The organism is Roseateles aquae, assembly GCF_032337115.1.
GTDB lineage: Bacteria > Pseudomonadota > Gammaproteobacteria > Burkholderiales > Burkholderiaceae_C > Roseateles_C > Roseateles_C aquae.
In genome coordinates, this window is record NZ_JAVXZY010000005.1 from 283211 (window position 1) to 340458 (window position 57248).

Genomic DNA, 57248 nt, shown 5'->3' on the forward strand with positions numbered 1-57248 from the left:
CGACCTGAGCCGCTGGCAGGCCCTGGCCGCCACGCCCGATGCCCTGGTGCGCGAGATCAACCGCGTGCTGTTTGCCGGGCGCATGAGCAGCACCTTGGGCCAGGCCCTGCTGAAGGCGGCCCAAATCGCGCCGGCAAGCAAGCCTTTGGATCGCGCCCGTGCCGCCTTGTTCCTGGCCGTGATGTCGCCCGAATACCTGGTGGAGAACTGAGATGAATCCTTGCATCAAGAACCGTCGCCAGTTCCTCGGCCAGGCCGGCTCGCTGGCGGCCACCGCCGCACTGGCGCCCTGGGGTTCGGCCCTGTCCGCGCCGCTGGCCGGCGGCGATTACCGTGCCCTGGTCTGCGTGTTCCTTTACGGTGGCAACGATGGCAACAATATGGTCGTGCCGCTCGACGCCAGCGGCTATGCCGCCTATGCCAAGGCGCGCGGCAATGCGGGCAGTGGCGGCCTGGCTCTGCAGCAGTCGACGCTGGCACCTTTGAACGGTTCCACCCTGGGCCTGCATGCCGCCTTGGCCCCCTTGGCGGACATCTGGAACCAGGGTCATCTGGCCGTGCAGGCCAATGTGGGCACGCTGATCCGCCCCTTGAGCATGGCCGAGTACCAGGGGGGCAAGCTGCCGCTGCCGGGCAATCTGTTTTCGCACAGTGATCAGCAGTCGCAATGGCAGCAGGGCGCCTCGGGCCTGGCCAAGCCCAGTGGCTGGGCGGGGCGCATTGCCGATCTGCAGCCGGTGGGCGGCGCGGTGCCGACGGTGATCTCGGTCAGCGGCAATGCGGTGTTCATCAATGGGGTGAGCAGCGACGGGCTGGCGGTGTCGTCCTCGGGCAGCTTTGCCATCAAGGGCTTTGGCAGCAACCCGGCCAAGAATCCGCTCTACAGCCTCTACACCAGCTTGCTGCAGCAGAACTATGCCAATGCCGAGGAGCGCGCCGCCGCGGCCGTCATGAACCAGGCGCTCGCTGCCAGCAATGCCCTGAACAGTGCGCTGAGCGGCACCGGCAGCGTGGCCGGCCTGTTCAATGGGCAGAACAACAGCCTGGCCCAGCAGCTGCTGGCCGTGGCCAAGATGATCGAGGCGCGGCAGAGCCTGGGCGTGAGCCGGCAGATCTTCTTTGTGTCACTGGGTGGCTTTGATACGCATAACGACCAGCTTGCTCAGCAGAACAATCTGTTTGGCCAACTCGGCCCGGCGCTGAAGGCGTTTTACGACGCCACGCTGCAGCTGGGCGTGGCCAGCCAGGTCAGCACCTTCACCGCGTCTGACTTCGCTCGCACCCTGCAGCCGGCGTCTGGCGGCGGTAGCGACCATGCCTGGGGCAATCATCAGTTCGTCATCGGCGGCGCGGTGCGCAGCGGCATTTATGGCCGCATGCCGCAGCTGGTGTTGGCCGGGCCCGACGATGTGAGCGAAGAGGGGCGCTGGTTGCCCAGCACCTCGGTCGATCAGATGAGCGCCACCTTGGCCAGCTGGTTCGGCGTGGGCGCCGCTGATCTGGGTGCGATGTTCCCGCAGCTGGCCAATTTCAGCCAGCGCAATATGGGCTATTTCGGCTGAGGCCGCCGGGGTGCCAGCTTGGCATAGCGGCGGCGGCTGCCGAGCAGCGCCGTGGCCAGCGCCAGCAGCGTCAAGGCCCAGGCGCGCGGCTCGGGCAGGCTGCCCGTGACGGCGGCCTGCGCAAACAGCTTGTCGCGCCCGAACGGCGCCTGCTGATCAACCAGCCCGGAGATGAAGCTGCTGTCATTGGCCGTGGTCACCACATCGCCAATTTTCCAGCCGCCAAGGAAGGCGCTTTGGCCGCTGTAGCTGAAGCTGCTGGCCGTGCCGCCGAGGAAGTCGTGAAAACCGTCCAGCGATAGGTGCGGCGCGTGAGCCAGCGCCGGATTGCCCAGCGCGGTGTTGAAGATGTTGAGGTTGAAACGCACCGAGCCGTTGAAAGGATGCGCGGGGTCGGCGTACCAGAAGGCCGTCCAGTGGCCGCTGCTGTCGAACTGCAGCCTGACCGTCACCAGATCGCCGCGCGCGGCTCCGTCGCCCGGGCTGTCCTGCCATTGCAGGGTCATGGGTCCGGCGCCTGCGCTGCCGGCCAGCAGCGGTAGAACGAGTATCAATGCTGGCGCCGTCGCTCGAATCCAGGCGAAGCCTTGAGCAGCGGTTTCTCGCATGGCGGTCTCCTCGTGCGTGGCGCGGTCTGATGCCGGCATGATCGGCCAAAGCCTAGCCGCGCTGAAGACGAGAGTAGGGGGTGGGTGGAGTCCACTGTGCCGAGGGGCCGGTCGACTTCTATACTCGGCTCACGATGGATGCGCCCGCAATGCCCTGCAGCTCGGACGAAGTCACCCATTTCGCCCGCGGTCGATTTGCGCCGCATGGCGCCATGCAGGTGGAGCAGCATGGCAGCGTGCTGGTCGGGCATTGCTATGGCCCGTTCAATCTTGAATTCGTGCAAGCCTATGGGCGCATGTGGGCCGCACATTTCGCCGGCTGGACCGGTGCGCCGGCGCTGATTCTGCTGACGGTGTGGCACGACAGCGCGATGGCCACGCCCGAGGCCATCGGCTGCTTCCGTGAGTTGATGGCCCTGGCGGCCCGCACCCTGCCGGCCGATACCTTGCACCTCTGGCTGATGCCGGAAGACCTCGAAGGCGCATCGCTGACGCTGCCCAGCTGGACTGCGGCAATGACCGACAACGGCCTGGCCGTCGAGGTCTTGCGCAACGAGGCGGCGGTGCAGCAGCGCATCGATCAGCATCTGGGCCGCTGAGTCTGCGGCTCAGCCCGGCAGGCGCAAAGAAAAAACCTCCAACACCTTGCGATGTTGGAGGTTTCAATTTGGCTCCTCGACCTGGGCTCGAACCAGGGACCTACGGATTAACAGTCCTACGCCACGGGAACCGGACGCGAAGCCAAACCTGTTGAAAATCAGTAACTTAGGTCAAATTGTAGCAGGCTGGCGGTCGGGAAATGTGGACCAGATCAGGACCAGATGCGCCGCCTTCCACGTCTACAGGACCGGGAATCGACCGCACAGCATCGTGATGCTGTCCCCCCACGACTCGGTGATCGCAAAACTTGCATCGTCTTCGCTATCATGCCCGCACGTTCAGGCTATGCCCCATGGGCATTGATCGTGGTTTGGTATGGCCAGGGTGCGTCGCACCGAGGGCTTGAGTCTGGAGACCCTGAACGCATCCGGGCTCACCTTCATTTTCGAAATCCGACAATGAAGGAAACACCATGGAAATCTCTGAAGATTTGCGCATCGCGCGGGCTGGGAAGGCGCTCGACCAACGGGCGCGCCGAGCGGCGAGGCGTGTTGGTCTGGTGGCGATCAAGTCAAACCGCTACGGGGTGGCTCTGCCGCCGTTCGTTAGTGGCTTCGCACTAGTCAACGAAGCCGAAGCACGAATCGAGATCGGCCAGCACTTCGATTTGACCGCTGACGAGGTCATCGACTTCTGCGCCGGTTTCGGCAAGTAAGTACGCCGCCGTCCCCAATTGGGGCGGCGGCTTTTCTTTGACGCCCAGTGGATCGACAGCGCATGGAGAAGAAGCTTGTCTTCGAAGTTGACCGAAAGCCAGCATGCGACGCGTGAAGTTGATGACGGGGCTGGTGCAGGACCGGGAGTCGACCGCGCAGCATCGTGATGCTCACACTCGTCTAGGAATGTGCGGTCGCTGGCGGCCGGCCAGTCTTCAACTCTAGGGCGTCGAGCAGGACCGATCTATCCAAAAAGTGAATGATCGAAGATGTCACGGTGCCGCGTATCGCCATGCCGCACAGACATACTCTTGCCGCCCCTTCAGGATTTTCATGCCAGCTGAAGACAGGCCCTCCGCTGAAGCCGCTGAACGTGCTTAGCCCATGTCCGTCCGCGATCTTCAGTTCATGGAGATAAGGCAGCGCGGATTCCTTCTGGTATCGCCCTTGGAGCACGATGCGTCCAGTCGTCATTTCCCCGTTCTCGTAGTCGATCGTTGAATGCTCTTCGGGGTAGCCCATGACGACAAATGCTGCATCGTCCCGAGCCGAGTACCAGTCACCACCGGCTTTCTCAAGGTCGATCAAGGTGGCTTCTGCAAACTCTGGGTGCTGCAAGCGCGCCTGATCAATCTCGATCACGGCCAAGTCAGCAAAGTCATCTTCAACATCTGCCTCTGGAGCGAAGAACACGTCTTTCAAAGGCAGCATGCGGCGCGAGGTGTCGCTGGGGAAGATGCAGAGCGGGCCAATACTCTCTGGTCTCAGCGTGTGCCGCGTCGTCAAGATGAACGCACGCCGCTTGTACCCGACAAGGAATGTCGTTCCCCAGATGGTGTAGGGGAATTCAGGCAGGTCGGTTTCAAACACCAAGGGCTGCACTGAACGCGCCAGACTGGATATTGTCTGAGGATGCATGGAGGCGTCTTAAGTGACTGGGCTTGCGCGTTTGGTGCACCGCAATGCGGCTGGGGAAGTTGCTAGGATCAGAAAAAAGGGCGGCCAGAGCCGCCCACATTTGCCTGAAGCAAACGTCGCCGTTACTTGCCTTTCGGCTTGCTCGGCGCGGTCGGCGCCTTGCGCGCGGGAATTGTCTCAACGACGGTAGTACTTGGCCGACGCAAGGCCTCGCGTACTGGGATGAACTCGCCGGACTTCGCGTCCCGGCCAATCTTGCGACCAGCTGCCATGATGTGATCCTTTCACTAAAGCAGCGTTGGATCCAACCTAAGAAGTCCATTGCTCAGTGCTGTTGGGCCTAGCTACGGCTTCAGCCGTGGCGTATGCTTAGTGGCTCTGCGTGCACGCAGGACGGCAGCCCTTGTCGGAAGGTTAAGGGTTTGCCAAAAGCCGCTCTCGGGTACCAGCCTTGAGCGGCTTTTTTCTACCTCAAGTTAGCACTCTATGTTGGAGAGTGCTAATGGCAACTATATCTGTGGATTCATACAGGCACAAGCGCTCGTAAGCCTGCCTACATCTGATCCGCACGCCGTCAACACGCGCGGGGGACGGGGGTGTGCACGGGCTAACTGCTTGATTGCAGCCGAGACGCTGACCAGATCAGGACCAGAAGGACCGGAGCGGTCCGCCATCGACATCGCCAGATTCAGTCCGCGAGGACGAATCGGGCATCCGTTCGGCTGAGCAGTTCGAAGGTGTCGATCCACGTCACGCCGAAGTGCTGGCACACATTGGGGATGCTGTACTTGCGCCGCATCTGCAGGTTGAACTGCTCGTGGGTCACGATGACGGCATCCCGAGTGGTCATCGCTTTGGCGATGAGCCAGGGGTCGGCGCCGTCCAGGAACTCTTCAAGCGCTCCAGCCTTCATCACCACCACCTGTGAGGCCACATGCGCAGCGACCTGGGCAAACGCCTGTTGCGTGGCCTCATCAGAGACGGGCAGGAACAGTCCGTCCTGATTCTTGGCCCATTCAGCAAGCTCGTCGTTGCCTCGCCTGAGTTCAGCGCCAACGGGTTCGATGCTGGCCACCACGCCGGCACCATGGCTGCGTTGCACCCAGCTCCAGTAGGCTGGGCACACCGTCATGCGGTAGTAGCGGTTCTTCGCCTCGATCAGCGTGTTGGCGTCAAGCAGATAGGTCATGCGCCAAGCTGCCCCGCGAAATCACGGATCTTCGATGGCTGCACCCCCAGCAGCCGGCCAGCGTCGCGCAGCAGCAAGCGGCCGCTGAATGCCTCAGCGATGACAGCACGGGCGAAGCGGGCGCTGTTCCTAGCGCCGGCATTCCGATAGAAGCTGCCACCGCCGCCCTCTGCTGCGCGGAAGGCATCGAGCTCTGCACGGTAGAAGGCCGAGTAGGTCGCTTGATCAATGAGGCCCATGTCCAGGGCTCTGCGGATGACGACGAACCGGCTCACATGGAATCGGTGTGCAAGCTCTGCCACACGCATAGTGAGGTCTTGCGCAGCCGCTGCCCACAGCTCGGCAAAGACACCCGACGGCGCAAGGAACTCACCGGCAACCCCGTTGCATACGATCTCTTCACGGCGGGTGTTGCCAGGCGCCGCGTTGGAAATCCCGCTGCTGCCGATCCAGATATGGGCAAGCTCATGGAGCAGCGTGAACAGTCGTGCCGATGGTGCATCGGAAGAGTTGATGAAGACGACAGGCGCCAGCGTGTGGCTGATCGCGAAGCCCCGGAACTCGCCCACGTCGAGCTTGCGATGGGTGTTGTTGCCAACGATGCCGCTGCGCATCACCAGCACCCCGGCACGCTCGGACGCTTCGATCAACTCGCGGTAGTACGTTTCCCAGTTGCGCTGCCCCTGCTCGACATCGACGCCAAGCACATCGCGAATGTCCTGGGCCACCCGCGCCACGCTGGAGTTCGTGTTGAAACGGCCGACGAATGGCAAGGGTCCGGCGCCTTGCTCCTGAAGGTACTCCGCGAACCAGGCCTGCCGCTGCATGGCGTGCTGGACCGTTTCCATGAGGTTGACACTAGGCCGGCCAGCAGGGGCGCCGCCCACGGTGCGCAGGTCAGGCAGGATGGGCTCATCGGCAGGCGCCTCGGGCAAGAACAGGTAGCCGAACGGCGCATGCAGCGCGCTCGCGACATGCTGAGCCTGCCTGAAGGTGGGCTGCGCGTCGCCTTCTTCCCAACGCTGGAACTGCTCTGGCTTCACACCTACGGCGATCGCCGCCTCGTGTACATCGAGACCGACGCGCCCACGCGCCCAGCGAAGCATCGCAGGGTTGATCAGTGCGTGAGAGTGCGCCATCCGCCTATTTTATGGAAACCGGCCGCTCCCTTGCTCAGGGCAATCGAGCAGCATTTTGGCCTATGTCCTGGACGCCGGGTGCTGGCCTCAACCCGAGGCTGCGACATTAGATACCAGGGTCTTGTCAACTTCGACAGCGCCTGTGTCAAGCTGGAGTGGTTCGCCCATCTGAAATCTACGAAAAAGGTCGACTGCGGCCTCGGTGTACTTGTGAGTAAGTTGGTCCGATTTGTGGCCGAGCTTGTATGCAATATGGTATCGGTTGTCAGTTGAGGTAATGTCAAAGCCGGTATCTTCGGCAATCTTTCCGATCATCACGCGGACTGGATGCCAGTGATCAAACCCAAGTTCCTGAGCGACACCACTAATGGCGTACTTGTAGTCAAGGTTGACTTTTGATGGGTCGGAAAGTGAAGTGACACCGAAAATCTTTGCGAAGTTCTCGCCCGACTCGACAGCATGTTCGAGTTGCTGAAAGTTGATCTCCACATGCTTCTTTGGGATGTCAGATCGAATGAGATCGATGGATCGAGCCATCAATGCCCGCAAGAGCTTAGTGTTTATTTTTTCTAAACTTCCTGCCTGACCGAATGCCCTGAATACCCATTCAAATGAGTTCGCGGAAATGCTCTTTATCCGAAGATTAATGTCTGGTGCGACAGAAATGACATACTCCCGGGCGGGGTAGGATGACTCGGTAATGTTTTCATCCCACTGTAGGATATAGATGTTGGGTACTGTGTCCGCCGTGGAGGCGCGAACCATGCGGTAAACATCATGCAGGATTGCCTTGATGTTGGGGTCGTCAGCGCGATATCCAATGAATATGAGTGGATGCTCGATAAAGTAGGTCAGCAGCTTGGCGCTTAGGTATTTGTGGTCTTCGTCGAAGCGCTGATAATCGGCTTCGTTAACAACGATCGAGAGTGGGATTGTTCGGCAGCCGTGGATTTTAAATATTTCACCAATCGCCAAGTAGCCCTTCCTCATTATTTGCTGGCCAACCACAGGTTCGTATTCTTGGAACAGCGGCTCGATTACTTGGTCATAGTTCGTTGTAATGATGGCGTGCGCGCTAATGCTCTTCAGTGCATCGATCTCGGCATCAAGTTCCTCAGAGCCATACGAGCCCTTTGCGTCGGGGCCGAGGCCGGTCAGCAACTGTGAGATCATGTACTTTATAAAGATGTCGGCAGGAACTGCAGAAGTAAAGTATTCGGCAGGAAAGTGCTCTTTGCCACTGCCCCATGCCCACTCTCGATAGATATCTGTAAATACAGAGCCAATCTTTTTCAGATCGCCGTTGTACGCTTGCTTGTAGTAGGCGAAGTCCTTTTCGATAAGAGGACAGTTCTTAGCAAGTGTTGTCAAGAGCTCCTCCCAGTTTGGACCTCTCGCATATCGCTTTGAGAAACCGGATCCGATGAATAGGATTGGTTGGCATTCAGCGTCGCCGAGGACTTTTGCCACGTCCGCTGTTACTTCGTCCTGATATTGCTTGTAGTTCATTGGCATCGAACGTTTCTCCCATTTTTCTCAAAGTCGGCGTGCTTTGGTGATTTTGCAGACGCCTTTTACGAGTTGAAAATCTTCGGTTGCTTGGCGTTCAAGACCAGCTCTCCCCCAACGCCTGCGCCTGCTGCAGCACCAGCTCCACCGCCGCGTCCTGCATGTCCGGCGGGTACTTGTACTTGCGCAGGATGCGCTTGACCATCAACCGCAGGCTGGCGCGCACACTCTCGCGCTCGGACCAGTCCACGCTCAGGTTCTTGCGCAGGTTTTCGGTCAGCTCATGGGCGATCTTCTTCAGCGTCTCGTCGGTCAGCTCCTTCACGGCCGACTCGTTGTTGGCCAGCGCGTCATAGAACCGGACCTCGTCGTCGGTCAGGCCCAGGGCCTCGCCGCGTGACGCCGCCTCGCGAAACTTCTTGGCCATCTCGACCAGCTCTTCCATGACCTGCGCGGTCTCGATCGAGCGGTTCTGGTAGCGGGTGATGACGTTGCCCAGCAGCTCGGAAAACTTCTTCTGCTGCACGACATTGCTGGCGAACTTGGACTTGATCTCGCCTTCCAGCAGCCGCTCCAGCAGCTCCACCGCCAGATTGCGCTCGGGCAGGTTCTTCACCTGAGCCAGGAACTCGTCGTCGAGCAGGCCGATGTTGGGCTTGTCCAGGCCGACCGCATCGAAGATATCCACGACAGCGTCGGACACTACCGCTTGGCTGATGATCTGGCGGATGGCCTGTTCGCGCTGCTCGTCGGTCTTCTTCTGCTGCGAGATGTCGCGCTTGGTCAGGATCACCTTGACCGCCTGCAGGAAGGCAACTTCCTCGCGCACGGCCTTGGCCTCGTCCAGGGTGCAGCACAGCGTGAAGGCCTTGCTCATGGCCAGGGCTGCGTCGGCGAAGCGCTTCTTGCCGTCGCGGTTGCCCTCGGTCTTCAGGCCAAGCACATGGTTGGCTGCACCCGCCAATGTCTTGTGGCCGCCGGTCAGGAAACCGCTCCAGTCGTAGCCGTGCAGCATGGCCCGCAGCACATCCAGCTTCTCGGCCAGCACGGCATAGGCCTCGTGCGCATCGACAGTCGGCCGGCCGCGGCCCTGGCTGGCCGTGTACTCGCGCATGGCCGCCTTCAGCTCGTTGCCGATGCCGATGTAGTCGACCACTAATCCGCCCTGTTTGTCCTTGAAGACGCGGTTCACGCGGGCAATCGCCTGCATGAGGTTGTGGCCCTTCATCGGCTTGTCCACGTACATGGTGTGTACGCAGGGGGCGTCAAAACCAGTGAGCCACATGTCGCGCACGATCACGAGCTTTAGCGGATCGGCCGGGTCTTTGAAACGCTTCTCCAGCCGCTTCTTGACCTGGCTGCTGTAGATGTGAGGGCGCAGCAATGCCTTGTCGCTGGCCGAGCCGGTCATGATGATCTTGACGGCGCCCTTTTCGGGGTCGAGGTCATGCCAGTTGGGCCGGAGCTTGACGATCTCGTCGTAGAGGTGGACGCAGATGTCGCGGCTCATCGCCACGACCATGGCTTTGCCGCGCTGCGCGGCATCGCGAGCCTCGAAGTGCGTCACCAAGTCGGCCGCCACGCTGGCCACGCGAGGCCCGGCGCCGACGACCTTCTCCAGCGCCGCCCATCGGCTCTTGAGCTTGGCCTGGGTGCTTTCCTCTTCATCCTCTGCCAGCTCGTCCACCTCGTCATCGATGGTGGGCAGGTCTTCATCCTTCAGGCGCAGCTTGGCCAGGCGCGACTCGTAGTAGATGGCCACGGTGGCACCATCTTCCTTGGCCTGTTGCATGTCATAGACATGGATGTAGTCGCCGAACACGGCACGCGTGTCGCGGTCGGCCGCTGAAACCGGCGTGCCGGTGAAGGCGACGAAGGTGGCATGGGGCAGGGCGTCACGCAGATGCTGGGCGTAGCCGACCTGGTACTTGGTCTTGTACGCAGGGGACTCAAAATCCCCCGCCGTGTGCGCAGGCTCGGCCCCGTCGGTGGTCAGGGCGCTGGACGCATGCCCGCTGCGGACCTTGACCTCCTTGAGCTTGGCCTCGAAACCGTACTGCGTGCGGTGGGCTTCGTCGGCAATGACGACGATGTTGCGTCGGTCGGAGAGCATGGGGAACAGGTCCTCATCCTCGCCGGGCATGAACTTCTGGATCGTCGCGAAGACGATGCCGCCGGAGGGGCGATTGCTCAGCAGCGTCCGCAGCTCCTGCCGCGTGGTCGCCTGCACCGGCTGCTCGCGCAGCAGGTCCTGAGCGAGGCTGAACACGCCGAACAGCTGGCCGTCCAGGTCATTGCGGTCGGTGATCACGACGATGGTCGGGTTCTCCATCGCCGGCTCTTGCATCACCCGGGCAGCAAAGCAGGTCATGGTGATGCTCTTGCCGCTGCCCTGGGTGTGCCACACCACGCCGCCCTTGCCGCGCAGTGCCGCGCTGCTGTCAGGCCGGGATGCCGCGACCACATGCTCGATGGCCGCTCGCACCGCATGGAACTGGTGATAGCCGGCGATCTTCTTGATCAGCCGCCCGTCGTCCTCGAAGAGCACGAAGTAGCGCAGGTAGTCCAGCAGCATCGCCGGGGCCAGCGCGCCGCGCACCAGCGTCTCCAGCTCGTTGAACTGGCCCAGCGGGTCCAGGTCCGCGCCGCTGATCGTGCGCCATTGCTGGAAGCGCTCTTCATCGGCCGACAGCGAACCCATGCGTGCTTCGCTGCCGTCCGAGATGACCAGCACCTCGTTGTACTGGAAGACGTCGGGGATCTGGGCCTTGTAGGTCTGGATCTGATCGAAGGCCTTCCAGATGTCGGCATGCGTGTCCGCCGGGTTCTTCAGCTCGATCAGCACCAGCGGCAGGCCGTTGACGAAGAGCACGATATCCGGCCGGCGCGTGTGGTGCGCGCCCTTGATCGTGAACTGGTTGACCGCCCACCATTCGTTGGCGGCCACATCGCCCCAGTCGATCAGCCGGACGAAGTCGCCGCGGGTCTCGCCATCCTTCTGGTACTGCACCGGCACGCCGCTGACCAGCAGCTTGTGGAAAGCGCGGTTGGCCGAGAGCAGGGCAGGGATGCCGAGATCCAGCACCTGCGCCAGTGCATCGTCGCGGGCGCTGGCCGGGATGCCGGGGTTCAGCTTATGAATCGCATGGGCCAGCCGGCCGCGCAGGAGTACCTGGCGGTAGTCGCTGCGCTCGGGCGTCGCGCTATCGGGCGCGATGTCGGCACCATGGCGGTGGACGTAGCCCAGCTCTGCCAGCCAAGACAGGGTGTCGGTTTCGAGTTGGTCTTCGGTCATGGGCTTTCTCGTTGCCAGGTCAGCTCGGGCTGGCTTCGGCATCAACTGCGGTCGCTTCTGCGGCGGTAGCGGGCGCGCAGGCGTGCAGCCACACGTTCAGAGCTCTTCCGATATTGACCGTGGCGACGTTGACACGTTCGTACGCTGAACCCAGAACCTGCTTGGCCGCTTTGGCTGGCCGAGAACCGTCCGGTCGTTGGAACTCATCAAAGCGCACCTCGTACGGTTGGCCCTCGGCTGGCTCCAGCGCCAGATTCACAGTGGGACCGCCGTGATGCTTGAGCTGATTAACCAGAGCATTGATTTCAAGAAATTCCGCGCTCTGCCGCAGTAGCTCGAATTCCTCACTCAACGGCACCAGTCTGGCGTCGGCCTGCTTCGTCTTCTTCAGAAAGTCAGCAATCGAGTGCAGATCGACGCGCCGCTTGAACGGCTCGCTGCCAAGGTTTAGCCCCAACGCGTAGAACACCACATGGGCCAGGATGTCGCAGGTAGCGTGGATGGCTTGAGCACAGGCGAACAGGTGTGCTTCACACTGGATGAAGAACAAGTTGCTTTGATCGGACTCCTGTCGACTACCGGGAAGCCCGATCGTCCAAATGTCAGTGCCAGCGGCCAAACGTTCGTCGACATGAGTGCTGACGATGCGTTGGTACTCGGCGTAGTGATAGTTCGCGTGGAGCATGCGAACGGTTGATGCGCGGAGCACGGGGCGGATTTTCCAGAGCTGACCGGGCCCCCAACGCGAGTTCACCAACCGACGCGTCTCGTCGATGTTCCATTGAGTGCTGGTCGATTCCGCGTTCATTGCAGAGCCGCGATTTCAGTTTCAACGGGCGGCAATCGGAGTTGGCCAGAGATCAGACGGGGGAGCAGGGATTCTCGAAGGGCTGCGAGCGTCTTTGCTCGCACCTGGTTCGCCGCGATGCACTTCCGCAGCGGGACGACGATTTCGTCAAAGCGCTTGACAACTGCTACTGGAGGGACGACGAGCGGGATGCCTGCCAGCTTGCCCCTGCTCAGTTCAGTCTGTCCTGTGGTGCCTTCTCCGAACTGCTCGATCTGGGGCTGCATGCGCATGAGTGTCAGCCCCAAGAAGTTCCAGCTGAGTCTTTCGTTCGTGCGAACGACTGTGACATGGGAATCGACGATCGATGGCTCTTCGAGTTCAACAAGCTGAGCGACGCGCCCCAACGTGCCTACGCCTGTTGAGTTCACGAGAACGTCACCCGGTTGCAGCTCGCGCCCTTCCACCTTCCTTTGGGCAGGGTCGTGCCTACGCGCCTTTGTTGAATCGACAGCGAAGTCTCGAACGCATTTCTGGTTTAGGACCAGAACGCCGCCCTTGTCAATGTACTTGGGTGAGATACCTCGGTTCAGATACGCAGTGCAGTCACCGAGGGTCGCAGTCCTCCAGCCCTTCGGCACCTGCCCTAGCTCCGAGTTCTCGAAGCCATCGGGGAAGAAAACGGCGATGGCTTCGTCCATACCTTCGGGGGGGCGGCCTTCGCGCTTGGCTCGCACGGGGTCGAAGTCCACGAACCAGGACTTGTACAGCGCCTGGGCAATGGCTTCCAGAGTGGCGTTGGCTTCGCGTAGCAGTGTGATGCGGTCATCGAGAGATCCAAGCACCTCGCCGATGGCGCGTTGGGTTTCAATGCGCGGGTAGCAAATCTTTAACCGCCGCTGCTGTGTCAGGCTGACATAGGGAAAGGTGTCTGTGTTGCCTGCCTCAGCCCAGACCTGCCGCATAAAGTACGGCGCCTGCATAAAGTAGTACAAGTAGTTGGTGTCAAGAACGTCTGTGCGTTTACTGCGATAAACCGTCACGCCAGGATTCGCGACGAAATCAGGCGCGCCCGCACCAACTCGTGCAATTCGACCCACCGTAGCGCGGTGAGTAAAGACGATATCGCCCGCCTTCCCCTTACCCTTCCTGATTCGCTTGAGCGCCGCCTCGTTGATGTGGTCGCATTCACGAAAGTTGACGGTGCCATTCGATAGATCGTCAGGCCGAACGAACGGAGTGCCCTGGTCAACGAACTCAGGCGCAAGCGGCCGATTCTCCCCATGGTTTCCATCTTCTACCCAGAGCACACCGTCGCTGACGAGTTCGATGACCGACTGGGTCGTGAGCTCAAAACTCATACCCAAGGCCTCCAAGCTTTGCCCGAATCAGCGCATCCAACTCCACCCCCTTAGCCATCTGCTCGCCCAGCCGCTCGGTCAGGCGGGTCATCTTGTCGGCAAAGGCCTCGTCATCGTTTTCGACTTCTTCGACGCCCACATAGCGCCCCGGCGTCAACACATGGCCGTGCTGAGCAATCTCGGCGAGCGGCACGCTGCGGCAGAAGCCCGGCACATCGCCGTACTCGCCAACCACCTCGCCGGTCGGGACTTCGCCACGCCAGGCAGCCACCGTAGCCGCAATGCGCTCGATCTCTTCATCAGCAAACTCGCACTGCACACGCGAGATCATGCGGCCCAGCTTGCGCGCGTCGATGAACAAGACCTGTCCCTTGCGCGCACCGGGCTTACTCTTGGCTAAGAACCAGAGGCAGGCCGGAATCTGGGTGTTGAAGAACAGCTGACCGGGCAGGGCCACCATGACTTCCACAACGTCGGCATCCACCATTGCCGCGCGGATGACGCCCTCGTTGTTCTGGCTGGAACTCATCGAGCCATTGGCCAGCACGATGCCGGCGCGGCCGGTGGGCTTGAGGTGGTGCAGCATGTGCTGCAGCCAGGCGTAGTTGGCATTGCCCTGCGGCGGGTCGCCGTATTGCCAGCGCGGGTCGCCCTCTAGGCTGCCGTGCCACCAGTCGCTGATGTTGAAGGGCGGGTTGGCCAGGATGAAGTCGGCGCGGAGGTCGGGGTGCTGGTTGCGCGTGAAGGTGTCGCCCGGCTCGCGGCCCAGGTTGAAGTCGATGCCGCGAATAGCCAGGTTCATTGCGGCTAGGCGCCAGGTGGTGGGGTTGGCTTCCTGGCCGTAGATGGATACGTCGCCCAGCTTGCCGCCATGGGCCTCGATGAAGCGCTCGCTCTGCACGAACATGCCGCCCGAGCCACAGCAGGGGTCGTAGACCTGCCCGTGGTGCGGTGCCAGTACGGCGACCAGCGTCTTGACGATGCTGGCCGGCGTGTAGAACTGACCGCCTCGCTTGCCCTCGGCGCTAGCGAACATGCCCAGGAAGTATTCGTACACCTGACCCAGCACATCGCGGGCACTACTCGGGTTCTCGCCAAAGCCGATGGTGGACACCAGGTCCACCAACTCGCCCATCTTGCCGTCGGGCAGCTGCGCACGGGCATAACGCTTGTCCAGGATGCCCTTGAGCTTGGGGTTCTCGGCCTCGATCAGGCTCAGCGCCTCGTCGATCAGCTTGCCGATCTCGGGCCGCTTGGCCTGGCCGCGCAGGGATTCCCAGCGGGCCGCCTCGGGCACCCAGAACACGTTTACGGCGGTGTAGTAGTCGCGGTCGTCGGCCTCGGCTGCCAGGTCTTCGAGGCTGACGTCGCCATAGAAGTACTCGTCGTTCGGGTCGGCCAACCGTGCCACCACCTCGGCCCGGCGCGCGGCGAAGGTGTCGGAGATGTACTTCACGAAGATCAGGCCCAGCACCAGGTGCTTGTATTCGGCCGCGTCCATATTGGCGCGCAGCTTGTCGGCCGTGGCCCAGAGGGTTTTCTTGATGTCGTCGAGCATGAATGAATTCAGGAAGCGGTAGCGGAGGCCGACGCCGGGGCGGCGGCCTTGGGTTTGAGGCTGACCCAGTGACCGGAGTTGTTCTCCTGGGCCAGCAGCAGTTCGGGGTAGGCCCGAACCATATCGGACAGTGCGGCGTGGCCGTAGGCCTTTGGCGAGAAGCCGGGGTCGGTGCGTTTGAGGTACTGGCCCAGCGCGCCTAGCCCGACGCGGCCGTCGGGCGTGTCGGCCACAAGCAGGCTCACGGCATTGAGCACGGCCTTGGGGCGCTTCTTGGGCACCGGCTTGGGAGCGGGCGGCGGTGCGGCCTTGGCCGCAGCCGCCGACCCTGCCGGCTCAGCGGGGGGCTCGGGGGGCAGCCATTCGAAGAACTGGTCGCTGGCGTTGCGCAGCGCATCGGGTGTCTTGGCCTCGCCGACGATGTGCACAGTGGCGCCGCGCTCGCGCAGCTTGCGGCAGAGGTAGGCGAAATCGGAGTCGCTGGTGACCAGGCAGAAGGTGTCGGCGCGCTGATCGAAGAGGGCTTCGACCGCGTCCAGCGCCAGCGCAATGTCGGCCGTGTTCTTGCCGGCGGCGTACTGGTACTGCAGGCAGGGCGTGAAGGCCAGGCGCACGAGCGCTTCCTGCCACTTGTTGGCCAGGGTGGCGTGGTTGCCATAGCCCCGCCGCAGCACCACCCGCCCAAACTGGGCGACGACCCGCAGCGCATATTCCAGAATCTCGGGCGTGGTGTTGTCGCAATCCACCAGGACCGCCACCCTGGAATCCATACCCGAATCGATTTGTGCCATCGAATTCTTCTCCCCTATTTGGGTATCGATGATATTCGGGGTGCGTACGGACTAACTCAGTGGAAGTTCGATCTGCGGCGGGCGTTTCTACTTACGACGACAGCGCGGCGTCTATGAAGCAACGAAGCCCCGTTGAGCACAGCTCAACGGGGCTTGGTCATGGGCACCTGGCTGGGGTTTGGCGTTGCACACCCCAGCCAGGTGCTGAACCCATCGGTCCTAGACCTCGGCGACCAGGAACCGCTCGACCTCCAGGGTTGTGAATCGGCCCTTCACCAGCGCCAGGAACCGCTGCACATCGGGCGCGTGCACTGCGACGTTTTCATTGAGCACCGACCGGCCAGCGTTCTTCACATCGTGGAGCTTCACCGGATAGCCCTGCTCAGTGAGCCAGGTCGCCAGCTCGGCTTGGCTGAGTCCAGGTTCGGCGAGCCCCCAGGCGCGCTTGACGAACGCGCATAGGAACGTGCGCACGACGATGCGCAGGTACTTGTCCTCGCCGCCGCGCGCATAGACGCGGCCCGTCACCCCGCGCGTGGTGCTGCCGCCTGCCGTCGCCCGGTCCTTGCCATCGGACTTCGATGACACGATCGACGAGTCCGAGACTGCCTGGTCGACGCGCACGATCCTGCGGTTGCGCAGCCGCAGCATCATCTCGGCGCGCCAGCGATTCCAGTCGTCCATGGACTTGAGGCAGTTCGTCTGCCGCCACCGATCAAAGATCGTCCGCACCAGTTCGCCCTGCTCGGCCGTGGGCCAGGGCACAGTGTCGAAGGCCAGATGCTCTACGCCGAAGCCCTCCACCTGGACCATTCGGGCATCGACCGGCATGCGCTTGAAATCGAACTCCAGCGCCACCTTCACGTCCTTGGGCTCCTTCTGAAAGTCCCAGTCGTTCTCCAACTGCTGGCGGGCCGAAAAGGGCATGTCGCGCACGAGGACCTGCCCGGGGTAGCGATTCAAGGCCAGGCGCACCATGAAGTCGGACTGACCAGCCGGGCTCATCAGCCACTGTCGATGGGCCTCGTCGCCGTCGAGCACGACCTTGTGCCCAGCTTTGGCGATGACCAAGGGATGGTCGCCATCGGGCAGCGTTGTGAACTGCCCGCGGGTGCGGGCTGCGAAGACCTGCCGGACCTGGTGCTTCAGCTCGATCATGGACGTGCCCGGCGCCACCCGGTCAACCAAGGCCTGGTAGCGCCGACACATCTCGCCGCTGAGATCCATCTGCTCTGGCGGCACGTCGATGAGCATGCCGTCCGTCGTCACCGATATGGCCGTGGCGCTGGCTGGCAGCTTCCACAGGATCTCGCCCACCACGGCACGGATGAAGCCGCATACCAGCGCTGCGATCGCCGCTTCAGACATTCGCGACGGACCGACCAGGCGACTCTCCATCTCGCGCGGCCCGAACTGCCGCTTGCCCTTGTGGCCCTGGCCGACCTTGCCATAAACGCCGTTCCCGATCACCTTCATGAACTCGAAGGCGAGTGACTTCCGGCGGAACAGCAGGCGCATCTGCCGCACGTAGATGGCAAAGCTCTCCATAGGCCGATAGCCCGTGTCACCGTGCGACTCCGGCGGAAAGGCAAGGCCCGGCAGTGCCAACATGCCGCGTGCCGCTTCATCGAGCAGGTCTTGATCAAGGCTAGCAGCGGTCGCCTTGGCCGACTTCTTCGCGGACTTGGCCGGGGCACGCAAGCGCTGGGCGCTTTCCAGGAAGACGTCAGCGCGCTTCTTCCAGGGAATCACCACCGCGAACAGGATCTCGATCTCGGCGCCCATCGCAAGGGCCAGCTCGATCTCGGGCGCCGTAGCGATGCTTATCCCCTCCTGCACAAAGTACAGCCCGAAGTCACCGACCCGCTGAGGCAGACAGGGGAATCGGGTGCCCGCCGGAAACTTGCACTTCACCTGGGCGAACGCCGCGACGTGGCCGATTAGGTCCTTCACATCCCGAGTTGTGTAGGCCTTTGAGTAGTCCAGCGACTGCACGTAGGCCAAGCCAGTGACATAGGCCCCAGCCAGATCCGGGTCGTAGAAAGTCCCGACCTTGGATGGGCCGAACTGGAAGCACTCATTCCGCCCACCGAGGAAGGCGTCGGAAACGAACGGCTCCAGCCAGCGCCGGATGGGCGTCGGAACCCGCTCACTGATCGTGATAGGTCTGTCGTCGCGCGTACCCCAGGCCGTGCGCTTGCGCGTCTCGAAATTCAGCGCGACATCCGGGTGGACACCATCCCGCCGCATGCACTGCTCGGCCAGCCGAACCGCAATGCCGCTGACCGTCGATGACAGCCCTCGCAGGCCCAGGAACCGGTCGCAGAACCACATCGTCCAGATCGCGTACAGCGCCGCCAGGCGCGCGTCGTGAACCGCGTATTCACGGAAGCGTGCCGGCTCCTTGCGAGCGAAGCTGAGCATGTCCTCTTTGCTGAAACCCGCCGGCAGCTCGATCTTGGGCTCGCCCAGCCACTGCCCGATCTTCTCCAGCGGCGTCCCCGGCGGGGCGATGCGGCTGGTGTCGACGATGCGGACCTTCAGCTGGGTCAGGTCGATGCCGTTCTCGACCAGGAAGTGGTACTTGCTCTTGAGTCTGGTCTCACGAGCGAAATTCGCGCTCGGCTTCAGAACGGCTGGCTCGGCCACCGTTGCGAAGGTGCCGTTCACGCCGTCCAACTGGCCGCGCAGCTCCTTGAAATCAGAGAACGCCGTCAGGTCCGCCCGCGTGAAGTGCCCGGCCAGCAGCACTTCGTGTGGCCATTCGTCGATGACACCCTCTGCATCCGCTTCGTCCAGCAACTCGGCCAGCGCGTCGGACAGACGAGGACGGTAGCCCTGGCCATCGGGCCCAATCAGCTCGATCACTTTGACGTGCGTCTTGCCGGTGGGGCCGATCAAGTAAAGCTGGACGCAAATAATCAAATTCCGACCGCGCTTGGAGCGGACCCACTCAGCATCGAATCCCACGACGACGCGGGGGCCAAGGGCTCGGATGATGCCGCGCCGCCCCTGCCTGTCCAGACCAGCTCGCTTCAAGGCATGCTGCAAGTCTGTTGGGCCGGCAGGGCGGCCCGCCTGCCGGAGCGTCAGGTAGTCGGCCAGCGCTTGGGCGTCGAGCAGACGCTGATCGGCCATGCCGTCACCGTCGTCCTCCCCTCCACCGCCCAGCAAGGCAGCGTTGCCAGGTTCCACCAACTCCTGCCGGATCAAGGCCATGAAGCGGGCATCGAAATGGGACAGCAAGTCCTCGTCGCCGCGGCTCGGACCGGGCTGGATGGGCTTGCCGATGGCGGCGCGAAGCAAGCCTCCAGTCATCGCACAAGCATCGATGGCGGCGCGGCTTGCTGCGACGCCCCCAGTTACCGAATCCCGCCCGGGATCGAGGCCTGCCGCGTGCAAGACCTCGTCGGTGTCAAATTGCATGTCTTTACTCCCCCATCGGATAAATGACACCGGCAGCGGCCATCCAGGTCGCCACTGCCGAAGGAAGAAAAAAAAGACCGCCATCGAGGCGGTCTGCTTGGAACTTGCGAGCGAGCGTCCTGGCGCAGCGATCAACGCATCACTTCGCCAGGGCCGCGCTTCAATCCTTGGGTGCGCTCGTGCTCGTCATCGGCGATGCCTGTACCGAAGCCAGGGGCGACGCCGATGCTTCGCGCGCGTCAGCCGACAACTGCCGGCGCGGCGGCACGAGCGCATGCATCGGCGTCTCGGCCGGCACGGGGGCTTGGGGGGCTGCTTCGGCATCGTGCAGGAACCGCCAGTCGGGCTGCTTGGCGCGACGCGGCGAATTCATCACGTCGAGCAGGATGGCGGCGATGGCGTTGCGCTTGTCCACGTCGGTGCATTCGATCCAGTTGATCATGCGACCGCGGTCGTCCAGCACGCCGACACCGTTGTCGTAGAGCGAGACGCGGGCCATCTGCTCGATGCGCAGCAGCGAGCCGTCGGGCATCTGGATGGCTTTGGAGAAGTTGTACATGGGGGCTCCTGGTCATGAGTTGGTGGAATGCGCCCCCGCACACCCTGTGCGGAGATCGCGAAGCCCCTGTCGACAGCACCGGCCAATGCCGCGGGCAGGGGGGGGCGACCGCGCAGACATCGTCTTGCGGGTCGGAAGCTCGGACGACGCGAGCGTCGGTGCGAGCGGGGCACTCAGCGAAGCCACCGCGTCCGGTGGCCGCTGAGAACTGGCCGCGAGGGCCAGTAGGACCGCTGGATGCCTTCAGGCGTAAGGCAGCCAGCAATGCAGGCGTTCCTCGGTGTCGAGGATCGCGATACCGAAGTGGAAATGGATCGCATGGAAGCCGTTCATCCAGACCACGCTGCTGTTGTCTTTGCAGCGCGACAGCAGCTGGCCGAGAGACAGCGCATCGACCTCGATCAGCGAATTGCTGAAGGCGCTCACCGGCTTGGGGACCTCGCCGCCTCGCGGCGTCCAGCTGCCGAGCACACCCGTCCTGGACATATGCGCCACGCCCTCGTGAAAGGTGACGTTCTGGCCATGCCGCGTAGCGTTCCAGAACTTGGCCATCTTGCCCGCGAGACGACGGATTTCATTGCCGACCGAGACCGGGTCGACCCAACTGGTGTTCGGCGTCAGCACCTCGTCGGCGGTGGCGATGAACTCGTCGGTGAAGTCGCCCGCATCGCTTGATTCAGAGCGCGGAGGCCTCATGCCGCTGATGTGCAGGCCGCCGTCCTCGTAATCACGTTCATCGCCGAAGGTTTCAGTAATCATGCTTGCTCCATGGAAGAGGTCAGGGACGAAGAGGCCGGCAGGGAGCCGGCGGGATCAGACGGTCGGGCCTGGGCTGCGGCCAGGCTGCTTTGGTACATGCTGGCGGCGCCGACGACCACCTGGCGGCTGCAGCGGGGCGAGGTGGCGACGTAGCGCTCGGTCACCTTGACGCTGCTATGCCCGAGGACGCGGCTGACGTCATGGATGGTGCTGTCGCGCTCGTCAGCCTGCACGGCCCAGGTCGCGAAGGTCCGGCGCAAGTCATGCATGCGCAGCCCTTCGATGCCGGCGCGGGCCAGCAGTTCGGCATAGCGTTTGCCAGGGCGGCTCATGTGGCTGCGTCCATTGCGCGAGGGGAACAGGTACGGGTTGACGCGGATCGCCTGCAGCTCCCGGACCACGCCTAGCGCTAGGTCCGACAACGGCACGATGCGCGGCCGGCCGCTCTTGGAGTTGGGGATCACCCAGGTCGCGGCGCGGATGTCGATGTCCTCGTGCAAGGCGTGGAGCGCTTCGCCCGAACGACCGCCGGTGAAGAGCAGGAACTTGCAGAACAGCTGGACCTTGACAGGAGAGTCTTGCAGGCCCGCGTCGAAGTCGGCCACCTCGTCCGCATTGAGAATGCGGGTGCGGTTCGGGTTCTCCGGCTTCATCGCCAGCACCTTGGCCGGATTGCTATCGATCAGACCGCGCCGATGGCACCAGGAGAAGAAGGCCTTGGCAGCCGCGCGGTAGCGGTTGTCGGTGGAATGCTCGCGCCGCTTGTTGCCCAGCGCATCCTTGTCTCCGCACAGGGTGTCGTACACGCGGATGAGCGTGGCCGGCCGCACCTCGCAGACGGGCATGTCGCCGATCTGATGGGCGAGCAGGCGAAGCCGGGATCGATCGCTGTCGATTGACTTCTTGTCGGCGCGATCGTTCAGGTACTGCTCGATCACGACGTTGACGGGCATGGAGCCCAGGCGCGGGTCCGTGCCGTGTTTGGCCAGGGCGATGGCCCGCTCGTGCTTGATCAGCATCTGCAGATGGGTGCTGGGCGGCACCGTGCCATAAGTGTTCCAGACGTGGCGTCCCTCGAAGGGAATCCGCCCGCCGTAGGTGACGTGGTCCTGACCGGGCGTTTGCAGCGTCCTCAGGTACTTGACGCCGGGAACGGACTTCTCGACGGGGCGGCGAGCCGCCGGCACGGGACTCGACGGCTCGCCCTCGGCGGCGGCGCCCGACGCGGGGACCAACCGGAGACGACCGGCCGGGCTGCCCCGCGGTGCAGTGCCAGGAACAGCGGCGCCGGTAGCTGTAGCCCCGGAAGCTACAGCTCCGATGGCGGTCCCGGATTCGGCGCCGGCTTGCGGCGCGGGGGCGCCCAGCACCGCGACCGCGATGCTGGACGGCGGGGTGGAACGCTCGGTGGCGTCCTGCGGTGTCGCCTCGACATTGAGTGACATGAATCCTCCTGTTCGACGGTTCGATCAGCGACATGCCGATCTCGAACAGGGAGTGTCATTTCCGCAAAACAGGGCTCGGACAGGGAAAGACTGCACGACACCTCGTGCATGTCCGACCCGAAACCATGGCCCTTGGACTCAGGCCCCCTCTCCGCTGCATCGCCCCCTTGCGGTTCCTCCGCGTGGAGAACGACACGCTGACGCCTAGCGAGACCGCGCCAGCGCCTGCAGCATGGGCAGCGTCGGCCAGTGCTCTCGCTGGGCCAGCCTCAGCGCGCGCGTCAGGGACGTGCTCATGCCGCGATCCAGTCGCTTGCGCTCGGCTTCAGCATCGGTGGGCCCTTGCTCGGGCGGCCGCAGCGCCTGCAGGTGGTGCATGCGCTTGAGGTTGAAACACTGCTGCAGGATCTGCGTGGTGACATGCCCGTACACCTTCAGGCACAGCAACGCGCAGGACTCGGCGAACTGGCGACGGATCTCATGGCCGTTGTCGACCAGCAGGGCCTTGATGCCAGCGTCATCGTCCCGGGTCAGCAGGTCCCTGTACAGCGCGGCCATGGCAACGACGTCCTCACGAACGTCCGAGATGCGCTCGCGATGACCGTGCCCGATCATCTGGTCGACAAGCACGTGACGACCGATCTGCTCCATCAGCTTGTCGAGTCGCTCGAGCGCAGCGGCGGATTGGTTGAAGGCGCTGGTCAATCGATCCAGTTCCTTTTTGTAGAGTCCGTGGTGATGAAGCCCGTAGTCGCGCAGGATTTCGGTCATCCATCCTGTGAAAAGGAAGGCCCGCTCGCGATGGCACACAGGAGCGGTCAGCATTGCCGAGTTCGTGCGCGCTCTCAGGCCATCTTCAAGTGCGACTATCAGCGACAGCAAATCGCCCTTTGCAGGGTACTCGTCGACATAGGCACATAGCTCGTGGTCGGCACGCCGCAGACGCTCTTCGCGCATGTCCTCAGGGGCATCCGCAGCCATGCCCTTCTCCACGGCAGCCGCCCAGGGCTTGAAGAGATCGATGAATTCTTCGGTACTGTCGTGCGTCTCAAGTTCGATGACCGAGCCCCTGGCGGCGCCAAGACTCCCGCGTTTGGGTAGGGCGGCTATCAGGTCAGCAAGCAAGTGCTCAGGCGGGACGGAGCTCATGGCTAAGTGCGTCTGAAAATGGAGTTAGGTATGGCAACTGGCGATGATATGCATGGTTACAGGGTGATGAGAAAGGGTGTCCTGCAGCAGGAAAAAAAGAGAGCGAAATTCGCTCTCCGAAATTTCGTCAGGCGCCGGATGCTGCAGCCGCGTTGGTCAGAATATTGGAGATCATTCCAGATGCTTCGCGCAGCTGATGTTCTTGCGCATGCGCGTACTTCGCCGTCACCGCCAGTGTCTGGTGGCCGGCAAGCCAACTTGCAACTTGCAGCGGGTAGTGCTGGGCAACTAACGTGATATGTGAGTGTCGTAACGAGTGAACAACGATGTCACTGATTCCGGCCCTTTCGATGACACGCTTGAATGCCTTTCTGGGGTCGGCCATATGAGCATCTCGGCCGTCGCGCGCAGGGAATACCCAGTCCCACCGCGAGACATTTCGCTGTCGCTTAACGATCTCCAGCGCAGTTTGATTCAGGTACACGGTGCGAGCCTTGTTGTTCTTGACGTTGCGAAGGCGCCAGGTTGCCGTTTCGATGGAGATGTCACTGAACTTGGCGGTCAGCGCTTCCCCACGTCGCACGCCGACGGCCAGCAGGAACTTGAATAGCGAGGCTGCCGTCTGATTCGGCTCGCAATCGAGTGCCTGCATGAATCGCCGGAGTTCATCGCCTGCCAAGTAGCGCTGCCTGTGGTTGTTCTCGGGGTGCATTCGCACACCGCGGCATGGGTTCTTCTCTAACTTGCCCCACACGATGGCCAAGTTCAAGGATCGTTTCAGCAAGGCCAAGACGCGGTTGGCCGTGGCCGGGCTGAGTCGGTCCTTGAGCATGTCATGGTGTCGCTGAATGCCCTGCGTCCGGATTTCACCGATCGGTGTCGCCCCGAATTTTTCCTGGAGGTGCCGCTTCCACCTGCCCAGAGAGTCGCGGTAACTGCGCTGGGTTGCCTTGAAGTGCTTGAGAGCGTCCTCCTCCATGAAGCGCGTCAAGGTGATGCCGCGAAGCATGGCCTCTTGGGTGCGCGAAAGTTGAGGGTCAGTTCCCCGCGCGATCTGAGCACGTGCCTCGCTGGCAAGCAGGCGGGCTTCATTGATGTCGATGGCCGGGTACTCGCCGATCTTCATCGAGCGCTTGCTGCCGTGGAAGGTGTAGCGCAGCAGCCAAGCCTTGCGCCCCAGCCTGTTGACGACGACGCGCAGGCCGGCAATGTCGGTGTCGCTGTACTCGACCTCGCGTGCGACTGCATCGGGCGCGAGCGCATCCAGCGCCTTCTTGGTGAACTTGAATTGACGTTTCATCGGGCAACTCGTGATGTCTTGCCCCCTGGCACCATCTTGCCCCGGGCGGAGCCCCACGAAGTACAAGTCCGTGGGGCTGCCGGCTTGGTCTGGCGTCCAGTGGGCATAGGTTGAAGAAGGGCGTGGCGATGCCAGCGCCAGCGCACGGACCAGCGCGGCACCGGACATGCCCCCGGTCTATTTCTGGTCCCTCTGGCGCGGTGACGCGTCCATCGGCGTGTCGGGGTGCGCTTGAAGGCCAAAGTGACGCACCGTGTCTTGCCACGCTGCACGTTCGGCATCACGGCGTGAAAGTCCGCCCGAGTGCTGTCGTATCGCTGCCCTCTCGGACCAAAATTCCTGCCGATCTTCATCGGCCAGGCTCTCGACCAGCAATGCAAGGTCGTGGTCGAGTGGCGGTAGGTATTTCGGGGTATTCACGATTCAATACTCCGACGGCAGTAGACAGGTCGTCACTGAGCGGTCGGCCTCGGTGATGACCCAGATAACACCGCCATCGGGCAGCGCGTAACTCGACATCACGCGGAAGCCCTGAATGAGCGCCTCGCGGTTCGATCGCGCGTCCTCGGCGGGAATCTGCCCCCAATCGCCGCGGGCATGGCGGGCCAAGAGGCTGATGGGGCTGACGCCGCGCTTCATCAGGAGCTTCAGCGCGCCCGGCGTGCTGACGAGCTGCCCGAGTTCCAGGCGGGGCAGGGTGGGCTGGGATGTTCCGGCCAACTGCGGATCTGCATCCGCCCGCGGGCCATCGGTTGACGTAGACATGAGTTCTCCTTGAATGACAAAGCCCCATGTGCTCGCGCACATGGGGCCGTGGGTTGCTTGGTGAGAAGGAAGGACGGGAGGGGTGGAGCCCTGTGATCCGGCATTGAGCCGGCGCTATCGCAGGCAGTGCGTTGCACAGCGCCAGAACGCCCGGCCGAGCAGGCGCTCGTAGCTGCCGTGTTCAGACGGCAGGAACCTGATCTGCGGCACGTCCACCTGGCGCGCGTAGTCGGTGGCCAAGTCGCTGACATAGCGGTTGGACGCGACGACGCCGCCACCCGCGAACCGGGCGATGAGCCAGTGGTCTTCGGCATCTGGCAACGAGCCGATCTCGCCAGATAGCAGCGTGAGCCACACCCCAGCGCTGGTGACCGACAACGAGCTCAGATCCGCGGCGCAGTCGCCGTCGTAGGCGGCGCGGTAGACACCGCGGCGCGGCGAGTAGGACAGCATGGCCATCGGCGAGCCGCCGCTGAGCATGCAGCGGCCCGAGCGCAGCAAGACAAGGCACCGACCCACGGCTGGTAGATCGACGCCCATTTCGTCGGCCAAGCGCTCGACGGCCTGCGGCGCTGTCTCGCCATCGCCGATGTCGACGCCTTGTAGGCGCAGATCATCGGCGGTGACGGCCTTGAACCATTGATCGGGGTTCAGGTCGCCCATGACTGCTACTCCTGCTCGGCAGCTCGGGCCTTGCGCCGGCCGCGAGCCGGCTTGTCGGGCTCGGACGCGGTCATGGCCTCGTCAGCATCGACGGCCACTGCGCCATCCGCAGCGCCCTCCACGGCTTCGACTTGGCCGACGCTGCCGCCTTCTTCGGCGATCGCCTGCGGCTGCTCTTTGCCGACGCGCACCTCGGAGAGGTCGCCGCCGATTGCCATGTGGTCGGCCCACCACGCTTCCCAGCGCCCGGTATCGACCAGCAGATGCGGCTTGTCACCGTCGCGGCTCAGCAGGCCTTCGGTCAACAGGATGGCCGACAGGAAGCCCCAGTTGTTGCTCGACCTGCCGACGAAGGCCGGTTTGAACACGGTGGCGCGCAGGGGCTGGTCGGCCGGGTGTTCGCTGACGCACCGCATGATAGAGCGCACGGGCACGGCTTCATCGGAGACGTAGCCGCCGCCCTCATTGCCGGCGATGCGCAGGAAGAGCGCCTGGCGCGCGGTGTCGGTGAGCACTTGGTAGAGGATGGCGCCGAGCGAGCGAGGGCCGAGCTTGGTGGAATGCGCTTCACGCAGGAGCAGGTAGGTCTGCGGGCCGGCGGGCAACGCGGTCTCGATGACGGCCGTCGTTTCGGCCGGGATGGATTTGCGGGGCATGTTGAGCTCCAAATGAAAAGCGCCGCCTGGCTCCGGAGAGCCAGGCGGCGCGAATGGGGACGAAGGGAAGGGCGGCTATTGCCGCGATGTGGTCAGCTCAGGTTCACCTGGATGCTGAGTTTGCGGCGCATCAGCACGTACACCGCGAGGGGCAGCAGCACGGCGGAAGCCGGGCCAGCAACAGCAGGAAGCGCGAACCGCGCGCCCTGGGACAGGATCGTAGAAAACACACTGGATCTCCTTGGTAGTGGGATTGGTGGCACGGACCGATGCAAGGGCCCGACCAAGGAAATGAAATTGATTTCACCGGAGTGTTTGATCCGCGCTGGGGCAGCATCGGGGCGCGAATCTGGCGGATCAGGATGCCATGCCAACCACTAACCTAACGACTCGCTGGAGGTGTGCTCAAATCGTCCTGACTCTTCACGGCAGGCGTAGCTGGCATTCCGACCAGCCGCGGTTGTGGAGTAAGGAGGAGTTGTGGCGGAGACCGTAAATATTGGCGAGATCGCAGCGCGTCTGTCGAAGGACATCTTTAAGTATTTCCTTTGGGCGACGCACCCCAAGACTGACGACAACTTTGAGTGTTCGAATGAGAAACACGTCGGGGATGGGGGAAAGCCGAAAGCTACGCATCCGGGTGATGTCGTCTTTCACTACCGCGACCCATATCTAGGCAAGATGGTGTATCTGCATACTGATTTGAAGAGTTATGCGGAGGGTTCGATCACTTCTACGAGTCTGCGTGGGGCCTTCAAATCGTTGTGCATGACGATCGACTGTGCCAGATGCTCGGATTCGTGGAGGGCAAAGTACTCGGTCGATGAAGGTGAGGCGCACGAAGTCCGTGGGCTACTGTTCGTTCACAACCATGACAACGGCTACGACAAGCCGTTTTACGACGCTGTCGACAAAGTCAATTTGCAGGCGCTGCCGGTAGCTCCCGGTACGCAACTGCACTACCTCGGCCCCCATGACATTCAACGGCTATACAGCATTGCGAATGACATCCTTCGCCTGAAGGGCGAAGGCGAGTTGCCGACCACCTATACGTTTTACTACCCTGACCTGGTGATGACACGCCGGCAGGGCGACGTTTGGGATCAGTCGGCGACCGTCGAGACGTTGACGGCGCCATACATCATCATCAAGCACGCTGCGACCGAGGCGCAGTCGGCAGGCTACGTCATCTACTACAACGCACCTGCAGCCTGTCCAGAGGAGTTTGAGTACTTCCTTGACAGCCTGTCCAGATTCCAAATGCTGGAGTCAGGCGAGCGAATCTTGCTGCGCGTCACCCATCCAGACGCGCCGAACGACCTCAAGTCGGTTTTTCGCATGGCCCAAAAGAAGTACGTAAAGGCATGGGGCTTTGACCCGGAGCGCGAAGCGATCTTGAGTCAGATCCAGATTGAGCGGATCACGAGCGTTACCAGCACCTACAACCCGGGAGATTTGGGATGGCGGGAATGAAGAAGCGGGCGCATGGCCCGTCGCTCTACTACGCTAGCGACAAAAATGTTTTCGACGCGCTGAATCAGCATAAGGTCGATACGCCGACTGTCGTGAAGCTGTTCCAGCGTCGGAATGTCGTGGTTAGCAAGAAGACGCCGAGGGATGAGCTGGCGAAGTACTTTTCCACATTGACGCACGACTACTACGACCACAAGGAGATCGCTGCGAGATTGGGCGTGGCGACGAGGCGGGAGCGCACCACGTCGATGGATGTGTCAGGGGTCGGCGGTGCCGACGAGTTGCACGGCGTTGTCGAGCAGCTGAAGAAGGAGATGGAATCGAGCGGTGACACAGTCCAGGTCGCGCGAGATGGCGACAACATCACCATTCGAGTCCAATACTCGGAGGTCGACTACAAGCGCAGTGAGTTCTCTCAAGTCCAGGTCCGCGACGGCACTATCGAGTTCGTCAAGTCCGCTGCCGGCTACGTTGTGCGCAATACGCAGAACGACTACCTCAACGGGGTTCGGGAGACATTGCTTGCCAAGGTTGAGAAGGCAACGTCCGAGCCTTTAACGAAGGTGGTCGTCGCCCTGTTCGACATTCCTTCAGCCAAGCTGCGTTCCAAGTTCTTCCATGAACTGGCAAGTTCTTTGCCAAGCTTTGTGCGGCGCGACGTTACCGACGTGTATGTGTTCAAGGCCAAGCCTGAGGCGGAGGACGATGAAGATGAGGCCGGTGGCGGCGACTTTGGCTCAGAGACCCATGTGGAGAGGGTCTTTCTGCGCGGTAGTGGCGTCAGCCGCTCAGAGATATTGAATGAACTTCTGGACGAAGAGGACTACTACATCATCAAGATGGGGTGGACCGCGACGGAACTGCTCGGCGAGGGAAACGTCTACGACATCGAGGCTGGGTTTGCGGATCCGAAGGACTGCACTGGTTTTTCCTTCATTCTGAGCGGCGTATTCCCGTTGGAAGAAGGAAAGGTGTCAACGCGACGGCGGCCACCCCATAAGCATGAGATTGATGCCCTCTCTCGCGTAATTGAGTCGAAGGCCAGGGATCTCGTTGCTGCGCTTCGATCGGAATTTCTGGGTGCTGAAGCTGGGAGGGAGTAATGCAGACCAGATACAGGTGGTTTCGGATACAACTTCCGGCCCGGGCTCGGGATCTGGCGGCGCTTGTCGCCACGCGGACGTTTGACACTTCGGCGACTTATGGCTTCGCGCGGGTGGCCGGCGCTGTCAGCAGCGCCTCATATCGATTTTTGTGGCGATCACGAGTTGTCGTGACGAAGTTGGATCCCGATGGGATCCCGACGTACGAGCAGGTGGACAGCGTGAGCTTCACGGACTTCGCGCTTGTCGAGATGGGCGAGCTGACTTTTCTGCGGGTAGAGAACCCGGGGCGAAACGTGCGCGACTTACTAAACGCACTTGAGTCTTTGGCAGGCATGGGTTTCACGGCGAAACCTGTTTCTTTCGACAAGGGGCAGCCGACGACCGTGTTTAGCTCAGTCGATGCATCCAAGTTGGTCGGCCTGAAAATCGTCGGTGCAGTGCTTGCCGACGACCTGGTTGCGCGCATGGAGTTCGCATCGAAAGACGGCATGGTCATTGAGAACATGACCGTACTTTCCGGTCTCAAGTACAAGGTTGAGCATGCAGTGTTCGAGGTTGTACTGGGCGGGCTGAGGGGGCAAATTGCGTTCGCAGCGAACGGCACGGTGAAGATCAGCGGACAGGTGGCGCCAAAGCTCGTCAGCCTGGTGGAGCAGGACTTGCACCAGTTCGTTTGAGAAGTGCTCCGACGTCGAGATGAAATGTCCGGCATGTTCAGCCACGCCCCCCGGAGCTCTTGCTGAGTTGAAGGGCACGCGCGAGGCCTGGGGTAGATCCAGGTTCTAGCAGCAGGATCTGCGGCGATCGGCCTGGTAGCCGTCGAACTGAGACCAGCCGCGCTTCTTCCAGCCGGCGCAGGCCGTCATAGCAGGCGTCGCGGCTGACGTGTCCGAGCGCCAGCATTCGGCGTGTGAGGTTGATGAGCGGGCTGGTGCGCGTCGAGCACAGCCTCTGCAGGAGAAGGGCCAAGTGCAGTGTCTTGCCGCCGGGCAGCGCCGCGGCGGCGTCCAGCCAATCCAGTCGGACATGGTCGGTGTGGGGTCTCGGCAAAACAGTAGAGGCTGGCAGCATCTGGTGGCTCCGGTCGTGGGTGACACATCGGGCTGTTGCTCGCCCGGTGTCAAACCGCCAGTGGATACACCCCCATGGGACAAATGACACCGATGGGCAATGCGACCTGGAAGTGCAGGCGCCCCGGGTTGGTCGGGGCCGGAGATGGACCGTGGCGCGCGCCGGCCGGGTCGTATAGCCGTCTGGCTTCAGCGCCTCTTGCTGTGGTGTTTCGTGACGCCGATGCCGCAGGCTGCGAATTGCCCAACGCGCTATCGCTGTTGTCATCCCGACGCCACGAGCTTGAGGGGCCCGGACCGCGCAGGACCGGGACCAGAGATGGACCAGACAAAGGAAAACGCCCCAGCGGCAAGAGCTGCTGGGGCGTTGTCTTTGTTGGCTCCTCGACCTGGGCTCGAACCAGGGACCTACGGATTAACAGTCCGGCGCTCTACCGACTGAGCTATCGAGGAATTGATCGGTACTGATCTGTTTTTACTTCTGTTTGCTGCCGTGGATCCGTACCACGGCGGCTGAATTCTGGCTCCTCGACCTGGGCTCGAACCAGGGACCTACGGATTAACAGTCCGGCGCTCTACCGACTGAGCTATCGAGGAACAGAGCCTTGCATTATAGACAGGTTTTTTAGGTCTTTACAAGACCCAGTCCACACTTGCCCTGAAAGTTCTTGGTGCCAATGGATAGAGATAGGCGTGGCCGTACTGGAACGGGGCCTCGCGCCAGGCGCGATGGTCGGCCAGGTTGTCGATGCCTGCACGCCAGATCAGGCTTTGGCGTTGGCCCAGCGCCTGCTCGTAGCGGGCGCCGAGGTCGATGCGGGTCCAGCCAGCGATGCTGACGCTGTTGTCCGGCAACACGGCGCGCGGGCCTTCGTAGGCCAGGCCGGCGCTGAGCTGCAGGCCGGGCAGGGCCGAGATGTTCTGGCGTGCGGTGAGCTTTAGGCTGCGCTCGGCCACATTGGCGGGCTTCAGGCCATTGAGGCTGGCATCGGCGCTGCCGCTGCGGCGGGCCTGCAGCTGCATGGCGCTGGCCAGCAGGCCGCCGCCGGCCCATTTGATATCGGCCTGGGCTTCGATGCCGCGATGGCGGGCGACGCCGTCGATCTGACGGACGCAGGAGCCGGGCACATCGTCGTTGTCGCAGGCGCCGATATCGCGCCAGGCCGGGCGCTCGACGCTGAACCAGTTCAGCGACCAATCGACGGTGCTGGAGCCCGCCTTCAACCCGAGCTCGATCTGCTTGCTCTTCAGAGCCGGCAGCGCCTGTCCGGCATTTGAATAACGCTTGCGGTTAGGGGCCACCTCGGACTCCATGCCTTCGCCCCAGCTGCCATAGGCCATCAGCTGCTTGTCGATCGCATAGGACAGGCCCAGCCAGGGCGTGTTCAGCGTCTGCGTGTAGCTCGTAGGGCGTGAGCCGTTGGTGCGCACACTGTCGCGGGCGATGCGGGTGTGGCGCAGGCCGGCAAAGGCCTGCCAGTCGGCGCTCAGCTGGACGGCATCGCGCAGATAGAGCTCGGTGCTGTGCTCGTCACGGTTGGTGTTCTCGTCGCCGAGCGTCGGGACGGCCGGCGTGATGACCGTCGAGTAGACGCTGCCGACGCCGCTCAGGTTGTAGGCCTGCTTGTTGAAGCGACCCTGGTAATGGGTGAACAGCACGCCGGTGCTGATCGTGTGATTCAGGCCGGCGGCCATCAGCTTGCCGGCCAGCGACAGGTCCAGGGCCTCGCTGTTGCGGCGTTCGCCTTCGCTGCGGAAGTCGGAACGATCGAAAGTACCGTCGCTGCAGTAGCGGTCGTAGTTGTTCTCAGCCGAGCAACCGTAGGCATAGGCGAGACGGTCGTCGGTGCGCAAGCGCTGCACGCCCAGATGGGCCTGCGCCTGCCAGTCGGCGCTGAGCTTGTGCTGCAGTCGGACCGAGCCCTGCGTGTTGTCGAACACCACCGGCAGTGTCCAGGGCATGTTGTTGAGGTTCAGACGCGGGTTGAAATCGCTTGCGTCAGGCAGCTTGCTGCCCAGCAGACTGAGGCCCGGTTGGCTGGGCTGGCTCTGGCGGTTCAGCTCAACTTCGGCCTCGAGCAGCGTGGCAGGGCTCAGGCGCCAGTCGCCGGCCAGCGCCAGCAGGTGGCGGCTGCCATGGGCGTCGTGCAATTCCGGGTGCAGTTGCGCGGCGCTGGCATTGACACGCAAACCAAAGGCCTTGCCCTCGCCGAAGCGTTGGCTCCAGTCCAGTGCGGCTTCGGTCGTACCACGCTCGCTCACGCCGAGCGACACGCTGAGCAGTTCCACCGTCGGGCGCTTGACGATCAGATTGACCTGGCCCCCTGGGCTGCTGGTGCCGGCCTGGATGCCGCTCGTGCCCTTGAGCACTTCGATGGCGCTCTTGTTGCCCAAGGCCAGCGCGGTCTCCGCGTTGATAGGCAGGCCGTCGCGGCGGTAGTTGAAACGGTTGTCCAGATCGAAGCCGCGGATCTTCAGGTAGGACACGTAGCCGACCGAGTTGTAGGCATCGCTGATGCTGGCGTCGAGCTGGCTGAAGCCGGCCAGGTTGGCGATGCCGGTATCGGCGAGGCGCTCGGCGCCAATCACGCTGGCCTGCAGCGGCAGCTTGGCCACCGGTGTGTCGCCAAAACCGCCCACCAGCACCGGTGCATCGGCATTGCGGCCGCTGACGGTGACGGCCGGCAGGCTGGCCTGGGCAAAGGCTTGGGCCGTGCACAGCAGGGCTGCGGCGGCGGCGATATGGGTGAGGGGTTTCAGTGAAGCGCTCATCTCGATACTGCTTGGGCTTGTGGCAGAGAGGCGTCACAAGACCCAGGTGGCCGCCCGGTGGACGGGCGACAGCATCGAGACTGGCTTGGCTTCCCTGCGCGAGGATTACCTCGGTCCTGCCAGCTCGATGAGCCAACAGGCGCGATCAGGTTCAAAGGGACTTTCTCAGCCGGCTCATTGCATGAGCCAGCACCCCTAGCGAAGCCGCCATTGTACGGCGCCATGAAAATGGCTCATTCTCGTCAAGTGTTGATGCCTGCGAAAGCGGCCCCTAACCAACCACAGAGCCACAGAGACACGGAGGAGAAATCATCAACGCATCACTTGCTCTGTGAATTCCTCGGTGACTCAGAGGCTCTGTGGTTTGTTCTGGCTCATCAGCCTCTGACGAGCGCCACGAAAAAGCCCGCCAACGGCGGGCATGTATTCACCCAGCGAGGCCCGACGATCCGGCTCCGCCGGGCGTACGGGCCTGCCCCCTTGAGGGCTGAGACCGGACACAAACGCACAGCGTTTGTGCCTGTCGAAGGATCAGGCCTCAGGCCTGATGCGGCCTGCAAGGTGGCGCGCAGCGCGTAGGGGGTGGTCCGTCAATCGTCAATCAAACACCGGCGTCTCCACCCCCAGCACCTTGTGCAGCTTGGGGCTGGTGGTGGTGTACTGCAGATGGATGCGCTTTTCCGGGAAGATGTAGGGCGCGGCAGCAAAGGCGGCCAGCGCGGCCTCGTGGAAGCCCGACAGGATCAGCTTCTTCTTGCCCGGGTAGGTGTTCACATCGCCGACGGCGAAGATGCCCGGCACCGAGGTTTCGAACTTCTCGGTGTCGACCACGATCTGCTTGCGCTCCAGCGCCAGGCCCCATTCGGCGATCGGGCCGAGCTTGGGCGACAGGCCGAAGAACACCAGCACCTGGTCGCAGGGCACGACGCGGGTGACGCCGTCACCACCGGTGACCTTGACGCCCTTGAGCTGGTCGTCGCTCTCATCGATATCGGTGACCTGGCCGACGATGAACTGCATCTCGTAGTTCTCGCACAGCTCGTGCATCTTGGCCACGCTGGCCGGCGCGGCGCGGAAGCCGTCGCGGCGGTGCACCAGGATCACGCTCTCGGCCTTGTTGGCACTGCCGTCTTCATTGCCGGCGCAGAAGTTCAGTGCCCAGTCCAGCGCCGAATCGCCGCCGCCGACGACGATGATGTTCTTGCCGGCGAACTGCGCCGGGTTGCGCACGCGGTAGTGCACCTGCGAGCCTTCGTACTTGTCCAGACCTTCGACCTTCAGCGTGCGCGGCTGGAAGGAGCCGACGCCGCCGGCGATGAAGATGGTCTTGGTCAGGAACTGCGTGCCCTTGGAGGTGGCCACGAAGAAGCGGCCATCGGCCTGCTTCTCGACGGTGGTGACTTCCTGGCCCAGATGGAAGGTCGCGCCAAAGGGCTCGATCTGCTTGAGCAGGTTGTCGGTCAGTTCCTTGCCGGTGCACACGGGCACGGCCGGGATGTCGTAGATGGGCTTGTCGGGGTAGAGCTCGATGCACTGACCGCCGGGGTAGGCCAGCGAGTCAATGATATGGGCCTTGATCTCCAGCAGGCCGAGTTCGAAGACCTGGAACAGGCCCACCGGGCCAGCGCCGACGATGACGGCATCGGTTTCGATCACGCCGGCGGTGGCGGCGGGTGCGGAGGTCGCTTGAGTCACTTGGTTTTCCATGGTCGAGCGGGCCCGACAGGCCCGGTTGGCAGCCGGCTCGTGGCCGGCCGAGGTCAGCGGATCAGTTCGGACAGCTTGTCGGTCCGGTCTTTCCATTCGTCAGCATCGGGCAGCGCGGCCTTGCGCTTGGTGATGCTGGGCCACTTCTTGGCCAGATCGGCGTTGAGCTTGATCATGTGCTGCTGCGCGCCCGGCACATCTTCTTCGGGCACGATGGCATTGACCGGGCACTCGGGGATGCAGACGGCGCAGTCGATGCACTCGTCGGGGTCGATGGTCAGGAAATTCGGGCCTTCACGGAAGCAGTCGACGGGGCAGACGTCAACGCAGTCGGTGTACTTGCAGCGGATGCAGGCTTCGGTTACGACGTGTGTCATGGAGCAGCTCTAGAGTTGTGGGGCCCTGGGACCGTCACCGTCCCATGAGATGGGCGCTTTGACGGCAAAGGGCGGATTTTAATCGGTCAGCGTCTTCACACGGGGTTGATGGCTGTCAATCAAGGGCTTTTGCTCGGCGGCAAGCGCCGACTTGCGCACAGCGCGCAGTGGCGCGGCCCCGGCGCCCACCGTCACCACGGTGGGGCGGCCGCGGTGCAGCATGGCCGCGGCGGCAAGACCTGACACCTGGTGCTCGCTGGACAGCGCGTCGGCGCAGCCGGCTCGTGAGACCACCAGCACCGGCGTGTCCGCCGCCCAGCCGGCCTCGGCCAGCTTGCGGGCCAGTGCGCCGAGTTGGCGGCCGGCCATGTAGAAGACCTCGGTGTCGGCACTCTTGTGCGCCTGCAACTCGCCGTCGCGGGTCATGGCCGTGGTCAGGCTGACGCTGCGGCCATGGCCGCGTCGGGTCAGCGGGCGCTGTGTCTGGGCGGCGGCGGCAATCGCGGCGGTCACGCCGGGCACCACCTCGCTGTCGATGCCGGCTTCGGCCAGCGCCAACAGCTCTTCCTCCAGCCGGCCAAACACGCTGGCATCGCCGCCCTTCAGGCGCACCACCAGGCGGTGTTCGCGTGCCTGGCGCACCAGCGCGGCATTGATGGCGGTCTGTGCCGTCGAATCGCAGAAACCGCGCTTGCCCACGTCCAGCCAGATGGCTTGGGGCGCGAATTCGCGCAGCGCGGGATCGGTGAGCGCGTCGTACAGCACGACATCGGCCTGCTGCAGCGCACGCGCGCCGCGCAACGTGATCAGATCGGCGGCTCCGGGGCCGGCGCTGACGAAGATGACCTTGCCTAGTTTCATGATGCTGCTCGCTGGGTTTCGGTGCCAAGTCCGTTTGCTGCCACCACATCAGGCCGCGCGGCGCCCGAGGATCCGGCTTTGCCGGGCCTGCGGGCGCGCCCCCTTGAGGGGGCCGGCGAAGCCGGTAGGGGGTGGTTCATGATTCAGCGCACCAGCAGCGCGCCGCTGGTGCGGTTGCTCGTTGGGTCGACGACGATCAGCGCGCCGCCGACGCGGTTGGCCGCATAGGGCTCGACCGGCAGGGCGGCCTGCACCTCGATGCGCACATGGCCGATCTCGTTGACCGCCAGTTCGTGCGCCTCGGTCTCGGCCAGCGTGTGGATGTCGAGCCGGTGCTCGATCGCGCTGATGCGGGCCTGTACCCAGCGGTTGCCGTGGCGCACCCAGTACTTGCGGCCGGGCACGGCCGGCTCGGTGTCCAGCCAGGCCAGCGTCGCCTCGAAGCTTTGCGTCGGCGTGGCACTGCCGGGCGTGACGATCCAGTCGCCGCGGCTGACGTCCAGCTGCCGATCGAGGATGACGCCGGCCGATTCACCGGCCACGCCGTGCGCCACGGTCTCGCCAGCGCGGCGCACCTCGGCCACCACCGCGGTCTCGCCGCTGGGCAGGATCTGCACGGTGTCGCCGGCCTTGACCTGGCCGTGAGCGATGCGGCCCCACAGCGTGCGCGGCTGGTTGCCGGTGCCTTCGCCTTCGCGGGCGACGTACTGCACGGGGATCAAGAGCTGACCCTCAACGCGTTCCTGCACCGTCGGCAGGCCTTCCAGCACCTGCAGCAGCGAGGGTCCGTCGTACCAGGCCGCATCGAGTGGCTGGGTGACGTTGTCGCCGCGCAGCGCCGAGACCGGCACGATGGCGGTGACGGCGATGCCGGCCGCCTCGGCAAACTTGCGCAGCGCGGTGCTGACCTTGGCATAGCCCTGGGCCGGGTCGGCCAGCGCGTCAATCTTGTTGATTGCGAACACGATGCTGGGCAGGCGCAGCAGATGAGCCAGGAGGCTGTGGCGGCGCGTCTGCGGCAGCAGCGTCACCTCGGCTTCGTCCAGATCGAGCTTGGTGATGTCGACCAGCACGACGGCGGCATCGCTGCCGGCGGCGGCGGTGACCATATTGCGGGTGTACTGCTCGTGGCCGGGGGCGTCGGCAATGATGAACTTGCGCGTCTTGGTGGCGAAGTAGCGGTAGGCCACATCGATGGTGATGCCTTGCTCGCGCTCGGCCTCCAGGCCGTCGGTCAGCAGCGACAGATCGATGGGCTGGCCGGCGGCGCGCTTCTCCAGCGTGTCCAGCTGGTCGGCGAGGATGGCGCGGCTGTCAAACAGCAAGCGCCCGATCAGCGTGCTCTTGCCATCGTCCACGCTGCCCGCGGTCAGAAAGCGCAGCGCGCGGTGCTGGGTGTCCACATCCTGCTGATGAACGGTATCGGTGTTAGGTTGGGCGCTCATAGCTGCTCAGTCCTTGTCTTAGTCCAGTGGAGCGCATGGATCCGGCTTCGCCGGTCCATCGCGCTCGCCCCCTTGAGGGGGCGCGCGAAGCGCGTAGGGGGTGGGCTTAAAAGTAGCCTTCTTTCTTGCGCCGCTCCATCGAGGCGTCCGACGTGCGGTCATCCATCCGGGTCGCGCCGCGTTCGCTGACGGTCACCGTCAGCGTTTCGGCAACGATGTCGCTGGCGCTGGCGGCATCGCTTTCCACCGGGCAGGTGCAGGTCATGTCGCCGACGGTGCGGAAACGCACGGTGGCGGTCTCGACCTGCTCATCGCCCTCGGGCGGCGTGACCTCGGTCAGCGGCACCAGCAGGCCCTTGCGACGGATGATGGGGCGCTGGTGAGCGTAGTAGAGGCTGGGCAGCGGGATGTTCTCGCGCGCCAGATACAGCCAGACATCCAGCTCGGTCCAGTTGCTGATCGGGAAGGCACGGAAATGTTCGCCCGGGCGGATCCGTGTATTGAACAGATTCCACAGCTCGGGGCGCTGCTCCTTGGGTTGCCATTGGCCGAAGCTGTCGCGGTGACTGAAGATGCGCTCCTTGGCGCGCGCCTTCTCCTCGTCGCGGCGGGCGCCGCCGATCAGCACGTCGAAGCGATTCGCCTCGATGGCTTCGAGCAGCGTCACCGTCTGGTGGCCGTTGCGCGATTCCAGCGGGTGGGCCAGGCGCACGGTGCCGGCCTTGATCGAGTCGTCCATATGGGCCACGATCAGGCGCTCACCCATCTCGGCCACGCGCTGGTCGCGGAACTGGATCACCTCGGGGAAGTTGTGCCCGGTGTCCACATGCAGCAGCGGGAAGGGCAGGCGGCCCTTGAATTCGTTGCCGGCCACGCGTTGCTTGAAAGCCTTCTCGGCCAGGCGCAGCACCACGCAGGAATCCTTGCCGCTGGAGAACAGCAGGGCAGGGCGTTCGAAGGCGGCGGCCACTTCACGCAGGATGAAGATGGCTTCTTCTTCGAGGTGATCAAGATGGCGGTGGTCCACCGTCGGGACCAGTTTGTCAAGGTTCACAGGCGCATTCATGCCGTGGCTCCAGTAGGCTTCAATTCTTCATTGGAACGGGCCTTGTGCAGCCCGCATTCCTTCGCATTCTCGTCTTGGCTGTGGCCGGTCGCTTCCTCGACCTTAACTTCGGCGCTGCCGAAGTTAGCCTGCGCCGAAACGTCGCCGCCGGCGGGCTCGCCGGGCGAGCCGTCGGCCACGGCCGACGAATGCGACTTGTGCAAGCCGCATTCCTTGGCGGCATCGTTTTCCCACCACCAGCGCCCCGCGCGGAAGTCTTCACCAACGGCAATGGCCCGCGTGCAAGGGGCGCAGCCGATGCTGGGCATGAACTGGTCGTGCAGCGCGTTGAAAGGCAGCTGATGCTCGGCGATGTAGTGCCAGACATCGGCCCAGCTCCACTCGGCCAGCACATTGAGCTTGCTGCGGCCCTGGGCATCCAGCTCGCTGAAGGGCACTTCGGCGCGATTGCTGGACTGCTCGCGGCGCAGGCCGGTGATCCAGCCGGTGCGGCCAGCCAGCATGCGGGCCAGCGGCTCCAACTTGCGGATGCCACAGCATTCCTTGCGCAGCGCCAGGCTCTCGTACATCGCGTTCTCGCCGCGCGCCTTGACGAAATGAACCACGGCATCGTGCACCGGGCTGAATACATCGACCTTCAGCCCATAGCGCTGTTCGATGGCCGGGATCAGTGCCAGCGTTTCGGCGTGCAGGCGGCCGGTGTCCAGCGTGGCGATGCTGATGGGCAGCTGCAGGCGCGCGATCAGATCGGTGATGACCATGTCCTCGGCGCCCAGGCTGGTCGATTGCACCAGAGAGGCGCCATGCTCGCCCACCGCTTGCTGCAGCTGCTCGACCGTTTTGGCCAGGCGCTGCTCAAAGCCATCTGTCTTGCGGGCGTACAGCGTGATGGCCGAACCCGCTGCGCTGGCGCCAGGCAGGGGGCTCAGACTGCTGATGCTGCTGACTTTGCCGCTCATGCGCTCTCCTTGGCGAACACCGGCTTGGGGTCGATCACATCGCCCTGGTAGTGGGCGGGGAAGAAGGCCAAGGCACGTTCGGCCGCATCGAGCTGCTGGTCGGGGCGCAGCTGGGCCGCGTCGAAGCCGGTGCGCGAGAGCAGCGGCAGCATGTCGACCAGCACTTCGCCAACGGCGCGGATCTCGCCGGCAAAACGCAGGCGCACACGCAGCAGGCGGGCCTGGCTGTAAGCGCGACCATCGACCCACTTGGGGAAGTTCAACGCAATCAGTGACAGCCGCGGCAGATCGTCTGCCAGGTCTTCGACATCGAAGTCATTGGGCAGTTGCACGCCGACGGCCAGGCCGGCCGGCCAGGTGTCGCGCACCGCATGCCATTGCTCCAGCGTCAGCAGGGTGTGGTCGGCGGCCACCGGATGTGAAACCGGGCCGTCTTCGCCGGCCACGCGATGCCATTGGTCGTGATGGGTGTCGATGAATTTCATGGGGCAATCCTTCAGGCCTGGGCGGTGGACGAACGCACGGCGTTGGCGGCGGCCTTGAATGGGTCTAGGCCCAGGCGGCGCACGGCGTCGACGAAGCGCTCGGTGGGCAGGCGGTTGTCGCGGTAGGTCTGCACCACGGCCTCGATGACGTCGGCCACCTCATCGGCGGCAAACGACGGGCCGATGACCTTGCCCGGCACGGCCCTGCCGGACAGCGTCGAACCGTCCGAGCCACCCAGCGTGATCTGGTACCACTCGGTGCCGTCCTTGTCGACGCCAAGGATGCCGATATGGCCGCTGTGGTGGTGGCCGCAGCTGTTGATGCAGCCGCTGATGTGCAGGTCGATGTCGCCGATGTCCCAGAGTTCGTCCAGGTCCTGGAAGCGTTGGGTGATGTCCTCGGCGACCGGGATCGAGCGGGCATTGGCCAGCGCGCAGAAGTCACCGCCGGGGCAGGCAATCATGTCGGTCAGCAGACCGATATTGGGCGTGGCAAAGCCGTTGGCGCGGGCCGCTTCGAAGACGGCCGGCAGTTCGCTTTCGCGCACCCAAGGCAGCACCAGGTTCTGGTCGTGGCTGACGCGCAGCTCGCCGTGGCTGAACTGATCGGCGATGGCGGCGGCGGCATCCATCTGCTTGTCGGTGGCGTCGCCGGGGGCGATGCCGACATGCTTCAGCGACAGCGTGACGGCGCGGTAGCCGGCCAGGCGGTGGCCGTGCACATTGCGTTCCAGCCAGCGCTTGTAGGGGCCGGCCTCGACTTCCGCAAAGATGTCGCGGCCTTCGGTGGCACTGACGCCTGCGGGCACGACGAAGCTGGCCGCCACGCGGTCCAGCTCGGCCTGCGGAATCAGGTGCTCGTGGCCGGCCGGGTCGTCCTTCAGGATCTTGGCGAATTCTTCGTTGACGGCATCGATGAACTGCTGGCCCTCGGCCTTGACCAGGATCTTGATGCGCGCCTTGTAGGCGTTATCGCGGCGGCCATAGCGGTTGTAGACGCGCACGATGGCCTCGATGTAGACGAGGATCTGCTGCCAGGGCAGGAAGTCGGTGATCACCGTGCCGATGATGGGCGTGCGGCCCATGCCACCGCCCACCAGCACCTCGAAGCCGATCTCGCCGGCGGCGTTCTTCTTCAGCTGCAGGCCGATGTCATGCCAGGCGATGGCGGCGCGATCCTCGGCGGCGCCGGAGATGGCGATCTTGAACTTGCGCGGCAGGAAGGCGAATTCCGGGTGCAGCGTGCTCCATTGGCGCAGCACCTCGGCGTAGGGGCGCGGATCGATGATTTCGTCCGGCGCCACGCCGGCCAGTGCGTCGCTGGTGATATTGCGGATGCAGTTGCCGCTGGTCTGGATGCCGTGCATGTCGACATCGGCCAGCAGGTCCATCACGTCGGCGGCCTTGGGCAGCGGGATCCAGTTGTATTGCAGGTTCTGGCGGGTGGTGAAGTGGCCATAGCCGCGGTCGAACTCGCGGGCGATGCGGGCCAGCTGACGCAGCTGGCGCGAGGACAGCACGCCATAGGGCACGGCCACGCGCAGCATCGGGGCATGGCGCTGCACATACCAACCGTTCTGCAGGCGCAGCGGGCGGAATTCGTCGTCGCCCAGCGTGCCGGCGAGATTGCGCTCCAGCTGGTCGCGGAACTGTGCGGCACGGGCACGCACGAACTGGCGGTCGAAGTCGGTGTAGGCGTACATGGTTTTCTACTTTTTAGTGGATCACTTTCCAGCCGGCCATCAACAAGGAGGCACACAGCAGGGCACGGATGGCGCCGTCGGGCAGGCGGCGAGTCAGTTGGGCGCCCAGCCAGATGCCGGGAATGGAGCCGATCAGCAGCGAGACCAGCAGGCTCCAGTCGACGTGGCCCAGCGTGGCGTGGCCGATGCCGGCCACCAGCGTCAGCGGCACCGCATGGGCGATGTCGCTGCCGACGATGTAGCGGGCTTCCAGCCGTGGGTAGATCAGCAGGATCAGCGTCGCGCCGATGGCGCCGGCGCCGATGGAAGACAGGGAGACCAGCACACCCAGAATCAGCCCGGCGATCACCGTCAGCGCCGGCTTGCGCGATTCGGGCATGAAGCGTTCCAGACGCAGGCCGACGCGCTGCCAGAAGGGCCGGAAGGCCACAACCAGGGCCGTCAGCAACAGCGCAATGCCCAGCGAGAAGCTCAGTGCGCTGGCCCAGCCCTTGGTGATGCCGGTCAGATGCATCAGCGCGACGGTGGCGATCGAGGCCGGAATGCTGCCGGCCAGCAGACGCCGGACGACGTCCCAGCGGACATGGCCGTGCCGCGCATGGGCAACAGAACCAGACATTTTGGAGAGCCCAGCAAACCACAGATCGGTACCGATGGCGACCGCTGGGTTCAGTTTGAAGACGGAAAGCAGCAGCGGCGTCATCAACGAGCCGCCGCCCACGCCGGTGATCCCGACGATGGCACCGACCCCGAATCCGCTGGCAATGGCTAGTCCGTCCAATGTGGCTCCTGTTGACCGCCCCAATGACAGCCTAGGCGCTGGACTATAGAAGCGGTCCGTATATATATAAACGACTGATTCGTAGATTGCTTATATCGAATCTGGAATTTAGCGCCGGCGGCAGGCGATCCGGCTGTGTGGGGCAACAGTAAAAACGGCGCCATCCGCTTTTGCAGATGGCGCCGTGCTGGGTCAGGCGTAGGCGGCGAATGGGCCGCGGCCCTTGACCTCAATAGCGAGTGCTCAGGCTCAGCCCGTTGAAGGCCGTCTTGCCCGAAACCGTCAGGTAGACGTAGCCCGGGGTGTAGACCGGCACGACGACAGATTCAGCATTGCCGCTGTTGGTGGAGCGGTAGTTGTGCGCCGTTGGCGTGGCCCAGCCCTGGGTGTTGACGTACAGATCGGCATTGCCGGAACCGCCGCTGGTGCTGATGGTCAGCTGCACATTGGGCTTGTCTACATAGATGAAGTAGTACAGCAGATCGCCCGCTGCGCCGGCCAGACCGCTGCGCACGCAGCCGTTGGCCATGCTGTCGGACCGGCTCGGGCAGGTGGAGGGCGGCACGCTGGCGACGCTCACCGTTTGCGCGGCGCTCGTCGTGCTCAGCCCGCCGTTGTCGGTCACCTTCAGCGTCACGCTGTAATTGCCGGCGCTCGAGTAGGTCTTGACCGGATTCGTGGCGGTCGACGTCGTGCCGTCGCCGAAGGTCCACAGCCGGCTGGCGATGGTGCCGTCGGCGTCGGTGGACCGGTCGGTGAAGTTGACCGTCAGGCCGGACGGGCTGTAGCTGAAGTTGGACGTTGGCGCCTGATTGACCGGCGGCGTGCCAGAAACGGTTACGGTTTGTGGAGCGCTGGTGTTGCTTAGATTGGTGTTGTCCGTCACCTTCAGCGTGACGCTGTAGCTACCAGCCTTGGCGTAGGTCTTGGACGGGTTGGTCGCCGTCGACGTGGTGCCGTCGCCGAAGCTCCACAGGCGGCTGGTAATGGTGGAGTTGCCGTTCGGATCGGTCGAGGCGTCGCTGAAATTGACCGTCAGACCCGCAATGCTGGTCTTGAATGCCGCGCTGGGCGCCTGCGCCGAGCTGCCACCGGACGGGGGGACCTTTGCGTTGCAGTTGACGTTGGACGTCGGCACCGTAGTCAACCAAGAGTTGAACTCGCTGTCGTAGCGGCTGCCGATGGTGGACTTCTCCAAGTTGCGCGCGCCGGTCCAGTCACCCTTGCGGTAGTAGCCCAGCAAGGTCTGCAGGTCGGTGGGGTGCTTATCCATCATGAAGCTCACCGCCAGGAAGCCCCAGTTGTAGATGCGTGTCTGGTCGGCGTTGTCGTAGGTGGTGTCGAATAGCGTGCTGAGTGCGTAGCGCTTCGTTTTGGCCTCGTTCAGCGCGTCGGTATACGTGACATTGCGGTAGCAGTAGGAAACATGCTCCGCCAGGCCCTCGATCCACCAGATCTGCGGCGTCGAGATGCCTGCGCTGAAGTCGCCATACATGTCAAAGCGGCCATCGAGGTAGTGGGTGTACTCATGGTTCAGGTTCCAGACCTCGAACGTCGGCTTCACCCACTCGGCCTCATAGGCGTAGAAGCGCGGCACATTGCCAGCTTGGGTCGGGTCGCCCTCGATGTACATGCCACCGTTGTTGGTGTCGATGCCGAACAGCGGGCCCGCGTAGTCCTGGTAGTCGTAGCTGCTGTCGAAGATGACCAGCTCCAGGCTGCTGTTGTTGTCGCCGGCGACCGGCGTGCGATTGGTGCCCAGCTTGTTGTGGAAGTAGGACTCCTCGTTGATCACCGAGCTACAGGTGGCGTTGAGCTCTGCCGCGCTCATGGCCTGGGCGCGCAGCGTCAGCGATGGGCTGCACACCTGCTTCAGCGGTAGCACGGCCGCTTCCGCGCGCGGTTTCCAGTTGCAGCTGCTGTAGGTGCTGCACTGGCCTGGGTCGTAGTAGTCGGTCATGTCCGCCAAACCGATCCAGATGGCCTGGCTGGGCGTGTTCAGGCCGCCGCGGCTCATCAGCGCCTGGATCTGTGGCCGGGTCGTGCTCAGCAGGGTCGGATACTGCAGGAAGCGCGAGAGCTCACGGGCCGCATTGCTGACCAGATAGCTCTCCGGCGTGCCGATCAGACCCCAGTTGCGGTTGGTGAAGTCGTTGACCGCGTACTGCAGCGTCACATCCGATTTCACCAGCGCCTGGAAGTCGGCGTTCTGGTGGCCGCGCCAGAGCACGGTGAAGGTGCTGTTGACGGCCGCCTTCATGTTGTAGGAGCTGTTCCAACTGCTGCTGTAGGAATCCAGCAAGCGCTTGACGACCCAGGCGTAGCGCGCGTTCTCGGTCGAGGAGTCGATCAGCGTAACCGCCTCGCTCAGCACATCGCCGTTGGCGTCAGAGACCTGGAAGATGTTGGCGTTGGCGTAGAGCGCATCCAGCGCGGCGCGGATCGAGGTCTTCAGCGCCGTTCCATAGCTGCCGACGGAGCCGGCGTCATTGAACTGCACATAGTAGCCAGCGCGTAGGAACAGGATCAGCTGCAAGACACCGCTGCTGTTGGTGCCGTTGTAGCTCCCCGCGTAGCTGCGCAGGCCATCGGCGACGCTGCGCATCTGCGTTTCATTGAAGGCACGCTGGGCGTCGGTGCCGCGCAGGCTGAAGAGGGCGTTCACGCATTCGACGGTGCTGGTTCTCACCGCTTCGGCCAGAGCGCTGCCGGAACGTGTGGTGAAGACCGTCGTGTCGCAGGCGGCCGCAGCCAGCTGCTGGCGGGCGCTGAGCTTGGCGCGGACGCTGCTGGCGGATTTGGGTTGCGAACGCTCGGCGGAGACGGGCGGGCGGTCCTTGGCGTCTTGCTTTTGCGCCTTGTCTTTTTGGTGATCGACGTGGAGCAGCGAGGCGTCCTTGCTTTGCGGCATGGGCCCGCTGGCCGTCGGGCTGGCATGGGCGAGGCTCAGGCAAAAAGACATGGCGAGGCCAAGCCCCGCTAGTTTTGGGGTATGCATGATGGGTCCGGTTTCCTGATGGAGGAGAGGGCACCCGGTCAAACGGCCGGGCGACGAGGGCCTGCCTTGTGGGCAGGCACACGCGCCGGCAGCGCTGCGTACCACTTATATCGCATCTGCCAGCAAAATATATTTGACATATGCATGACATATTTCACAAGAGGGGTGGAACCGATTCTTGTAAGAAAATGTGTTGCTATTCCGACAAAGGCGCATCAAAACCTTTCGATTGGGGCGCATGGTGGATGATGAGGCTTGCTAGTCGCACATATGTGCGAATGCCCGTCGTTTTGTGCGCTCTGGCACTCCTAAACGCTGCGTCGCTGCCTCTCCATGCAAGGCTGGGGGCAAGCGCCGGCCGGCCCCAAGGCTGGCGCTCGTGGGGAGCGGGCGTCCGATTCAGACGACTTACGGATCGTCTCGGGGCGGGGGGCGGTAGGCCGCCGAACGGCTCAGTACTGGCTCAGCTGCGTTAGCGCTTCGAGCTGTTCGGCGATGCGCCGGGGCATAGGCAGCCGCCCGTGCAGCAGGCTGTCGATCAGCTGTGCATTGCCGGCGATATCGGACTGCTCGAGCAGTGCCTGGCAGTCATCTTCCAGGTCCTCATGCAGCCGGCAGCTGCCGCCAGCGTCGATCTGCATCAGCCAGGCCTTGCGACGCAGATGCGCATGGGCTTCGCCTTCGCAGCCTTTCATCAGCAGCGCCGTGCCCCCGGTGTTTTGGCACAGCGCGGGCAGCAGTGCGGACATGCTGGTGATGTATTCCGGGTGGGTCACGGCAACGACCCGGGTGCTGTGGCCCGGCGCCGGATCGAGCAGCTTGGCCAGGCTGTGCGCGCTGTTGCGAACACCCAGCCTCACTCGCAGTGCCATCAGCCTGTCCAGGCCGGGCAGCAGCAGAACGCTCGGCAGCACGGCAAGCCGGCGTTGCTGCAACTGCTCTTGTGCTTCTTCAAGCGATGCGGCACAGCGCAGCCCCAGGGCTTCCAGCAGTTCGAATGGGTTCTCCCGCGCGCTGAAATCATGCCGGCCATGAATCAGCACCGGGATGCCCTCGTCGGCCAAGCGCAGGGCAATCAGCGGCATCAGATTGGCAAGTTTTCGAGCGCCATTGAAGCTGGGCAGCAGGACCAGCCGTCGCTCGCCGGGCACGTGCAGGCGCTGACAACGTGCATTCATCGCTTCACTGAAGCCGAGCAACTCGTCCGCTGATTCGCCCTTGATGCGCAAGGCCAGCAGCAGGGCGCCGAGCTCCAGCTCAGGCACCTGACCGTCAAGCATCGCGCCAAACAGAGCGGCAGCGTCGGCGCGATCGAGATTGCGTGCGCCCCGCGCCCCGCGTCCAACTTCCTTGATCAATGCGGCGTAGTCCATCGTCCGCAGTGTAGGCCGCGTCCACCATGAGCCGACCCTTAACAGATTTGCTTCGTTTTTCCGATTGGTATTTGCTTGTGGGCGTATATCGCACTAAAAGGATGAAAATATCGATCTAGGCACAGAAGGTTCGAAGGAATTTGAACTTTTGTGGCCATGCAGTCTGGCAGTTCGGCAGTAACCACCCCGTGCAACGAGGAAGCGTCATGTCCGCCTTCAACCCAGTTCTGCCCCTCAGTCGAGCCGCCCGCCGCGGCTGGGCTCGCCTTCGACAGCCAAGCCAGACGGTTCATCGCCGACCGCGGCAGCCGGCCCTGTCCTTGCACTGCACTGGCCGGCATTGCTGAACATCGCTCAGCACAGGGCCCTTCCCGAATCCACACACCGCTTTCGCCAGCGTGCCTACACCGGCGCAATGGCACCTTCCTGCGGGGCAGTACAGACCGCATTCCCTCCCCAGCCAAGCACCAGGATCCCATCATGATGAAACTGACCTGTATTGCCTTTGCCGCCTTGCTGAGCGTCGGTGCCAGCGCCCAGCGGTCGACCCAGCCCACACCCACGGCGCCAGCCAACAGCATCGAGCTCGGTACGGCCGACAGCCTGGTGCAGAGCCTGGCCGCGCAGCATCGCAATGCCTTGGCGCGCTTCAACAAGGCCTTGGGCGGCGAATCGCTGGCAGTGGAGATCAAGGACTTTTATGACCAGAGCGGCCAGGTCTCCATCTCCGGCCAGGCGCTGGAGAGCAGCGACTCGGTCTTCTTCCTGAAGGGCACACGGCGCAATCTGCGCGGCTATCTGGTGCTGCACGCCAAGAAGAAGGCCTTCGAGTACCGTACCAATGAGGCCGGTATCGTCAGCGTGACCGAGGTGCCGATCACCAAGGTCTATCCGGACTTCGACGAGGACTTTCAGCGCAGCAATCGCAGCAACGCAACGGTCGAGCAACTCGCCGTGGCACACCCGGTCTACAGCAGCATGGCTTTGCGCCAGGCACCGCATATCGGGCCCTATGCCAACCAGGACGTCACCAAGCTGGAGAGCAAGCCAGGCAGTGCCTGGGTGTTCTACCTGAACACCGCGGCGGTCATGAGCGGCAGCACGCCGATCAATGGCGTCACCAAGGAGCAGATGTACCGTGCCTGGCAGTCGGTTGCCGACCAGTACTCGATGCTGAAGCTCAATGTCACGACCAACAAGGCGGTCTATGACGCCGCGCGCGCGGCCAATCCGCTGCGCACCGGCGTGATCAACTTCATCAACCAGGACGGTCGCTCCTTCGCGCCCATCCACTCCTTTGGCACGACCTCGGCGGGTACGCTTTACCGCAATCCGGCCAGCGGCTTTGACTATGGCTATGGCATCGGCATGACGGCTGCCCATGAGGTCGGCCACCAGATGGGCATGCTGCACGACGGCGGCGGCAGCGGCGGCGAGTACTTCGAAGGTATCCCTGCCTATCAATGGGGCCCCATCATGGGCAACTACTGGCAGGGCGGCAGCTGGGCCAACCAGCTCTTCACCTGGAGCAAGGGCGAGTACAACACCGCCAGCAACAGGGAAGACGATCTGCGCATCATGACCGTCGACGAGGCCGTTCCCTACGCCGACGACGACAACGTCAACGGCAAAAACCTGGTGCTGCGCGCCAATGGCGAGATCAATCCGGCCGACAACTGGGGCCAGATCGAGCGCAATACCGATAGCGACACCTTCGCCTTCACGCTGGCCAATGCCGGGACGCTGAACCTGCGCGTCGACCCGATCGAGTACCTGCGCATGCTTGACGTCGATGCCAGCATCGTCAATGCAGCGGGGCAGACGGTGGCGCGCAGCAATCTGTCGGTGAACCGCTCGGCCGAGTTCGTCAATCTGAGCTTGCCGGCGGGCGCCTACAAGCTGCTCATCCAGGGCGGGGCCGAGGGCACGCCGCAGAACGGCTTCTCCAAGTACTCGTCGCTGGGCTATTACGCGGTCAAGGGCACGCTGGGCGGCGGCACGACGCCGAGCGCCACCCCATTGACCAGCGGCCAGCCGTTGCCCAATCAGACGGCGGGTACGGCGGGCTGGCTGTACTACCAGATCGATGTGCCGGCCGGAAAGACCAAGCTGACTGCGACGCTCGCCGGCAACAATGGTGATGCTGATCTCTATGTGGCCGCAGGCGCCTTGCCCACGAGCAGCAGCTATGCCTGCAAATCGACCGGCTCGGCCAGCAGCGAAACCTGCAGTGTGAACAGCCCGGCCGCCGGCCGCTACTACGTCGGTGTTTACGCTTATACCGGCTTCAATGGCTTGACGGTGACGGCCACCGTTAGTCCCTGAGCGGCACTTTTTCACCCCCATGCCCTCGGGGGGGCTCAGGGCTTGCCGGGCGACACAAGCGTCCTTAGCCTTGGGACCTCAACATTCACACCGAGGAGTTCCTGATGCAGACAAGTTTGAAGTCACGTTTGCTGGGGCTGGCGCTGAGCCTGGGCATGGTTGGTGAAGCGCTGGCGCAAACACAGCCAGGACGCCTGCCAGAGCCCGATTCCTGGCTGCTGGTGGGCTTGGCCTTGGCGGCCGCGATTGCGGTCAGCCTGAAGAAGCGCAAGTAAGTCGCGAGACCGTGCAACTCCAAAAGCCGCCGGGCCACCCTGGCGGCTTTTTTCATGGCGTCATGGGCTGCGAGATCAGCTCAAGAAGGCCTGCAGATGCTGCGCCAGTACCGTGGGCTGGTCGTGGTGCAGCATATGGCCGGCCTCGTCCAGGCAGACCTGCTCGACCTGGGGCACGACGGCCAGGCGCTCCAGGAACTCGCTGCGCGGGTAGCGATTGCCCCACCATTTCGCGACATCCGTCTCACGGCCCTCGACCCAGAGCAGCGGCGCTTCGATGTGCGCCCAGCAGGCCAGGATCTCGGCCTTGCGGTAGAGCACCGGATTGCTGCGCTTGTGCGCCGGATCGCCAAGGATGTGCCAGGCGCCGTCACGCTGCTCGGCCCAATGGCCGGCCAACCATGCCGCCTTGTCCGGGCTCAGCCGTGGGTTGGTCTTGATCAGCCGTTCGGCCACCGCCACCAGACTGGCATAGGGCCGCAATAGCTGAGGCTGCTTCAGCTCGTCCAGCCAGGCGATCAGCCGGCCCGGCGCCTGCTCGGGGCGGGTTTCGGGCAGACCAAAGCCTTCCAGATTGATCAGCTTGCGAATGCGCGCCGGGCGCAGGCCGGCATAGCTCATCACCACATTGCCGCCCATGCTGTGACCGAGCAGGTCGACAGCACCATCGGGGCTGATGGCGTCGAGCAATGCATCCAGGTCACCGAGGTAGTCGGGGAACCAATAGGCATCGCTGCCGCTGCTGGCGCTGAGGCCGAAGCCGCGCCAGTCCAGTGCGATGACATGGCGCTCATCACCAAGCGCATCAACGACGAATTGGAAAGAGGCACCCACATCCATCCAGCCATGCAGCATCACGAGCGTGGGCCGATCAGCGCTGGGCGTGCCCCATTCCAGCACATGGTGGCGCAGCCCACGCAGGTTCATGAAGCGGCTTTGGAAGGCGCGGCGCGGCGCATAAGGCGTGCTGTTCATGCGCCCACTCTAGCGGCTCGCAGCGCGGCTGACTGTCGGGCGCGAGACAAGCCGGAGTGCTGTGCGCGGCACGCACGGGGCCGAGGCCAAAGCGTGGTCGAATTCGTTCATGGAAACCTACTTCTTGCGTGCGGCCGAGCCGCGTGATGTCGCCGCCATCGTTGGCTTGATCAAGGAACTGGCCGCCTTTGAGCGGCTCAGCCATCTGCTGGAGGTCGATGAGCAGCGATTGGCGCCGCAGCTGTTCGGTGCGCAGCCGGCGGCTGAGGCCATGGTGGCCGAAGCTGCGGGTCAGGTGGTCGCGTTCGCGCTGTTCTTTCGCAATTTCTCGACCTTTCTGGCCAAGCCCGGGCTGTATCTAGAGGACCTCTATGTGCAGCCGGCCTGGCGAGGCAAGGGCATAGGCGGCGCCGTGCTGCGCCGGTTGGCGCAACTGGCCGTCGAACGCGGCTGCGGGCGCTTCGAGTGGAGCGTGCTGGACTGGAACCGCGACGCCATCGCTGTCTACGAGGGCTTGGGCGCCACGGTGATGCCGGAATGGCGAATCTGCCGCCTGGCCGGCGAGGCCCTGCTGAAGGCAGCTCAGTCGAACAAGGACTGAAGCAGTTCCGGGGGGCGGGCGATCACGGCGCGCTGGCCGCGCACGACGATGGGCCGCTGCAGCAGGCGCGGGTGGGCGGTGATCGCGCTCAGCAATTGGACATCGCTCAGCCCGGGATCGGCCAGATTCAGCGCCGTGTATTCGTCTTCGCCGCTGCGCAGCAGTTCGCGAGCGGGCCGCTTCAGCAGGGCCAGCAAGGCCTGCAACTCGCCGAGGCTGGGCGGCGTGCTCAGGTACTCGATGACCTCGGCCGCCACGCCACGAGCCTCTAGCAGCGCCAGCGCCTCACGCGATTTCGAGCAGCGCGGGTTATGAAAGATTCGTACTTGTTCCATCGCTTATGTCCTGTCGGTGCGCAGTGTAGCTACGGGGAATCCATGAGCGGCCCGTGCGGCCTGCTCGCTAGCATCGTCGGCTCTGTGTGCTGAATCTATCGGGGGGGGGGTGATGGCGCAGCGTTCGCAAGGCGATCAGATGTATGGCCATCAACGGCTGCACAGCGAGTTCCGCTGGGCAGTGCCCGAGTACTTCAGCATTGCCGATGCCTGCTGTGGCCGCTGGGCACGCGACACGCCCAACGCGACGTCCATCCTCTTCGAGAGTGACGGCGGCTGCCGGGCGCAGTACAGCTATGGTCAGCTGCAGCGCGCGGCCAACCGGCTCTCCAATGCGTTGCAGCGCCTGGGCGTTCAGCGTGGCGACCGCGTCGCCATCGTGCTGCCTCAGCGCTTTGAAACGGCGGTCGCGCACATCGCGATCAACCAGCTGGGCGCGGTGGCCATGCCGCTGTCCATGCTGTTCGGGCCCGAGGCCTTGGAGTACCGCTTGCAGGACAGTGGCGCGGTGCTCGCCATTGCCGACGCTGGCTGCCGCGCCACCCTCCATGCCGCGCGAGCACAGTGCCCAGCGCTGCGTGAGCTGATCGTCGTTGGCCATGAGGCGCTGGAGCCTGGCGAGCTGGGCTGGCTGCAGCTGCTGCAGGCCGAAGACGCCCGCTACTGCCCGATCGCCTGCCGCGCCGATGACGCGGCGATCCTGATCTACACCAGCGGCACCACCGGCCCGCCCAAGGGAGCGCTGATTCCGCAACGCGCCTTGCTCGGCAATCTGAGCGGCTTTGTCGCCAGCCAGAACTGGTTTGGCTTTGACCCCTTTGACCCCGCCAAGCCCTCCGACGCGGTCTTCTGGAGCCCGGCCGATTGGGCCTGGACCGGCGGGCTGATGGATGCGCTGCTGCCCACGCTGTACTTCGGGCGGCCCATCCTGGCTTACCAGGGGCGCTTTCAGCCGCAGCGAGCCTTCGAGCTGCTGGAGCAGCATGGCATCACCCACAGCTTTCTATTCCCGACGGCGCTGAAGGCGATGATGAATGCGGTGCCACGGCCGCGCGGCCAGTACCGTTTGCGCCTGCAGGCCATCATGAGCGCCGGCGAGGCGGTCGGCGATGCGGTTTTCAACTGGTGCGAAGAACAGCTGGGCCTGACCATCAACGAGATGTTCGGCCAGACGGAGATCAACTATGTGGTCGGCAACTGCAGCCGGCTCTGGCCGGCCAAGCCGGGTAGCATGGGGCGGGCCTATCCGGGCCATCGTGTCGCGGTGATCGACGAGGCAGGCAAGACCTGCCCCCCGGGCGTGCCGGGCGATGTGGCCGTGCATCGGCGAGATGTCCATGGCGAGCCGGACCCGGTCTTCTTCCTTGGCTACTGGGGCAATGAGGCGGCCACGCGGGCGAAGTTCACTGGCGATCTTGCCGACAGCTGGTGCCGCACCGGCGATACCGCGGTGATGGATGCCGAGGGCTATCTCTGGTACCAGGGCCGCAGTGACGATGTCTTCAAGGTGGCCGGCTATCGGATCGGCCCCAGCGAGATCGAGAATTGCCTGCTCAAGCACCCTGGAGTGGCCAATGCCGCGGTAGTGCCCAAGCCGGATGCCGAGCGCGGCGCATTGGTCAAGGCCTTTGTCGTGCTGGCGGCGGGTGCCAGTGGCACGGCGGCCCTGGTGGCGGAGCTGCAGCAGCATGTCAAAGGCCGGCTCGCGCCCTATGAGTACCCGAAGGAGATCGAGTTCATCGAAGCCCTGCCGATGACGACCACGGGCAAGGTGCAGCGCAATGTGCTGCGCCAGCTGGAGCTGCAGCGGGCGCAGGCCGTGTGAGCGCGGCCTGATGGCGACTGGCGCACAGCGCGCCGCGCCAGCCGCTCAGTGATCGCGCATCGACGCGTGAGCACCCACCCGTTGCTGGGGTTCTGGCGTGTTGGGCAGAACCTGCGGCGCCGGTGAGCTGCCGCGCGAGCATTTGCCAGCGGCTTCTGCTGCGAGGTAGAAGGGCAGCGAGAGCAGGCCCAGGCCGCCGCCGAGGAATTCACCCTTCAGGCAATCGCCCTTGGCACTGCGCTGGACCTGCTGTGCCATGCGCTGGCTGGCGTCCGGCCCCTGCGGAATGCCACTCGCCTGGCTGAACCGTTCTTCGTTCAGTGCGCCGCGAGCGGCGTCGCGCAGCGCGCGTCGCGTTGCGGCGCTGTCGATCAACCGGCCGCTTTCGGCCGGCGGCGCAACGGCGCTTTCTGTTGGCGTTGCTTCGGTGCTGGGGGCCGGCGAGGCCGTGGCGTTCGCTGGGCTGGCCGGCGTGATCAGGCGAAGCTGCGCCGAGGGCGCGGCCGGTTGCGGATCGCGTGCTTCGCGCGGGCGGACACTGGCCGGCTCGGGCCGTGTCGGCCGCTGAGCTGGCTGAACCTGCAGTGCAGGGGCATCGGGCATCAACAAGCGCAGATTGATCGCCAGGCGCGGCTGTTCGGGCAGCACTGCTGGGGCGCGGCGCGCCACCTGCAAGCTCAGCAAGATCGCGGCATGAAGCAGCAAGACACCGAGCAGCAGCGGCCAGCGGCGCCAGGCCGAGCGCTCGCTCCAACCGGGGGCTGTGCTGGACGCAAAAGGGGAGGTCAGGGCAAGGCTCAAGCAACTGTCCTTATGGCGCAGCGCTCGTGCTGCACTCGTCATCAGGCAGATCGTCCTCAGGGCCGGCTTCGTAGCTGAGCAGCTCACCGGGCTGGCATTGCAAGGCCCGGCAGATGCGCATCAAGGTGTCGAAGCGCACGCCCTTGACCTTGCCGGACTTCAGCAGCGAGAGATTGGCCTCGGTGATGCCCACCTGCTCGGCCAGCTCCTTCGAGCGCATCTTGCGCCGCGCCAGCATCAGGTCCAGCGTCACGACGATGGGCATCAGACGAACTCCGCGTTTTCTTCGGCCAGCCGGGCCGCTTCGCGCATCACCCGGGCGATGGCCAGCAGCACCAGGCCGATCAGCAGCACCAGATAGTCCTGCAGCGACAGGCCCAGCATCAGTTGGCGGTGGCCGGGCGGGTTCAACCAGGTCAGCGCCAGCACGCTGGCGGTATTGGCCAGCGGCGTCAGCAGTGACAGCGCCAGGATGCCGCGCGCCAGACCCAGCAGATGCCGCAACGGCGCGACGCTGAAGGTGTCGCCACGGCCATAGCAGCGAAACAGCGACCACAGCCGCCACAGGCTCCAGCAGGCCACCAGCATGGCCGGCGAGCAGCCGAGCAGTCCAAAGGCGCGGGAGCGCGGGTCCAGGTGAATCTCGCTGCCTTCAAGCCGCCACTGGCTGTTGACCAGGCTGGGCAGCCAGTCGTCGCTGAACCACAGCAGCGTGGGCAGCAGCAGCACGAGCACCATGCCGGTGAGGCTCAGCGCTTGCACCAGCAGCGCCAACCAGCGGATCTGTAGTGCGCGGGGCGGCCTGGCTTGAGCGGGCATGTGAGGGGCAGCCGGGTGGCGGAGAGTCAGCAACGCAATTACTGTAAAACAATAATTAATTGCTGTCGAACGTCATGGCATTCCGGGCTGCTCGCTGGCGAAATCTGGGGCCACCGAAGGCAGGGTGATGCTGAAGATCGTGCCGCGGCCTGGCGTGGAGCTGACGGACAGGTGCCCGCCCAGCATCTTGACGACGATGTTTTCAACAATGCTCAGCCCCAGCCCGCTGCCGCCTGCACCGAGCTTGGTGCTGTAGAAGGGCTTGAACAGCTCGGGCAGGGCCTCGGGCGGTATGCCCACGCCGTTGTCTTCAACCGTCAGCAGCACGCCGGCGGCCTCGGGGTGCGCACAGATGCGCAGCAGCCCCTCGTCGATGCCCTCGAAGCCGTGCAGATAGGCGTTGTTTATCAGATTGATCAGCACCTGGCCCAGCGGGCCGGGCAGGCTGTCCAGCTCGATGCCGGCAGGGATGTCGAGCTCGATCCGGTGCTTGGCCTTTTTCAGGCTGGGTGCGAGCGACTGCAGCACCTCATGGATGGTGTCGGCCAGATCGATCTTGCGCCGCCGCTCGCTGACCTGATCGACCGCCACCTGCTTGAAGCTGCGCATCAGCGCCTCGGCGCGGCCGAGGTTCTGCTGCATCATCTGGCTGCCCTGATCCAGGGTTTCGCAGAGCTTGAGCAGGCTGGACTTGCGCAACTGCCCGTCGTTCAGCTGTCGCTGCAACTCGCTGGCCATTTGCTGGAACGTGCCCGCGAGCAGCACACTGTTGCCAATCGGCGTGTTCAGCTCATGCGAGACATTGGCCACCATGGCCGATAGCGTGGCCTTGGCCTGGCTGCGCACCAATTCGTCGCGTGATTGCTGCAGCCGCTGCATGGCCTCAGCCAGCTCGGCGCTGCGCTGCTCAACGCGCTGTTCCAGCTCGGCATTGAGCGCGCGAATCTGCTGCTCGGCCTGGACGCGTTCGGTGACGTCAACCACCAGCGCAAACAGGCCGACCACCTGGCCATCGGCGAATTCGGGGATCACATCGGCGTCCATCCAGCTGATCGCGCCGGTCAAGGGGTTGTGGTTGCTGCGCCGGTAATGCTGCGCCTCGCCGGCCAATGCGGCCTGCCATTTCGAGCCGATCTGCTCCAGCGTGGAGAGCGGCACGAACTCCTCAATCGCGCGGCCCAGGACCTGTTGGGGTTCAAGGCCGAAGAGGGCGGCATAGGCACGGTTGCAACGGCGCACCCGCGAATGGGCGTCGAATGACACCACGGCGGCGGGCACGTTTTCCATCAGCACCAGCAACTCGCGCTCCTGCTGCGCCAGCTCGGCGTTTTGGGTGGCCAGGTGGCTGGACAGCTGCAAGGCCCGGTTGCGGCTGTTCATCAGGCCCTGCCTGGCGACATAGGTCAGAAAAGCGATGATGACCAGCACGGCGACGATCTGGCAGCCGACCAGCAGCGGCGTGGCGCGCGGCGTGGGTGCGAAGCGGCCGCTGGCCTCAGCCCAGGCCAGCAGCAAGAGCAGCAGGCCAGAAGCACTGGTCAGGGCGATCAGCCAGCGCCGGCCGAGCACCCAGCCGGCCATCGCAATCGTGAAGGGGTAGACGATGATGCTGGCACTGTGCACGCCGGCAAACTTGACGATGGCCAGGCTGCTCATCAGCCAGACGCTGCAGACGATCACCATCACCGCGCGCTTCGGTCGGTGGCGGGTGAGGCCGGCGCTGACCAGCAGGCTCAGCAGGACGCCGGCCAAGGGCAGGTAACGGACCGGCTCCTTGGGCGAAGACACATAGATGGCCAGCGCCGAAATCAGCAGCACGCCGGCGATGGCCCAGTGCAGCCAGTTGACGAAGCGGCGGAAACCTTCCAGGTCATCCAGGTAGTTCAGCTGTATCGGCTCGGAATCCATCGGCAGCGCAGGAAGGGAATATTCAGGCTGGGGCTAGCGATGGTGAGGCTCGCCGTTTTGCCGCGCTTTGGCAAGGCCCGGCGTTGCGCCCACGCCCTGCATCGTGCAAGTTGGCACAGTGGCAGCGGCGAGAATAGGGGGGTGTCCCACCCCGGTGCCGCAGCGCATGGCCAAGAAGTCCCCCCACGTCAGCGAAACCCCCGCCACCCAGTTCCTGCGCCAGCAGGGCGTCGCCTTTGGCGAGCATGTCTACGACTACGTCGAGCATGGCGGCACGGCAGAATCTTCGCGTCAGCTCGGCGTGCCTGAGCACGAGGTGGTCAAGACGCTGGTGATGCAGGACGAGCGCGCCCAGCCCCTGATTGTGCTGATGCACGGCGATCGTCAGGTGAGCTTGAAAGAGCTGGCGCGGCAGATTCCCTGCAAGAAGGTCGAGCCCTGCAAGCCGGACGT

At 63.8% G+C, this 57248-nt stretch carries 49 protein-coding genes, 2 tRNA genes and 1 pseudogene (2 of these 52 running past the window's edge); 12 read left to right on the forward strand and 40 right to left on the reverse strand.

Annotation, left to right across the window (positions count from 1 at the left end):
• Together RQP53_RS14210 and RQP53_RS14215 are read left to right on the forward strand one after the other, a co-directional pair.
• On the forward strand, positions 1-211 hold the end of the coding sequence (locus tag RQP53_RS14210) for a DUF1800 domain-containing protein (RefSeq protein WP_315651009.1). 1412 nt of this gene lie to the left of the window's left edge; the window shows 211 of its 1623 coding nt (coding positions 1413-1623); its start codon lies beyond the left edge, outside the window; the stop codon is at positions 209-211.
• Position 212: 1 nt separating this feature from the next.
• Positions 213-1562 carry a DUF1501 domain-containing protein gene (locus tag RQP53_RS14215; protein ID WP_315651011.1) on the forward strand — a complete coding sequence of 450 codons (1350 nt, stop codon included), beginning with the start codon at positions 213-215 and terminating at the stop codon, positions 1560-1562.
• Here RQP53_RS14215 and RQP53_RS14220 read toward each other — a convergent pair.
• Positions 1550-2170 carry a hypothetical protein gene (locus RQP53_RS14220; protein WP_315651013.1) on the reverse strand — a complete coding sequence of 207 codons (621 nt, stop codon included), beginning with the start codon at positions 2168-2170 and terminating at the stop codon, positions 1550-1552. The genes RQP53_RS14215 and RQP53_RS14220 overlap by 13 nt on opposite strands.
• Positions 2171-2319: 149 nt before the next feature.
• Here RQP53_RS14220 and RQP53_RS14225 point away from each other — a divergent pair, with 149 nt between their 5' ends.
• Positions 2320-2769 (forward strand): hypothetical protein, encoded by a 450-nt coding sequence (locus RQP53_RS14225; RefSeq protein WP_315651014.1) that lies wholly within the window; start codon positions 2320-2322, stop codon positions 2767-2769.
• Positions 2770-3242: 473 nt separating this feature from the next.
• Positions 3243-3485: a hypothetical protein gene (locus tag RQP53_RS14230; RefSeq protein ID WP_315651015.1), complete on the forward strand. Its 243-nt coding sequence runs from the start codon at positions 3243-3245 to the stop codon at positions 3483-3485.
• A gap of 181 nt (positions 3486-3666) precedes the next feature.
• Here the strand turns inward: RQP53_RS14230 and RQP53_RS14235 are convergent, their stop codons facing one another.
• From RQP53_RS14235 to RQP53_RS14325, 19 genes are all read right to left on the reverse strand, one after another.
• Positions 3667-4404 carry a S1 family serine peptidase gene (locus tag RQP53_RS14235; RefSeq protein ID WP_315651016.1) on the reverse strand — a complete coding sequence of 246 codons (738 nt, stop codon included), beginning with the start codon at positions 4402-4404 and terminating at the stop codon, positions 3667-3669.
• Positions 4405-5092: 688 nt separating this feature from the next.
• Positions 5093-5593, reverse strand: a complete 501-nt coding sequence (locus tag RQP53_RS14240) for a DUF4411 family protein (protein WP_315651017.1) — start codon at positions 5591-5593, stop codon at positions 5093-5095.
• Positions 5590-6732, reverse strand: coding sequence for a helix-turn-helix domain-containing protein (locus RQP53_RS14245; protein WP_315651018.1), 1143 nt, complete (start codon positions 6730-6732; stop codon positions 5590-5592). Before RQP53_RS14245 ends, RQP53_RS14240 begins: the two co-directional genes overlap by 4 nt.
• 87 nt (positions 6733-6819) lie before the next feature.
• Positions 6820-8241 (reverse strand): SIR2 family protein, encoded by a 1422-nt coding sequence (locus RQP53_RS14250; RefSeq protein ID WP_315651019.1) that lies wholly within the window; start codon positions 8239-8241, stop codon positions 6820-6822.
• A 97-nt stretch (positions 8242-8338) separates the two neighbouring features.
• Complete coding sequence (locus tag RQP53_RS14255) at positions 8339-11536, reverse strand: type I restriction endonuclease subunit R (protein ID WP_315651020.1); 3198 nt, start codon at positions 11534-11536, stop codon at positions 8339-8341.
• A gap of 19 nt (positions 11537-11555) precedes the next feature.
• Positions 11556-12344, reverse strand: a complete 789-nt coding sequence (locus tag RQP53_RS14260; protein WP_315651021.1) for a hypothetical protein — start codon at positions 12342-12344, stop codon at positions 11556-11558.
• Positions 12341-13684 (reverse strand): restriction endonuclease subunit S, encoded by a 1344-nt coding sequence (locus RQP53_RS14265; RefSeq protein ID WP_315651022.1) that lies wholly within the window; start codon positions 13682-13684, stop codon positions 12341-12343. Before RQP53_RS14265 ends, RQP53_RS14260 begins: the two co-directional genes overlap by 4 nt.
• Complete coding sequence (locus RQP53_RS14270; protein WP_315651023.1) at positions 13674-15242, reverse strand: class I SAM-dependent DNA methyltransferase; 1569 nt, start codon at positions 15240-15242, stop codon at positions 13674-13676. The genes RQP53_RS14265 and RQP53_RS14270 overlap by 11 nt, the downstream gene beginning before the upstream one ends.
• A gap of 8 nt (positions 15243-15250) precedes the next feature.
• Entirely contained in the window at positions 15251-16033 is a 783-nt protein-coding gene (locus RQP53_RS14275; RefSeq protein ID WP_315651024.1) for an NYN domain-containing protein, read from the reverse strand.
• Between the two features lie 219 nt (positions 16034-16252).
• Positions 16253-19459, reverse strand: coding sequence for a hypothetical protein (locus RQP53_RS14280; protein WP_315651025.1), 3207 nt, complete (start codon positions 19457-19459; stop codon positions 16253-16255).
• A gap of 160 nt (positions 19460-19619) precedes the next feature.
• Positions 19620-20018 (reverse strand): hypothetical protein, encoded by a 399-nt coding sequence (locus tag RQP53_RS14285; protein ID WP_315651026.1) that lies wholly within the window; start codon positions 20016-20018, stop codon positions 19620-19622.
• A gap of 243 nt (positions 20019-20261) precedes the next feature.
• Positions 20262-20777, reverse strand: a complete 516-nt coding sequence (locus RQP53_RS14290) for a hypothetical protein (RefSeq protein ID WP_315651027.1) — start codon at positions 20775-20777, stop codon at positions 20262-20264.
• Positions 20774-22222: a tyrosine-type recombinase/integrase gene (locus tag RQP53_RS14295; protein ID WP_315651029.1), complete on the reverse strand. Its 1449-nt coding sequence runs from the start codon at positions 22220-22222 to the stop codon at positions 20774-20776. Before RQP53_RS14295 ends, RQP53_RS14290 begins: the two co-directional genes overlap by 4 nt.
• A 204-nt stretch (positions 22223-22426) precedes the next feature.
• Positions 22427-23371 (reverse strand): hypothetical protein, encoded by a 945-nt coding sequence (locus tag RQP53_RS14300; RefSeq protein ID WP_315651030.1) that lies wholly within the window; start codon positions 23369-23371, stop codon positions 22427-22429.
• Between the two features lie 127 nt (positions 23372-23498).
• On the reverse strand, positions 23499-24671 hold the full coding sequence (locus RQP53_RS14305) for a tyrosine-type recombinase/integrase (RefSeq protein ID WP_315651031.1): 1173 nt from the start codon (positions 24669-24671) through the stop codon (positions 23499-23501).
• Positions 24672-25094: 423 nt separating this feature from the next.
• Positions 25095-25436 carry a hypothetical protein gene (locus RQP53_RS14310; protein ID WP_315651033.1) on the reverse strand — a complete coding sequence of 114 codons (342 nt, stop codon included), beginning with the start codon at positions 25434-25436 and terminating at the stop codon, positions 25095-25097.
• A 114-nt stretch (positions 25437-25550) separates the two neighbouring features.
• Positions 25551-26099 carry a hypothetical protein gene (locus tag RQP53_RS14315; RefSeq protein ID WP_315651034.1) on the reverse strand — a complete coding sequence of 183 codons (549 nt, stop codon included), beginning with the start codon at positions 26097-26099 and terminating at the stop codon, positions 25551-25553.
• A 5-nt stretch (positions 26100-26104) separates the two neighbouring features.
• On the reverse strand, positions 26105-26755 hold the full coding sequence (locus RQP53_RS14320; RefSeq protein WP_315651036.1) for a hypothetical protein: 651 nt from the start codon (positions 26753-26755) through the stop codon (positions 26105-26107).
• 92 nt (positions 26756-26847) lie between these two features.
• A complete protein-coding gene (locus RQP53_RS14325; RefSeq protein WP_315651038.1) occupies positions 26848-26985 on the reverse strand; it encodes a hypothetical protein in 138 nt (45 codons plus the stop codon).
• Between the two features lie 250 nt (positions 26986-27235).
• Between RQP53_RS14325 and RQP53_RS14330 the strand changes: the two genes are divergently transcribed.
• The 3 genes from RQP53_RS14330 to RQP53_RS14340 all read left to right on the forward strand — a co-directional run bounded on the left by RQP53_RS14330 (position 27236) and on the right by RQP53_RS14340 (position 30011).
• The gene (locus RQP53_RS14330) at positions 27236-28228 is read left to right on the forward strand and encodes a PD-(D/E)XK nuclease domain-containing protein (RefSeq protein ID WP_315651039.1); all 993 of its coding nucleotides are present in this window, start codon (positions 27236-27238) and stop codon (positions 28226-28228) included.
• Positions 28216-29331 (forward strand): hypothetical protein, encoded by a 1116-nt coding sequence (locus tag RQP53_RS14335; RefSeq protein ID WP_315651040.1) that lies wholly within the window; start codon positions 28216-28218, stop codon positions 29329-29331. The genes RQP53_RS14330 and RQP53_RS14335 overlap by 13 nt, the downstream gene beginning before the upstream one ends.
• Before the next feature lie 170 nt (positions 29332-29501).
• Entirely contained in the window at positions 29502-30011 is a 510-nt protein-coding gene (locus RQP53_RS14340; protein WP_315651041.1) for a hypothetical protein, read from the forward strand.
• Between the two features lie 770 nt (positions 30012-30781).
• Here the strand turns inward: RQP53_RS14340 and RQP53_RS14345 are convergent.
• From RQP53_RS14345 to ybiB, 14 genes and pseudogenes are all read right to left on the reverse strand, one after another.
• Positions 30782-30857, reverse strand: a tRNA-Asn gene (locus RQP53_RS14345).
• Between the two features lie 68 nt (positions 30858-30925).
• A tRNA-Asn gene (locus tag RQP53_RS14350) sits at positions 30926-31001 on the reverse strand.
• Positions 31002-31037: 36 nt separating this feature from the next.
• On the reverse strand, positions 31038-33176 hold the full coding sequence (locus RQP53_RS14355; protein ID WP_315651043.1) for a TonB-dependent siderophore receptor: 2139 nt from the start codon (positions 33174-33176) through the stop codon (positions 31038-31040).
• Between the two features lie 597 nt (positions 33177-33773).
• The gene (locus tag RQP53_RS14360) at positions 33774-34883 is read right to left on the reverse strand and encodes an NAD(P)/FAD-dependent oxidoreductase (RefSeq protein ID WP_315651044.1); all 1110 of its coding nucleotides are present in this window, start codon (positions 34881-34883) and stop codon (positions 33774-33776) included.
• A gap of 53 nt (positions 34884-34936) precedes the next feature.
• On the reverse strand, positions 34937-35260 hold the full coding sequence (gene fdxA, locus RQP53_RS14365; RefSeq protein WP_315651045.1) for a ferredoxin FdxA: 324 nt from the start codon (positions 35258-35260) through the stop codon (positions 34937-34939).
• Between the two features lie 78 nt (positions 35261-35338).
• Positions 35339-36121: a uroporphyrinogen-III C-methyltransferase gene (cobA, locus tag RQP53_RS14370; RefSeq protein WP_315651046.1), complete on the reverse strand. Its 783-nt coding sequence runs from the start codon at positions 36119-36121 to the stop codon at positions 35339-35341.
• A 143-nt stretch (positions 36122-36264) separates the two neighbouring features.
• Positions 36265-37566, reverse strand: coding sequence for a sulfate adenylyltransferase subunit 1 (locus RQP53_RS14375; RefSeq protein WP_315651047.1), 1302 nt, complete (start codon positions 37564-37566; stop codon positions 36265-36267).
• A gap of 106 nt (positions 37567-37672) precedes the next feature.
• On the reverse strand, positions 37673-38632 hold the full coding sequence (gene cysD, locus RQP53_RS14380) for a sulfate adenylyltransferase subunit CysD (RefSeq protein ID WP_315651048.1): 960 nt from the start codon (positions 38630-38632) through the stop codon (positions 37673-37675).
• 197 nt (positions 38633-38829) lie between these two features.
• Positions 38830-39591: pseudogene (locus RQP53_RS14385) on the reverse strand (phosphoadenylyl-sulfate reductase); the annotation flags it as partial.
• On the reverse strand, positions 39588-40076 hold the full coding sequence (locus RQP53_RS14390) for a DUF934 domain-containing protein (RefSeq protein ID WP_315651049.1): 489 nt from the start codon (positions 40074-40076) through the stop codon (positions 39588-39590). The pseudogene RQP53_RS14385 and the gene RQP53_RS14390, both read right to left, overlap by 4 nt.
• Before the next feature lie 11 nt (positions 40077-40087).
• The gene (locus tag RQP53_RS14395) at positions 40088-41779 is read right to left on the reverse strand and encodes a nitrite/sulfite reductase (RefSeq protein WP_315651050.1); all 1692 of its coding nucleotides are present in this window, start codon (positions 41777-41779) and stop codon (positions 40088-40090) included.
• A 13-nt stretch (positions 41780-41792) separates the two neighbouring features.
• On the reverse strand, positions 41793-42560 hold the full coding sequence (locus RQP53_RS14400; RefSeq protein ID WP_315651051.1) for a sulfite exporter TauE/SafE family protein: 768 nt from the start codon (positions 42558-42560) through the stop codon (positions 41793-41795).
• Between the two features lie 229 nt (positions 42561-42789).
• Complete coding sequence (locus RQP53_RS14405) at positions 42790-45522, reverse strand: collagenase (protein ID WP_315651052.1); 2733 nt, start codon at positions 45520-45522, stop codon at positions 42790-42792.
• A 488-nt stretch (positions 45523-46010) separates the two neighbouring features.
• The gene (gene ybiB / locus RQP53_RS14410; RefSeq protein ID WP_315651053.1) at positions 46011-46931 is read right to left on the reverse strand and encodes a DNA-binding protein YbiB; all 921 of its coding nucleotides are present in this window, start codon (positions 46929-46931) and stop codon (positions 46011-46013) included.
• A 480-nt stretch (positions 46932-47411) separates the two neighbouring features.
• Between ybiB and RQP53_RS14415 the strand changes: the two genes are divergently transcribed.
• Complete coding sequence (locus tag RQP53_RS14415; RefSeq protein ID WP_315651054.1) at positions 47412-49256, forward strand: pre-peptidase C-terminal domain-containing protein; 1845 nt, start codon at positions 47412-47414, stop codon at positions 49254-49256.
• A 104-nt stretch (positions 49257-49360) separates the two neighbouring features.
• Positions 49361-49531: a PEP-CTERM sorting domain-containing protein gene (locus RQP53_RS14420; RefSeq protein WP_315651055.1), complete on the forward strand. Its 171-nt coding sequence runs from the start codon at positions 49361-49363 to the stop codon at positions 49529-49531.
• Between the two features lie 75 nt (positions 49532-49606).
• Here the strand turns inward: RQP53_RS14420 and RQP53_RS14425 are convergent, their stop codons facing one another.
• Positions 49607-50506 carry an alpha/beta fold hydrolase gene (locus RQP53_RS14425; protein ID WP_315651057.1) on the reverse strand — a complete coding sequence of 300 codons (900 nt, stop codon included), beginning with the start codon at positions 50504-50506 and terminating at the stop codon, positions 49607-49609.
• Positions 50507-50615: 109 nt separating this feature from the next.
• On the opposite strand from RQP53_RS14425, the gene RQP53_RS14430 reads away from it, so the two are divergent.
• The gene (locus RQP53_RS14430) at positions 50616-51107 is read left to right on the forward strand and encodes a GNAT family N-acetyltransferase (RefSeq protein WP_315651058.1); all 492 of its coding nucleotides are present in this window, start codon (positions 50616-50618) and stop codon (positions 51105-51107) included.
• On the opposite strand, the gene arsC is transcribed toward RQP53_RS14430, so the two are convergent.
• Complete coding sequence (arsC, locus tag RQP53_RS14435) at positions 51089-51442, reverse strand: arsenate reductase (glutaredoxin) (protein WP_315651059.1); 354 nt, start codon at positions 51440-51442, stop codon at positions 51089-51091. The two genes, RQP53_RS14430 and arsC, sit on opposite strands and share 19 nt — an antisense overlap.
• Positions 51443-51581: 139 nt before the next feature.
• Here arsC and RQP53_RS14440 point away from each other — a divergent pair, with 139 nt between their 5' ends.
• Positions 51582-53267: an acetate--CoA ligase gene (locus RQP53_RS14440; RefSeq protein WP_315651060.1), complete on the forward strand. Its 1686-nt coding sequence runs from the start codon at positions 51582-51584 to the stop codon at positions 53265-53267.
• Positions 53268-53312: 45 nt separating this feature from the next.
• Here the strand turns inward: RQP53_RS14440 and RQP53_RS14445 are convergent, their stop codons facing one another.
• The 4 genes from RQP53_RS14445 to RQP53_RS14460 all read right to left on the reverse strand — a co-directional run bounded on the left by RQP53_RS14445 (position 53313) and on the right by RQP53_RS14460 (position 56795).
• On the reverse strand, positions 53313-54068 hold the full coding sequence (locus RQP53_RS14445) for a hypothetical protein (protein ID WP_315651062.1): 756 nt from the start codon (positions 54066-54068) through the stop codon (positions 53313-53315).
• A gap of 10 nt (positions 54069-54078) precedes the next feature.
• A complete protein-coding gene (locus tag RQP53_RS14450) occupies positions 54079-54333 on the reverse strand; it encodes a helix-turn-helix domain-containing protein (RefSeq protein ID WP_315651064.1) in 255 nt (84 codons plus the stop codon).
• Positions 54333-54887: a DUF2975 domain-containing protein gene (locus RQP53_RS14455; RefSeq protein ID WP_315651066.1), complete on the reverse strand. Its 555-nt coding sequence runs from the start codon at positions 54885-54887 to the stop codon at positions 54333-54335. The genes RQP53_RS14450 and RQP53_RS14455 overlap by 1 nt, the downstream gene beginning before the upstream one ends.
• A 72-nt stretch (positions 54888-54959) precedes the next feature.
• Entirely contained in the window at positions 54960-56795 is a 1836-nt protein-coding gene (locus RQP53_RS14460) for an ATP-binding protein (protein ID WP_315651068.1), read from the reverse strand.
• A 166-nt stretch (positions 56796-56961) separates the two neighbouring features.
• Here RQP53_RS14460 and RQP53_RS14465 point away from each other — a divergent pair, with 166 nt between their 5' ends.
• A protein-coding gene (locus RQP53_RS14465) for an aminoacyl-tRNA deacylase (protein ID WP_315651069.1) crosses the window boundary here: on the forward strand, positions 56962-57248 show its 5' portion. The gene runs 208 nt beyond the window's last position; only the first 287 of its 495 coding nucleotides appear in the window; its start codon is at positions 56962-56964; its stop codon lies beyond the right edge, outside the window.

Bases quoted from the DNA above. Each gene is read 5' to 3' on its own strand.
- RQP53_RS14215 (WP_315651011.1), top strand. From the start codon at position 213: ATGAATCCTTGCATCAAGAACCGTCGCCAGTTCCTCGGCCAGGCCGGC.
- RQP53_RS14220 (WP_315651013.1), bottom strand. From the start codon at position 2,170: ATGCGAGAAACCGCTGCTCAAGGCTTCGCCTGGATTCGAGCGACGGCG.
- RQP53_RS14225 (WP_315651014.1), top strand. From the start codon at position 2,320: ATGCCCTGCAGCTCGGACGAAGTCACCCATTTCGCCCGCGGTCGATTT.
- RQP53_RS14230 (WP_315651015.1), top strand. From the start codon at position 3,243: ATGGAAATCTCTGAAGATTTGCGCATCGCGCGGGCTGGGAAGGCGCTC.
- RQP53_RS14235 (WP_315651016.1), bottom strand. From the start codon at position 4,404: ATGCATCCTCAGACAATATCCAGTCTGGCGCGTTCAGTGCAGCCCTTG.
- RQP53_RS14240 (WP_315651017.1), bottom strand. From the start codon at position 5,593: ATGACCTATCTGCTTGACGCCAACACGCTGATCGAGGCGAAGAACCGC.
- RQP53_RS14245 (WP_315651018.1), bottom strand. From the start codon at position 6,732: ATGGCGCACTCTCACGCACTGATCAACCCTGCGATGCTTCGCTGGGCG.
- RQP53_RS14250 (WP_315651019.1), bottom strand. From the start codon at position 8,241: ATGAACTACAAGCAATATCAGGACGAAGTAACAGCGGACGTGGCAAAA.
- RQP53_RS14255 (WP_315651020.1), bottom strand. From the start codon at position 11,536: ATGACCGAAGACCAACTCGAAACCGACACCCTGTCTTGGCTGGCAGAG.
- RQP53_RS14260 (WP_315651021.1), bottom strand. From the start codon at position 12,344: ATGAACGCGGAATCGACCAGCACTCAATGGAACATCGACGAGACGCGT.
- RQP53_RS14265 (WP_315651022.1), bottom strand. From the start codon at position 13,684: ATGAGTTTTGAGCTCACGACCCAGTCGGTCATCGAACTCGTCAGCGAC.
- RQP53_RS14270 (WP_315651023.1), bottom strand. From the start codon at position 15,242: ATGCTCGACGACATCAAGAAAACCCTCTGGGCCACGGCCGACAAGCTG.
- RQP53_RS14275 (WP_315651024.1), bottom strand. From the start codon at position 16,033: ATGGCACAAATCGATTCGGGTATGGATTCCAGGGTGGCGGTCCTGGTG.
- RQP53_RS14280 (WP_315651025.1), bottom strand. From the start codon at position 19,459: ATGCAATTTGACACCGACGAGGTCTTGCACGCGGCAGGCCTCGATCCC.
- RQP53_RS14285 (WP_315651026.1), bottom strand. From the start codon at position 20,018: ATGTACAACTTCTCCAAAGCCATCCAGATGCCCGACGGCTCGCTGCTG.
- RQP53_RS14290 (WP_315651027.1), bottom strand. From the start codon at position 20,777: ATGATTACTGAAACCTTCGGCGATGAACGTGATTACGAGGACGGCGGC.
- RQP53_RS14295 (WP_315651029.1), bottom strand. From the start codon at position 22,222: ATGTCACTCAATGTCGAGGCGACACCGCAGGACGCCACCGAGCGTTCC.
- RQP53_RS14300 (WP_315651030.1), bottom strand. From the start codon at position 23,371: ATGAGCTCCGTCCCGCCTGAGCACTTGCTTGCTGACCTGATAGCCGCC.
- RQP53_RS14305 (WP_315651031.1), bottom strand. From the start codon at position 24,671: ATGAAACGTCAATTCAAGTTCACCAAGAAGGCGCTGGATGCGCTCGCG.
- RQP53_RS14310 (WP_315651033.1), bottom strand. From the start codon at position 25,436: ATGTCTACGTCAACCGATGGCCCGCGGGCGGATGCAGATCCGCAGTTG.
- RQP53_RS14315 (WP_315651034.1), bottom strand. From the start codon at position 26,099: ATGGGCGACCTGAACCCCGATCAATGGTTCAAGGCCGTCACCGCCGAT.
- RQP53_RS14320 (WP_315651036.1), bottom strand. From the start codon at position 26,755: ATGCCCCGCAAATCCATCCCGGCCGAAACGACGGCCGTCATCGAGACC.
- RQP53_RS14335 (WP_315651040.1), top strand. From the start codon at position 28,216: ATGGCGGGAATGAAGAAGCGGGCGCATGGCCCGTCGCTCTACTACGCT.
- RQP53_RS14355 (WP_315651043.1), bottom strand. From the start codon at position 33,176: ATGAGCGCTTCACTGAAACCCCTCACCCATATCGCCGCCGCCGCAGCC.
- RQP53_RS14360 (WP_315651044.1), bottom strand. From the start codon at position 34,883: ATGGAAAACCAAGTGACTCAAGCGACCTCCGCACCCGCCGCCACCGCC.
- fdxA (WP_315651045.1), bottom strand. From the start codon at position 35,260: ATGACACACGTCGTAACCGAAGCCTGCATCCGCTGCAAGTACACCGAC.
- cobA (WP_315651046.1), bottom strand. From the start codon at position 36,121: ATGAAACTAGGCAAGGTCATCTTCGTCAGCGCCGGCCCCGGAGCCGCC.
- RQP53_RS14375 (WP_315651047.1), bottom strand. From the start codon at position 37,566: ATGAGCGCCCAACCTAACACCGATACCGTTCATCAGCAGGATGTGGAC.
- cysD (WP_315651048.1), bottom strand. From the start codon at position 38,632: ATGAATGCGCCTGTGAACCTTGACAAACTGGTCCCGACGGTGGACCAC.
- RQP53_RS14390 (WP_315651049.1), bottom strand. From the start codon at position 40,076: ATGAAATTCATCGACACCCATCACGACCAATGGCATCGCGTGGCCGGC.
- RQP53_RS14395 (WP_315651050.1), bottom strand. From the start codon at position 41,779: ATGTACGCCTACACCGACTTCGACCGCCAGTTCGTGCGTGCCCGTGCC.
- RQP53_RS14405 (WP_315651052.1), bottom strand. From the start codon at position 45,522: ATGTCTTTTTGCCTGAGCCTCGCCCATGCCAGCCCGACGGCCAGCGGG.
- ybiB (WP_315651053.1), bottom strand. From the start codon at position 46,931: ATGGACTACGCCGCATTGATCAAGGAAGTTGGACGCGGGGCGCGGGGC.
- RQP53_RS14415 (WP_315651054.1), top strand. From the start codon at position 47,412: ATGATGAAACTGACCTGTATTGCCTTTGCCGCCTTGCTGAGCGTCGGT.
- RQP53_RS14420 (WP_315651055.1), top strand. From the start codon at position 49,361: ATGCAGACAAGTTTGAAGTCACGTTTGCTGGGGCTGGCGCTGAGCCTG.
- RQP53_RS14425 (WP_315651057.1), bottom strand. From the start codon at position 50,506: ATGAACAGCACGCCTTATGCGCCGCGCCGCGCCTTCCAAAGCCGCTTC.
- RQP53_RS14430 (WP_315651058.1), top strand. From the start codon at position 50,616: ATGGAAACCTACTTCTTGCGTGCGGCCGAGCCGCGTGATGTCGCCGCC.
- arsC (WP_315651059.1), bottom strand. From the start codon at position 51,442: ATGGAACAAGTACGAATCTTTCATAACCCGCGCTGCTCGAAATCGCGT.
- RQP53_RS14440 (WP_315651060.1), top strand. From the start codon at position 51,582: ATGTATGGCCATCAACGGCTGCACAGCGAGTTCCGCTGGGCAGTGCCC.
- RQP53_RS14450 (WP_315651064.1), bottom strand. From the start codon at position 54,333: ATGCCCATCGTCGTGACGCTGGACCTGATGCTGGCGCGGCGCAAGATG.
- RQP53_RS14455 (WP_315651066.1), bottom strand. From the start codon at position 54,887: ATGCCCGCTCAAGCCAGGCCGCCCCGCGCACTACAGATCCGCTGGTTG.
- RQP53_RS14460 (WP_315651068.1), bottom strand. From the start codon at position 56,795: ATGGATTCCGAGCCGATACAGCTGAACTACCTGGATGACCTGGAAGGT.